This window comes from Mycobacterium sp. MS1601 (genome assembly GCF_001984215.1).
Lineage (GTDB): Bacteria > Actinomycetota > Actinomycetes > Mycobacteriales > Mycobacteriaceae > Mycobacterium.
Window position 1 is genome coordinate 5,298,063 of the sequence record NZ_CP019420.1, and the last position, 57,671, is coordinate 5,355,733.

General features: G+C 65.2%; 30 protein-coding genes (2 of these 30 cut by a window edge). 18 read left to right on the top strand and 12 right to left on the bottom strand.

Annotated features, from left to right (window positions below):
* The 3 genes in view from BVC93_RS33265 to BVC93_RS25455 are tightly spaced (at most 3 nt apart) and all read right to left on the bottom strand, a layout consistent with a single transcriptional unit that may run on beyond the window.
* Positions 1-340, bottom strand: the 5' portion of a protein-coding gene (locus tag BVC93_RS33265) for an MMPL/RND family transporter (protein WP_236950117.1). It extends 2,573 nt beyond the left edge of the window; only the first 340 of its 2,913 coding nucleotides appear in the window; the start codon lies at positions 338-340; its stop codon lies off the left edge, out of view.
* Between the two features lie 3 nt (positions 341-343).
* Complete coding sequence (locus BVC93_RS33270; RefSeq protein ID WP_157517077.1) at positions 344-3,220, bottom strand: MMPL/RND family transporter; 2,877 nt, start codon at positions 3,218-3,220, stop codon at positions 344-346.
* Positions 3,217-3,648, bottom strand: coding sequence for an MmpS family transport accessory protein (locus BVC93_RS25455; RefSeq protein ID WP_192860103.1), 432 nt, complete (start codon positions 3,646-3,648; stop codon positions 3,217-3,219). The genes BVC93_RS33270 and BVC93_RS25455 overlap by 4 nt, the downstream gene beginning before the upstream one ends.
* Positions 3,649-4,444: 796 nt before the next feature.
* Here BVC93_RS25455 and BVC93_RS25460 point away from each other — a divergent pair.
* Positions 4,445-5,950 carry an MFS transporter gene (locus tag BVC93_RS25460; RefSeq protein ID WP_083739868.1) on the top strand — a complete coding sequence of 502 codons (1,506 nt, stop codon included), beginning with the start codon at positions 4,445-4,447 and terminating at the stop codon, positions 5,948-5,950.
* Positions 5,951-5,957: 7 nt separating this feature from the next.
* Here BVC93_RS25460 and BVC93_RS25465 read toward each other — a convergent pair whose 3' ends face one another.
* On the bottom strand, positions 5,958-7,232 hold the full coding sequence (locus BVC93_RS25465) for a hypothetical protein (protein ID WP_157517078.1): 1,275 nt from the start codon (positions 7,230-7,232) through the stop codon (positions 5,958-5,960).
* Between the two features lie 574 nt (positions 7,233-7,806).
* On the opposite strand from BVC93_RS25465, the gene BVC93_RS25470 reads away from it, so the two are divergent.
* The 5 genes from BVC93_RS25470 (at position 7,807) to BVC93_RS33275 (ending at position 13,835) form a co-directional block, all read left to right on the top strand.
* On the top strand, positions 7,807-8,799 hold the full coding sequence (locus tag BVC93_RS25470) for a sulfotransferase family protein (protein ID WP_083739870.1): 993 nt from the start codon (positions 7,807-7,809) through the stop codon (positions 8,797-8,799).
* 34 nt (positions 8,800-8,833) lie between these two features.
* Positions 8,834-10,099, top strand: coding sequence for a glycosyltransferase (locus tag BVC93_RS25475; protein WP_083739871.1), 1,266 nt, complete (start codon positions 8,834-8,836; stop codon positions 10,097-10,099).
* Positions 10,100-10,339: 240 nt separating this feature from the next.
* Entirely contained in the window at positions 10,340-11,191 is an 852-nt protein-coding gene (locus BVC93_RS25480) for a TylF/MycF/NovP-related O-methyltransferase (RefSeq protein ID WP_442928974.1), read from the top strand.
* A gap of 10 nt (positions 11,192-11,201) precedes the next feature.
* Positions 11,202-12,200, top strand: a complete 999-nt coding sequence (locus tag BVC93_RS25485) for a Gfo/Idh/MocA family protein (protein ID WP_083739872.1) — start codon at positions 11,202-11,204, stop codon at positions 12,198-12,200.
* A gap of 219 nt (positions 12,201-12,419) precedes the next feature.
* Positions 12,420-13,835, top strand: a complete 1,416-nt coding sequence (locus BVC93_RS33275; protein WP_236950530.1) for a hypothetical protein — start codon at positions 12,420-12,422, stop codon at positions 13,833-13,835.
* Positions 13,836-13,855: 20 nt separating this feature from the next.
* Here the strand turns inward: BVC93_RS33275 and BVC93_RS25495 are convergent, their stop codons facing one another.
* Positions 13,856-15,496 (bottom strand): GMC oxidoreductase, encoded by a 1,641-nt coding sequence (locus tag BVC93_RS25495; protein WP_083739873.1) that lies wholly within the window; start codon positions 15,494-15,496, stop codon positions 13,856-13,858.
* Positions 15,497-15,709: 213 nt separating this feature from the next.
* On the opposite strand from BVC93_RS25495, the gene BVC93_RS25500 reads away from it, so the two are divergent.
* A complete protein-coding gene (locus tag BVC93_RS25500; protein ID WP_083739874.1) occupies positions 15,710-16,990 on the top strand; it encodes a glycosyltransferase in 1,281 nt (426 codons plus the stop codon).
* Positions 16,991-17,018: 28 nt separating this feature from the next.
* Here BVC93_RS25500 and BVC93_RS25505 read toward each other — a convergent pair whose 3' ends face one another.
* Positions 17,019-17,711 carry a rhamnosyl O-methyltransferase gene (locus BVC93_RS25505; protein WP_083739875.1) on the bottom strand — a complete coding sequence of 231 codons (693 nt, stop codon included), beginning with the start codon at positions 17,709-17,711 and terminating at the stop codon, positions 17,019-17,021.
* Between the two features lie 385 nt (positions 17,712-18,096).
* Here BVC93_RS25505 and BVC93_RS25510 point away from each other — a divergent pair, with 385 nt between their 5' ends.
* Positions 18,097-19,497, top strand: coding sequence for a nucleotide sugar dehydrogenase (locus BVC93_RS25510; protein WP_236950118.1), 1,401 nt, complete (start codon positions 18,097-18,099; stop codon positions 19,495-19,497).
* Between the two features lie 38 nt (positions 19,498-19,535).
* Positions 19,536-20,531: an NAD-dependent epimerase/dehydratase family protein gene (locus BVC93_RS25515; protein WP_083739876.1), complete on the top strand. Its 996-nt coding sequence runs from the start codon at positions 19,536-19,538 to the stop codon at positions 20,529-20,531.
* A gap of 206 nt (positions 20,532-20,737) precedes the next feature.
* Here the strand turns inward: BVC93_RS25515 and BVC93_RS25520 are convergent, their stop codons facing one another.
* The 5 genes from BVC93_RS25520 to BVC93_RS25540 all read right to left on the bottom strand — a co-directional run bounded on the left by BVC93_RS25520 (position 20,738) and on the right by BVC93_RS25540 (position 29,013).
* Positions 20,738-21,802 (bottom strand): NAD-dependent epimerase/dehydratase family protein, encoded by a 1,065-nt coding sequence (locus BVC93_RS25520; RefSeq protein WP_083739877.1) that lies wholly within the window; start codon positions 21,800-21,802, stop codon positions 20,738-20,740.
* Positions 21,802-23,967, bottom strand: coding sequence for an acyltransferase family protein (locus BVC93_RS25525; protein WP_083741331.1), 2,166 nt, complete (start codon positions 23,965-23,967; stop codon positions 21,802-21,804). Before BVC93_RS25525 ends, BVC93_RS25520 begins: the two co-directional genes overlap by 1 nt.
* A complete protein-coding gene (locus tag BVC93_RS25530) occupies positions 23,960-26,203 on the bottom strand; it encodes an acyltransferase family protein (RefSeq protein ID WP_083739878.1) in 2,244 nt (747 codons plus the stop codon). The genes BVC93_RS25525 and BVC93_RS25530 overlap by 8 nt, the downstream gene beginning before the upstream one ends.
* A 78-nt stretch (positions 26,204-26,281) precedes the next feature.
* Positions 26,282-28,471 carry an acyltransferase family protein gene (locus tag BVC93_RS25535; protein ID WP_083739879.1) on the bottom strand — a complete coding sequence of 730 codons (2,190 nt, stop codon included), beginning with the start codon at positions 28,469-28,471 and terminating at the stop codon, positions 26,282-26,284.
* Positions 28,468-29,013: a DUF2505 domain-containing protein gene (locus tag BVC93_RS25540; RefSeq protein ID WP_083739880.1), complete on the bottom strand. Its 546-nt coding sequence runs from the start codon at positions 29,011-29,013 to the stop codon at positions 28,468-28,470. Before BVC93_RS25540 ends, BVC93_RS25535 begins: the two co-directional genes overlap by 4 nt.
* A gap of 191 nt (positions 29,014-29,204) precedes the next feature.
* On the opposite strand from BVC93_RS25540, the gene BVC93_RS25545 reads away from it, so the two are divergent.
* The 8 genes from BVC93_RS25545 (at position 29,205) to BVC93_RS25580 (ending at position 50,341) form a co-directional block, all read left to right on the top strand.
* On the top strand, positions 29,205-29,963 hold the full coding sequence (locus BVC93_RS25545) for a class I SAM-dependent methyltransferase (RefSeq protein ID WP_157517080.1): 759 nt from the start codon (positions 29,205-29,207) through the stop codon (positions 29,961-29,963).
* Between the two features lie 21 nt (positions 29,964-29,984).
* Positions 29,985-31,259, top strand: a complete 1,275-nt coding sequence (locus BVC93_RS25550) for a glycosyltransferase (protein ID WP_083739882.1) — start codon at positions 29,985-29,987, stop codon at positions 31,257-31,259.
* Between the two features lie 199 nt (positions 31,260-31,458).
* Positions 31,459-31,689: an MbtH family protein gene (locus BVC93_RS25555; protein WP_083739883.1), complete on the top strand. Its 231-nt coding sequence runs from the start codon at positions 31,459-31,461 to the stop codon at positions 31,687-31,689.
* Between the two features lie 21 nt (positions 31,690-31,710).
* Entirely contained in the window at positions 31,711-36,288 is a 4,578-nt protein-coding gene (locus BVC93_RS34645; RefSeq protein ID WP_083741332.1) for a non-ribosomal peptide synthetase, read from the top strand.
* Positions 36,275-45,082: a non-ribosomal peptide synthetase gene (locus BVC93_RS34185; protein ID WP_157517081.1), complete on the top strand. Its 8,808-nt coding sequence runs from the start codon at positions 36,275-36,277 to the stop codon at positions 45,080-45,082. The genes BVC93_RS34645 and BVC93_RS34185 overlap by 14 nt, the downstream gene beginning before the upstream one ends.
* Positions 45,083-45,129: 47 nt before the next feature.
* Positions 45,130-48,726, top strand: coding sequence for a condensation domain-containing protein (locus BVC93_RS34835; protein ID WP_442928975.1), 3,597 nt, complete (start codon positions 45,130-45,132; stop codon positions 48,724-48,726).
* A complete protein-coding gene (locus tag BVC93_RS25575; RefSeq protein WP_083739884.1) occupies positions 48,723-49,670 on the top strand; it encodes a metal-dependent hydrolase in 948 nt (315 codons plus the stop codon). The genes BVC93_RS34835 and BVC93_RS25575 overlap by 4 nt, the downstream gene beginning before the upstream one ends.
* Positions 49,667-50,341: a methyltransferase family protein gene (locus BVC93_RS25580; protein WP_083739885.1), complete on the top strand. Its 675-nt coding sequence runs from the start codon at positions 49,667-49,669 to the stop codon at positions 50,339-50,341. The genes BVC93_RS25575 and BVC93_RS25580 overlap by 4 nt, the downstream gene beginning before the upstream one ends.
* Here BVC93_RS25580 and pks2 read toward each other — a convergent pair whose 3' ends face one another.
* Positions 50,342-56,617 carry a sulfolipid-1 biosynthesis phthioceranic/hydroxyphthioceranic acid synthase gene (gene pks2, locus BVC93_RS25585; RefSeq protein WP_083739886.1) on the bottom strand — a complete coding sequence of 2,092 codons (6,276 nt, stop codon included), beginning with the start codon at positions 56,615-56,617 and terminating at the stop codon, positions 50,342-50,344. It abuts the gene before it with no gap.
* A 202-nt stretch (positions 56,618-56,819) separates the two neighbouring features.
* Here pks2 and BVC93_RS25590 point away from each other — a divergent pair, with 202 nt between their 5' ends.
* Positions 56,820-57,671, top strand: partial view of an AMP-binding protein gene (locus BVC93_RS25590; protein WP_083739887.1) — the beginning only. It continues 900 nt past the right edge of the window; the window shows 852 of its 1,752 coding nt (coding positions 1-852); it begins with the start codon at positions 56,820-56,822; the stop codon falls past the right edge of the window.

Consider the following 57,671-nt stretch of genomic DNA (forward strand, 5'->3'; position numbering starts at 1 on the left):
GCTCGACATGCCGGGAATCAGCCTTGAGGTCTCGAACCACCTGGTCGTAGTACGCACGATCGTCGTCACCGAGAGGTTGTTGCCCCTCGAGCACAATCATCGCCATGCTGTCGGAGCTGGATTCGCCGAAGACCGCACCCATCCGCGTCATGGCCTGGACCGACGGCGCATCTTTCGGGCTCATGGGCACCGACTGCTCGCGGCTCACCTGTTCGAGTGACGGAATCGCAAACGTCAACAACAGGGTCAGCGCCGCCCAGGCGACGATGATGAGGGGCGCCAACGCGCGGACAGTTCGCGCCACACGTGGGCGCTTGCCTGTCCTGGTCTCGACACTCACCACTCAGGGCCGTTGGCTCTGCAACAGCGCACGAACCAGTGGACGGGGGCCGGTAGGGCGCAGCAAGGCGCTGGCGGGCCGGGGCCGAACCTGTTGTGGCCACCAGAACCAGCGACCCAGCAGCGCGGCGATGGACGGCGTCATCAACGCGCGCACGATCAAGGTGTCGAACAGCAAGCCCAGGCCGATGGTGGTGCCCAACTGGCCGATGCTGGTGAGGTCGCTGACCATCATCGACGCCATGGTCGCGGCGAAGACCAGACCAGCGGTGGTGACCACCTTGCCGGTGCCACCCATGGCGCGGATGATCGCGGTGTTGATACCGGCACCCAGTTCGTCTTTGATCCGGGCGACCAGCAGCAGGTTGTAGTCGGAGCCGACGGCCAGCAGGATGATCACGGCCATCACCAGGACCGCCCAATGTATCTCGATGCCGAGAACGTACTGCCAGACGAACACCGAGACCCCGAAAGCCGCTCCAAGAGAAGCCAACACAGTTCCGACGATGATCAATGCGGCGACGAAGCTCCTCGTCATGATCAACATCACGATGAAGATCAGGCAGATGGCCGAGACCACGGCGATGAGCAGGTCGTACTTGGCGCCCACCACAATGTCTTCGGTGATGGCAGCGGTGCCGGTGAGCCAGATCTGCGAACCCTCCAGCGGAGTGCCTTTGAGTGCTTCTTCGGCGGCAATCTTGATGGCAGCAACGCGCGCGATGCCCTCGGCAGAGGCGGGGTCTCCCTTTTGCGAGATCAGCATGCGCATGGCGGTGCCGTCGGGGGACAGGAAGATGTTCATCACCCGTTTGAAGTCTTCGTTCTGGAAGACCTGCGGCGGAACGTAGAACGAGTCGTCGTTCTCGGCGGCGTCGAAGGCCTTGGCCATGGCGGTGGGGCTCTGGTTGTTGTCGTCCATCTGCCCGAAGATGCCCGTCATGGTGCTGTGCATCGTCAGCATCATGGTGCGCATGCTCTCCATGATCGCGATCATCTCCGGGAACTGAACCAGCAGTTGCGGCATGAGCACGTCCAGCCGGTCCAGGTTGTCGATCAGCTCATCGAGTTTGCCGCTGACCTGATCGATTCCGTCGATGGTGTCGAAGATGCTGCGCAGAGACCAACACAGCGGGATGTCGTAGCAGTGGGGCTCCCAGTAGAAGTAGTTGCGGATCGGGCGCCAGAAATCCTCGAAGTCCGCGACGTTGTCGCGCAACTCATTGGTGATCTCCTGCATCTCTTTGGCTTTGGCCACCATGTCATGGGTCGTGTCGATCAGTTGCTGCATGAGGCCGTACATGTGCTTCATGATCCCGATCATCTCGGTCATCATCTCGGCCTGTTGCTGCATGTCCTCCATGCGCTTCTTCTGGAACTGCGAATACTGCTGCAGCCCTGCCTGTTGCATGCTGAGCATGTACGGGATGGTGGACTGAGCGATGGGACTGCCCTCCGGCCGGGTGACAGCCTGCACATTGGAGATCCCCGGCACGGCCAGCACGGCTTTGGCCAGCTTGTTGAGTACCAGGAAGTCGGCCGGATTGCGCAGATCGTGGTTGGTTTCGATCAGCAGGATCTCCGGTGCCATCATCGCGGCTCTGGGGAAGTGCCGTGCCGCCGCTTCCATGCCTTGATTGGCGGGTATGTCGGTGGGGAGATACTGCTGGTCGTTGTAGCTCGGCTTGAAGCCAGGCAGGGCCAACAGTCCCAGAAGCGTGATGGCAACGGTGGCAGCCAAGATGGGTGCCGGCCAGCGAACGGTGGCCGTGCCCACCCGGCGCCAGCCGCGGGCCTTGACCTTGCGCTTCGGTTCGAACAGGCCGAACCGGCTGCCGACCGTCAGAACTGCGGGAAACATGGTGATCGCGACCGCGACGGACACCAGAACGCTGACCGCACAGGGTATTCCCAGTGTCTGCGACATGGGCAGTCGGGTGAAGCTCAGACAGGCGATGGCGCCGGCGATCGTCAGTCCGGAGGCCAGGACCACTTTGGCGACGCCGCCGAAGGTGGTGTAGAAGGCGCTCTCCCGGTCCTCGCCGGCTTCGCGGGCCTCCTGGTATCTGCCGAAGAAGAAGATGCCGTAGTCGGTTCCTGCTGCGATGCACAGGGACACCAACAGATTGACGGCGAACGTGGTGAGGCCGATGACATCGTGGTAGCCGAGCAGCGCGACGGCGCCACGGGCCGCTTGCAGCTGTATCCCGACGACGAGCAGCAGCACCATCACCGTGATCACCGAGCGGTAGACCAGGAGCAACATCACGAAGATGACCGCGATGCTCACGGCGGTCATCAGGATGACGGTCCGGTTGCCGCTGGCGGCGATGTCGGCCCCGATGGCCGAGGGGCCGGTGACGAACGCCTTGACGTCTGGCGGCGCCGGCGTCTGCTCGACGATGTCTCGTACGGCGGCGACCGATTCGTTGGCGGTTGCTTCGCCGGTGTCGGCGAGGCTGACCTGGACGTAGGCCGCCTTCCCATCAGCACTTTGTGCTGCGCCCCTGGTGAGTTCGTCACCCCAGAAATCCTGGACGTGTTGAACGTGTCTGGTGTCGTCGCGGAGCTGTTGAATCAGCTTGTCGTAGAACTCATGAGCATCCTGGCCGAGGGTTTGCTCTCCCTCCAGCACGATCATGACGGTGCCGCCCGCAGCTGATTCGTCGAAGTGTTGGGTGATCCGCGCGAAGGCTTCGAAAGACGGCGCGTCGGTGGGATTGAGCGGCACCGAGTGTTGTTGCTCCACCTGTTCGAGCGTCGGCACCAACACACTGAGGGCGGTGACGATGACCAACCAGCCCACAATGATGGGTACCGAGAAACGGCGGACCGCCTTCGCCACCATCGGCCGCCGCTGCGCCAGATGATGATCGGTCATGCGGCCTTCAGTAGACAGGATGTGAAGGCGCTGACCGCGTGTTCGATCTTCTCTGCCTTCACGGTCTCGTCAACGAGCAGGCGGCAGCCGATGCTGTCACTATCACCTTGCGCTGCAACGCTTCCAACTCCTGTCGCTGCCGTGATGGGGAAATCCAGGGACCAGGGAAGGACGACGTCCTCGAGGAACTGGGGATCGCCGTCGGCATCGAAGAAGCTGATGTCGGCGGTTGTGCCCGGCGGGCCGAAGACCTCGTAGCGCAGCTGTTTGGGCATCACGGGGTTGGCCTGGTCGGTCTTGGTGTCGCCGTAGGGCACGGAGTTGTCTGAGCCGAAGATGCCGTGCAGCTGCGACACCGTCCATCCCCCAGCGCCGATGACGGCCAGCGTGACCAACGGAATCCACAGCCTCCTCACAACTTTGAACATCGCAGATCCCGGAGAACGCCGTCGCCTGCGGGGCCTGGCCACTGCGGGCTGCTCGGGAGGTGTCTGGGATATCCGCCGTGAGCGGCGTGGGTTCTGGTGGTCCGCGCGGCCTGCGACGGCCACACCGGCATGGGTTGGCCCCGCCTCGGGCGGACTGCCGTCGACCACCGAACCCACCTTTCAGTTTCCGTGTCTGCGCCACGGCCGACCGGACGGACATTTCCTGCTCTGTCGGCCGTGGCCTCTCGCGTCGCAGCGAGCGTGGCGGGGGAGTAGGACACCCCCGGCCGACCTGACAGAGCCGCAGCGCAGCGGAGAGCGCGACCGCTGTTGACGCCAGAGTCAATCATGTTGGCGACCGCTACACCGGCTTTTTCGCAAACGTCATTCCATTTGGATACGTCTGTGACCCGATCGCCGCCACCGCGGGCGGATGTCGGGTCGTGGGTTCCGGTTGGGCTGTGGTGAAGTCTGGTCGTCTGAAGTGCGCAGACAGCACTGTCGGGGGACGTCTCTGGTTATCTCGTCGGTGGTGACAGGCGGATGCTTCGAGGTGGGCATTCGTCATATCCATCGCACCAGCGGGCAAAGCTGGCAATGCAAGGTTCTGCCAGGTGGCCTGGACTTGCGTTTACGGTGAACTCAGCAGTTGTAATGGTGTGGCAAGTGGGAAAGTCGGGTTACTCGGCCCACTCCTGCTGCTAGGGTGAGCGCCTACAGCGCCTACTGCCGTAGCGGATGCAGGCGTTGACTCAAGCGCCATTCACCCTTCCAACGCACGGAGACGAGCGACCCGATGCCGGCCGAACCGATCACGCTTTGCGGGTCGGACCGCCACTTTCCGGCCTGGCTGCGATCACGTGGATTCATCGGTCCAGTGCTCGCGATCGGTGTCGTACAGCTGGTGGCGGCGATGGATGGCCCCATCGTGGTGTTCGCGCTTCCGCGTATCCAGAGCGAGTTGGGTCTCTCAGATGCCGGCCGCGCCTGGGTGGTCAGCGCCTACATGCTGACATTCGGTGGCTTGATCCTGTTGGGTGGACGTCTCGGTGACACCATCGGCCGCAAACGCACGTTCATCATCGGGGTCGCACTGTTCACGGCCGCCTCGGCGCTGTGCAGTATCGCCTGGAACGGTCACGCGCTGGTGGCTGCCAGGCTACTGCACGGAGTGGCCGCCGCGATTGTCGCGCCGACGTGTACTGCGTTGCTGGCCACTGCATTTCCAAAAGGGCCGGCTCGCAACGCGGCGACCGCCGTGTTCGGCGCGATGGCCAGCATCGGTGCGGTTCTGGGACTGGTCCTGGGCGGTGTGCTCACCGAGGTGTCATGGCGCCTGGTATTCGTGCTGAATGTGCCCATCGGTCTGCTGGTGATCTACTTGGCGCACACCATGCTGGAGGAGACGCACAAGGAACGGATGCGGCTCGATGCTGCGGGCGCGGTGCTGGCCACCGTGACGTTCACCTCGGCCGTGTTCGGGTTCTCGATCGGCCCGGAAGCGGGCTGGCTGTCAGGTCCCACCGTCGGTCTCGGCACGTTGGCACTGGTCGGATTCGTTGCCTTCGTGGTGGTGGAGCGCCGGGCCGAGAACCCTATCGTGCCGTTCAATCTGTTTGTCGATCGAAATCGGGTGGCCACGTTCGCGGCGATGTTCCTGGTCAGTGGGGTGGCGTTCACCCTCACCGTGTTGATCGCGCTGTACTTGCAGAACATCATGGGCTACCCGCCCCTGCGTGCCGGTCTCGCCTTCATCCCGATTGCCATCGCCATGGCGGCGGGAACCGTGTTGTCGTCACGGCTGGTCACCCGGATGTCGCCGCGGGCGATCGTCATCACCGGTGCAGTGATGGTGTTGGGCGGAACCCTGTGCGGCGGGCTGAATCTCAGCAGTGACATCCCGTACTTTCCGAACCTGTTGCTGCCCATCATCGTCGGTGCTGTCGGCATCGGCCTGATCAACGTGCCGCTTGGGCTCTCGCTGATCGGCAGTGTCGGCGCAGATCGGATCGGACCCGCCTCGGCGATCGTGGTGATGCTGCAGAGCCTAGGCGGCCCCTTGGTGCTGGTGGTCGTCCAGGTGGTGATGACGCTGCACATCCAGAACCAGGGCGGCACTCACGGTCCGGTCGACAGCATGGACGCAGCTGCGCTGCGGGCACTCGATCTGGGCTACACCTACGGCGTGCTGTGGTTGGCGGCAGTCGCCGCTCTGCTGGCCGGCGTTGCGGTGTTCATCGGCTACACCGCACGCGACGTGGCCTTCGCGCAGCAATCGCGCAAGGACGCAGACTCTCTGTGATCGTCGATTACTCGATGGCCGCGGTGAGTCCGAACTCGGCGACGGTACGCGTCGCCAGCTCCCTGAGCTGAGCCCGTGAGGTCACCGAATCCGGGTGGTAGGCACAGACATAGATGCCCACTTGGTTGATCTCCATCGCGGTTCCGTAGTAGACGTGCAGTTGGCTGCCGATTCGTCGGAGCCAACGCTGGGTCAGATGCTGGCTCGCCCCGCGGGCGAACGCCGCATCGCACAGGGTCCCGTCGGGGCGAATGGCTGCCGGCCCGGTGTCGCCGAGGTTGGAACACACTGCAGGTTGTTCGGGATCGGTGAGCGCGTATTCGATGAGTTGTTGCCATCCCCGTTTCGGGGTGAACGGGGTCAGCGGAACAAGCTGCGCCGTCGCGTCTTCGGATTCCTTGAACCGAACCAGCGCGTCTTTGATCGCGCCGCGTGCCGCGCTCAGATCGGTCGTCAGTTCTGCCGGGTCGACACCAACCCGAGTAAAGGACACCGCCACCGCGCGGGCATCGTCGGCCGTGGTGCGATCGTTCACGGTGAGCAGTGTCGGGATGCCCTCGGCGTGGCCGTGTCGGCGTCCCATGTTCCGGTCCAGCTGCGCCGTGAATGCAGCGGCCAGCGTGCTACCCGTGCCGGAGAGGGTGGCCGCGCGGGTGTTCCACTGATCCAGTTCGATGCGGATCCACACACTCGGCGCGGTCACCGGGGTATCGACGTCGGCGACGTAGGTGACGTTCTGTCGAGGGGTTGCCGGACGGTCTTGATCGGTGCGCCTTCGACGGGCCTCTTTGACCGCGGCCACGAATGCGCGCGCCACCGCAGGTGCCTCTCTGAGGGTTTCGCGTGCGTCCTGCACGACCCCCCGGACACGGGTGCGGGCCCGTGGACGGGGATACCCGAGTTCCCGTGTCATGCCGAGAATGGCTTCGGTCACCGCGACTGCGCCGCCGATGCCGTCGATCACATAGTGGGACAGCACCAAACTTATCGCGGTGGCACCGTCGTTCAGTGGAACTACACTCAGCCGCCATGCCGGTCCCGATTCCGGATCGATGGGCAGTTGCGTGCGTTCGTCGAACCAGTCTCCGAGTTCGGCACGTGGGCGTGTCTCGGTGGTGATGTCGAGGGTGGACGGCTGCGCGTCCCAGACCCATCGGTGTCGTCCGAATGGCAGTGGTGATCGCTCGATCCGGCGGCCCAACAACCCGTTGGCGAGATTGGCGTGAAATCGCGTCAGCCCGTCGAGGTCCACGGGCCGCTCGTAGAGCCACCCGACTTGCATCACCTCCTTCTGGCCGACAGCTCGATGGCTTTCGTAAAAGGCCTGATCCAACAGGGCAAGCCTGTTGTCGCTGCGCGGAACTACGATGTCAGCACGAGCATTGAGAACTGGCAACCGTCAACCTCCTGTTGTGGAGCGGGTGTGCGGCCGAACCTCGGATGAAACAGGCCGCCAGAGGCGGCCGTTGGCCACATCACGGACGGGAACGGTGGACCGATGCATCGCGTCAGAGTATCCGACCGCGCCACGGGTACAGCCGTGTTTGCACACCTCGTTGCGGCTATCGGGACGGAACCCGGCACCGATCATGAATGTTACTGTCGCTGGGCCGAATAGCTGACAGTGAGGATGTCCGGAGGCCTGCGTTTCGTGAACGCCGCGGAATCGGTCGGTGTTCAGTTGGGTCCACGTTGCGGTGAGGACAAGAGTGGTGACGGCCTGTTGATGTTGCGGTTCTGTGCGGATGAATTGCGTCATTGTCGCTGTGGCCGGTATCGATCGCGACAATGAGCTAACGCACGATCAAGGCTAATGTTCTAATGACACGAGAGTACTTCGAAAGGCGTCCTAACAAATGGACCGAGGGCAACCTTGTGCGCAATCCGGGACCGGTACCCGCCCGGTTGTCCTGTTCGTCGTCGGCTTCGGCAGGTCCGGAACTTCAGCGCTGACCCGTGTCCTGTCGTTGTGCGGCGCTGACCTTCCGCCCGGTCTGTTGGGCGCCACAACGAGTAATCCGCGCGGCTACTGGGAGCCGCGAGCTGTCATTCATCTGAATGAGGCCATTCTTCGCCGATACGGCGGTTCCGGATACGATCTGTCGCTCTGCCGCGATCAGGGTCAACGAGATGCCGCCAGGGACAGCACAAGCATCGCCGACATCAGAGGATTCCTGTCCACCCTGCCCGCCGCACCATTGATGGTGATCAAGGAACCGAAGATGACCGCCGTGTGCGACCTGTGGTTCGAGGCCGCCCGAAATGCAGGGTTCGACGTCGCCTCCGTGATCGCGGTGCGCCATCCGGGCGAGTGTGTCGGATCGGTGGAAAAGCGTTCCCGCCGCCAGCTTTACGTTGGATCCTCACCGGAACTGGTGAGTGCATGGTGGTTGAAGTACTCGCTGCTGGCAGAGCGGCACACCCGTGGTGTGCCGCGGGTTTTCGTCGGATACTCCAATTTGATGGAGGACTGGCGTCGTGAGGTGAAGCGAATCGGATCCACTCTCGACATCGACCTCGACCGCCAGGACGTGGAAGCGGTTGACCGGTTCCTGAAGCCCGACCTGCGCCATCACCGACTCAGCGGCCCGGTCCAGGAGCCTTTCGGCACGGACTGGATGGGCGTCACCTATGAGGCGATGAGCGCGGCCGCGCGGGACGAACGGTGGGAAGAGTCGGTACTGGACCGCGTATACGATGCCTACCGCGCAAGTGAGTGCGGATTCCGGACCGCCATCGCCGACGCTCGGCGTTACCGCAATCTGAACAAGGTGCTTCATCCCACGGTGGTGAAGGTGGCTCTCGGAGTGCTTGCGGCGGCGAACAGACACAAGGGCACGTGGGCGTAGCCACCGCTGTGACGTCCGAAAGGCCGGAACCGGTATGAGATTCGTGTTGGCGTTCTATGGCACCCGGGGTGACGTGGAGCCGGGTATCGCGGTAGCCAGGGAACTGACCCGCCGCGGACACGACGTGTGTCTTGCGGTGCCCCCCGACCTGACGGCGTCGGCGGAAGCAGCGGGTGTGAGAGCCGTTGCATACGGACCGGATACGCAGGATTGGCTGGAGGACACCCGGGACTTCTGGGCCTATCTCTTCCGCAACTTCTGGAGAATCCGCGATGTCATGAGCTTTTTGAAGAAATCGCGTGAGCCGGGTATGCGAGCCTGGGCCCAGATGAGCGAATCACTGGTAGCGCTGACCGAAGGCGCTGATCTGTTGGTCACCGGCGTCAGCTACCAGGAACTGGTTGCCAACGTCGCCGAGTATCGAGATATCCCGCTGGCGACCGTGCTCTGGTTCCCCATCCGGGTCAACGGCCATCTCTTCTCGACCCCGCCGGCGTCGCTGATCCGTCTCGCGATGAAGGCCTACGAATGGCTGGTGTGGCGCGGGGTGCGCAGCGTCGAGAACATGCAGCGCCGGGACCTGGGTCTGGGGCCTGCTGCCGGACCTGCCCCCGGCCGGATCGCTGCGCGCGGCGCGCTGGAAGTCCAGGCGTACGACGAGGTGTGCTTCCCGGGGTTGGCGGCCGAATGGGCTGAGTTGAGCGGTGTCCGAAGGCCGTTCGTGGGCACGCTGACCCTCGAATCCGCCACCGAGGCCGACGCCGAGGTGGTGTCGTGGATAGCGCGGGGAACGCCGCCCATCTGCTTCGGATTCGGCAGTATCCCGGTGCAGTCGCCCGCGGACACGCTCACGATGATTGCGGCGGCCACGGCAAGTCTGGGAGAGCGGGCCCTGGTGTGCGCCGGCTGGACGGATTTCGGCGACGCTGCGGACTTCGACCACGTCAAGGTCGTCGGCGCCGTGAACTACGCGGAGATCTTCCCGGTGTGCCGCGCAGTGGTTCACCACGGTGGCGCGGGCACCACTGCGGCAAGCCTTCGCGCCGGTGTTCCCACGCTGATTCTGTGGATGGCAGATGTCCAGGTGGTGTGGGGGGCCGCAATCAAGCGGCTGGAAGTGGGAACCGCCCGGCGCTTTTCATCCACCACCGAGAAGACTCTGGTCGCGGACCTGGGTGTCATCCTGGATCCGCACTGCGGCGCCAGAGCACGCACCGTGGCAGCTCAGATGACCGACGCGGGCAGGAGTGTCGTCGCTGCAGCCGACGTCATCGAGGACTACGTACGGCCATCGCGTTGACGCCACAGAAGTTGATTGCACAGAGCTGCTTGGTCTTTGGAAGGCGGCATCGCAGCTACCTTTGGACGCCGGTGCTCGACGGGACTCGGGTGAGCAGTGCGAAGGCCACTCATCTGGTCTTGGCAAACTGCAAAAGCAGAGTGGAGCAGACACATTCGCGTGGCGAGGTTCGCTCGATCTTGCAAAACTCGCCAAACACCGTGAAATCGCTGTCTAGACTCAGCGCCGCTGGTGCCTGCGATGACGACAGCCGGCTCCCACAGTGAGACAGAGGTGATGGTGACCATAACCGACCACGACGTCAGATCCCTGTATCTGGATCTGCTCCGGCGCAATCTCACCCGCTACGGCATGCATGAGAAGATCCCTTCGGAGTGGCCACTGCGGCGCCGGCTCCTACTGAAGACGGTGAACAAGCTGACCCCGGTTCTTCGGGGCTCCGGCTCATCGGACCGTTCTGCCCGCGACCTCGGTTTGGACTGGCCTGCGGAGGCCGAGACCATGATCGGGATGCAGAGACTCACCAGCCTGCAACAGTGCGTCGAGACGGTGTTGGAGGACGACGTTCCCGGTGACCTGATCGAGTGCGGAGTGTGGCGCGGTGGCGCCTGCATCCTGATGCGCGCGGTACTGGCGGCCTACGGGGATCACAACCGAAATGTCTGGGTGGCGGATTCATTCCAGGGTGTGCCCCGTTCCGATCCGGCGAATTACAAGGCGGACAAAGGAATCAGGGCGGACTTCGCCGCCGGCATCCTGGGTGTCTCGCAGGAACAGGTCAAAGCCAACTTCGAACGCTACGGGCTGCTCGATGACCGGGTGCGTTTCTTGCCGGGGTGGTTCAAGGACACGCTGCAGGACGCCCCCATCGACCGCATCTCGGTGCTGCGGCTCGACGGGGACCTCTACGAGTCGACCATTCAGGCCCTCGACGCCCTCTATCCCAGGCTGTCTCCTGGTGGATTCTGTATCGTCGACGACTTCCTGGCCGTGAAAGCCTGCGAGAAGGCCGTTCTCGACTACCGGGCCGAACACGGCATCACCGCGGAGATCGTCGACATCGACGGAACCGGCGTGCTGTGGCGCAAGTAGGTTCCCGAAGATGCCGGGAGATCATGCCGAGGTGCGGGTCGGTGTGCTGGGGGCCGCACGAACAACGCCGACGGCGTTGATCAAACCGGCCCGCGAGAGTTCCGGGATCGTGGTGGCCGCGGTAGCGGCACGCGATGCATCGAGGGCTGCGGAGTTCGCTGCTCGCCACGGTATCCCGAGGGTGCACAACAGCTACCAGGCGCTGATCGAGGATCCAACCATCGATGCCGTCTACAACCCGCTGCCGAATGGGTTGCACGGCAAATGGAGCCGTGCCGCACTCGAGGCGGGCAAACATGTGCTCTGTGAAAAGCCCTTCACTGCCAACGCCACCGAAGCCCGCGAGGTCGCCGCCGTGGCATCGGTGTCGGAGCGTGTGGTCATGGAGGCGTTCCACTATCGATATCACCCGCTGATGCTGCGCATGGAACAGATCGTCGACTCCGGCGAGCTGGGCACGCTCCGGCACGTGGAGGCATCGATGTGCTTTCCGCTACCGTCGTTCTCCGATATTCGCTACAACTACGAGCTCGCGGGTGGGGCGATGATGGATGCCGGCTGCTACGCAGTGCACATGGTGCGCACCCTCGGTGGCTCGAGTCCGGAGGTGGTTTCGGCCACGGCGAAACTCCACGACGCTCGGGTGGACCGGGCCATGAGTGCAGAACTCGGTTTCGCCGGGGGGCATACCGGCCGAGTGCGGTGTTCGATGTGGTCGTCGAGCTTGTTACGGCTGACGGCGAAAGTGGTGGGTGACCGTGGCGAGCTGAAGGTGCTCAATCCGGTGACTCCTCAGCTATTTCACCGGCTCTCGGTTCGTTCGGCCGACGGTAGGCGGGTGGAGCGGTTTTCGCGGCGCTCCAGCTACGCCTACCAGCTGGATGCGTTCGGCGCGGCGGTGGCGACCGGGGCGCCGGTGTTGACCGCACCCGAGGATGCAATCGAGAACATGGCCGTCATCGACGCGATCTATCGCGCCGCCGGCCTTCCGACACGGGTTCCCGCTTAGTTCGGGTACATCCTCCCACGTCAGAACGTTGGAGCAAGGTGCCTTTCATGGAAAAGGCAAACATTTGCTAGAAATTCACCCTCGCGGATGCTAATAACGTTACGGACAGTTGTGGAATCTGAGTAGAGGCACCCCGCACCGGGCGGGAATGCAGAAGGCTGTCCATGAAAGGCACGGTTCATGGTCATCGGTGCAGCACCGGCAGGGGAGTCACCTGTTTTGACTCGGCTCATCGTCGCGACCGGCCTGTCGGGGGCCGCGTTGGGTGCCGGCGTGCTCTTCGCCTCGGCGGCATTTGCCGCACCACCCTCGTCGGCCGACTGTTCCGGGTTGGTCGACTCTGATTGTGGTGCTGACCAATCGTCGTATGGCAACGGCGGACCTTCGAACTCGTTGGCTCTGATCAGTGGAGGCCAGGCGGGCCCCTTTCTCGGTCTGTTCGGAGACGGCGTGGACGCCGCTGCGGATTGCGTGGGCAGGGCCTGCAACGGCGGCAATGGCGGGCTGTTGTGGGGCAATGGTGGAGACGGCGCCAACGGCGGCCGAGGAGGCAACGCAGGGCTTTTCGGCAACGGTGGAAATGGCAGTGACGCCATTGCATTGGGGCAGGCGGGTGGAAACGGTGGTAACGGCGGACTAATCTTCGGCAACGGTGGCAACGGTGGCAACGGCCAGACCGGGGTCACCGGTGCCAACGGCGTCAACCCGATACCTCCCAACACCACCCGGGCTCAGACGGGCTCCAATGGCACCTCGATTGCCGACTATGGCGACCGGTCCGGTGATCCCGGTGGCACCGGTCAGGCCGGCGGCGCTTACCCATTCGGAACCATCTGCTGTATCAACATTCCCGGCGGTGGCGCCGGGGGTTCCGGTGCATGGGTCACCAGCTTCGACGGGAACGCCACAGGAGGTGACGGTGGCGACGGTGGAGCGGGTGGTCTCGGCGGTCCCGGTGGCAACGGCGGCGCAGGCGGTGCCGCCTTCACCTTCTCGAGGACAACCGGCGTGGCCACGGGCGGTGACGGCGGCGACGGCGGAACCGGGAGTACCGGGGCGGCCGGAGGCCGTGGCGGAAACGGTGGAATCGGCTGGGGCACCAATTCGGTTGGCGGAAGCGGGGGTTCCGGCGGTGATGGGGGCGCCGGTGCAGACGGCGATGCCGGTGGTACCGGTGGCGCGGGCGGCAGTGGAGGCCGGTCCGGGCTGTTCGGTGGTAAGGGCGGCAATGGCGGTAGTGGCGGCACCGGAGGCAACGGCGGGTCCGGCGCCACCGGCGGCACGGGCGGGTCCGGCGGCACCGGCGGCACGAGCACCAGCAAGGCGACTCCTGCTGCATCCGGGGGCGATGGCGGCGCGGGTGGCGCCGGCGGTAACGGCGGTGACGGCGGTAACGGAGGCAAGGCCGGTGCAGCAGGCAGCGGTGGGCTGTTCGGCTCCTCGGGTTCTGCAGGGACCGCAGGAGGCAGTGGGCAGGGCGGCAATGGCGGCACAGGTGGTGCGGGTGGCACCGGTGGTAGCAACAGCGCCGGCACCGCGGGTGGCGCCGGACAGTCGGGGAACGCCGGCGAGTCGTCCTCCGGTCAGCAGGGCGGGGCCGGAGGTGCAGGGGGAGACGGCGGCGACGGTGCGTGACGACCGGCGCACCGGTGGACTCACCGGGCGAAATGCTCCTCGTTGAGGTGAGTGGCCACACGTAATGCGTTGGCCGCGACAGTCAGGCTCGGATTGAGCCCCGCGCTGGAGGGGAAGAACGAGGAATCCACCACATAGAGGTTGTGTACTTCGTGAGAGCGGTTGAACGCATTCAGCACGCTGGTCTTCGGGTCGGTGCCGAACCGGCACGTGCCGCAGACGTGCCCGAGGTTCGAGTTGTCCTTGCCGCTTCCCAGGGTGAGGGTGCGGAGCGGCTGCAAGATCTCCTTGAACTGCCTGATGAACGCCCGATGCCGTTCGATCTCGTTGGTGTGCAGCCGATATCGCATGCGTAACCGTTGACGGCCGTCGGTGGAAGGTCGAGTCGACGGCAAGACCCGGTTGTCGAGATAGGGCAGGTCTTCCATCATGGCCGCCAACACCAGGCCGCCGGTGAGAACCCTCTGATAGACACGGCGTACCGCGGGGTCGAGCGAACGTAGCACTCGACCCCGCCAGTCAGGGCGATTGGTCAACCATTCCATGGGCGGCAGAGCCCCGAAAGACTGTACGGTGCCGAACTTCTGGCCCTCGGTGAAGTAGAAGTCGTTCAATCCTATCTCTTTGTTGGCGGCGGTGATCGACACGCCGGATTGTGGCCACACCTGGATGGGGTCGAGTAGATGACGCATCAGGTTGCGCCCCACCCAATCCGATCCGTTGGCCACCCCGTTGGGCCAGTCACCCGATCGGGAGTTCAGCAGCAATATCGGCGTCGCCAGGGCTCCCGCGGCAAGCACCACCACCTTGGCGGTGAGAACCAGCCTGCCGGAGAGGCTTTCGCAGATCACCCGCCGTATGCGGCTGTGGTCGGCTTCGAGATGGACAACCCGGCACTGTGTGAGAACCTCCGCACCGTGGTTGCTGACGGCGGGTGCCAGGCAGTTCCGGCCTGCCTCGTTCTTGCAGGCCCGGTCGCACAGATAGGTCTGGCAGGTGGCGCAGTCGTCGGTGTACTTACAGGCCATCGGCAGGTGATATGGATGTAATCCGCGGCCGGTCAGATGATCCACCAGCAGTTGGTTGTCCGCGGAAAAAGGTGGGGCTGAGGGTAAGTCGGCGTCGTTCGGTTCCGGCCGAAGCGGATCCCGTTGTCCGCGCACCCCGAGGATCTTCTCCGCAGCGCAGTACCAGCGCCGCATCTCGTCGTAGCTGACCGGCCACGCCTCAGGCACGGTGGAGCTACCGGGATCTCGGAAATTCTGTCGAGGTGTGAAGTCATGAGCGAAGAACCGCTCGCACACCATCCCGTAGAGCGCTGCCGAGCCTCCGGTGCCGCTGCCGATGAACGGGACGAACTTCCTGTGCAAACGCCTACTGACGTCCTCGACTTCGTCGGTGGACCTTCCGCCGCGGGCCAACGCGTCGAAGTAGTCTGCTGCTGACCGTGCGGCGGCGGGCTCGGCGAGTTCGGGAATCTGCGCGCGGATGGTGCCCGCCGTGCCCGGCAATGTGGATCGGCCTTTTTCGACGAACAACACATGTCGGCCGCTACGGGCGAGCTGATATCCGAGCATGGAGCCGCCCATCCCGGTACCGACGACGATGACGTCCCACTCGATACGCTCGGCATCACGTTCGCGCAATTCGCCGTCAGCCACAATCGAGCTCCTCAGCGGATCAATACCCAAAGCTCGACCTGGCCTTGGACGATTCGGGATCGTATCAAACGCCGGCTCCGATTTGCCGCGGGTATTCGAAGTCAGACGCCGATATCTGAACTCCGGTGGGCGGTTTCGCCATTCCACGGCAATAGGCCGTGCGATCCTGATGTGGGTGCCACGCACCACTGACGGGAAGGTCTGAATTTCGCGATGCGAATCGTCCTGGCAAGTTATGGCAGTCGCGGCGACGTGGAACCTGCCGTGGTGGTGGGTCGTGAGCTGAAGCGACGTGGTCACGATGTGCTGATGGCAGTACCGCCCAACCTCGTCGGCTTCACCGAGGACGCCGGTCTGGCGGTAGTTGCGTGCGGGCTCGATTCACACGAGAGTATGGCCGCTCAACGCAGATACTGGACGCTGTACTTCCGCACGCCGTGGAAGCTCAAGGAACTGTCGCGGATGGCCCGTGAGACCGAGGAGTTCGCCACCGAGTGCTGGGCGCACATGACCACGACATTGAAGGAGGTCACCGCCGGTGCGGATCTGTTGATCACCGGTCTCATTTTCGAGCAGCCCGCTGCCAATGTCGCCGAGCTCTATGACATTCCGCTGGTGACACTGCACTACTTCCCGGCGCGGGCACATGGCCGCCTCCTGCCGCCGGTTCCTGCGCCACTGAGCCGTCTTGCGATGACTGTGAACGACCGCGCGGTGTGGCGGGGAACGCGGAAAGCCGAGGACGCCCAGCGACGAGACATCGGCCTCGCTGCCGCCACCGGCCCCGTCCCTCGGAGAATCGCTGAGCGCGGCTCACTGGAGATTCAGGCCTATGACGACCTGTGTTTCCCCGGTCTGGCGCAGGAATGGGCGGCGTGGAACGTGTGTCGCACCCCGCGGAGGCCCTTTGTCGGAGCCCTGGCGATGGCGTCTCCCACCGAGTCCGACGAGCCGCTGGCAGCGTGGATCGCGCAGGGTGGTGCGCCGATCTTCTTCGGATTCGGCAGCATTCCGCTGGAATCTCCCACCGAGACCATAGCGATGATCACGCGGGTGTGCGCCCGGCTGGGCCGCCGGGCGGTCGTGGGGGCGGGCGGCACCGACTTCGGGAATGCCGCGCCCGCAGCGCACGTGAAACTCGTCGGCGCAGTGAACTACGCAACCATTTTCCCGTCCTGCTGCGCAGTGGTGCATCACGGCGGTGCGGGCACACTCGCAGCGTGTCTGCGAGCGGGGGTGCCCCAGGTGATCCTATGGACACTGCCTGATCAGCCGTCATTTGCCGCTCACCTGAGAAGACTGAAGGTCGGTGTGGGACGGCGCTTTTCGGTGACCACGGAAAAGACGCTGGCAAAGGACCTGCGTACGGTCCTCGAGCCGCGGTACGTCGCACGCGCCGGGGAGATCGCCAGGCTGATGTCGACAGCCGCAGACAGTGCGGTGGCGGCCGCGGACTGTGTCGAGGACTTCGTTCGCGGCCGCTGTGTGGTTTGACCAGGACCAGACGCGGCGCCGGTGGGCGCTAGTTGCGAATCAGGAAACCATTGGGCGCGAATGTGAAACCGAACTTCTCCTCGCGGCCCACATCGTGTGAGTAGTCGCCGGGAAACTCGTCTTCGTAGGCTTCGATGGCCTCGTAGGGACCAGGTCCCCAGCCGGGGAGAATCGGATGGCCGTTGACGCACGAGTCCTCGACCAGTAGATAGTCGCCGCTGGAAAGGAGGGGGCGAAGCATCGTCATCTCGGCCAGAACGTGGTCCTTGCTGTGATCGCTGTCCAGGATGGCGAAAATCCTGCCGGGGAACTCGCGCTTGAGGCGTTCGATGTGTTCGACCACCGCGGGCGCCACCGACGACGATTCGACGAAGACGATATCGGGATCATCGAGCACCGCCGGATCGAGCGCCTTGTGGTTGATGTCGACAGAAAGGACTTTGAAAGGCCGGCCCATTCTCTGCATGACATGAGCGAAGAACAACGCCGAGCCGCCTCTGTTCGAGCCGAATTCGATGATCAGGGAAGGCTGCAATTTCCAGAGGATTTCCTGATAATTCCACATGTCGGCAACTGATTTCCAGCAGTCGACACCGAGCCAGCTGGTCTTGTTCCAGACGAATGTGTTGTAGTACCACTTGTGGTATTCCTCGGCCTCGTTGCCGGTCGGCTGGTAGAGAAATATAGCGAGTCCCGAATTCACCAGCCGTTTCATCGACATGAAAGTAGTGGACGCAATCCGCCGAGCCGTTCTGGCATCCATTCTGCCGGTACCGACCGCGGGTCCCTCGCGTCGCAGTGCCAAGGGTGTCCGGCCTGAGTCGCGCGCAGTGTGTTTCTCACGTTGCCATAGCACCGCCGCAGGCTAGCAGCGGACGTCGCCGCACCGGACAGGGTTGGTGATATCGGCGAGAAACAGCGCAGCCGAACGACATCCGAACCAGCCTTGTTGGGATCGCAAGCAAGCTGACGTCGGCTCATTCATCGTCATCCCGTGGAAATGCCGGAGTCCGGGCAACTTCCGCATTCCGAGTCGGCCGTCGCCCGAAGTGTTTTAGACTCCCGACGGGCCAGGTCGGGGGACCCGGGGCTCGGGTGTGTGAACGGTGAAGGGCTGGTCCGTGATGTCTGGTGGTGTGTTCGGGCGGAGTGACGCCGAGATCGATCTGCTCGTCCGAGGTATGCGGTCGGGGATTGCTGTCGTCGGATTCGGCTACATCGGCACGGTGATCGGTGCGGTGCTCGCCGAACGTGGCTGGCCCGTCACCGGCATCGATGTGCGCCGACACGTGGTCGACGAGATCAACGAGGGCAGGACCTCGGTGCCCGAGCCGGGGCTCGGCGATCTGGTTGCCGACAACGTTCGAGTCGGACGATTGAGCGCCACAACTGATTTCGGTGTCATCGCAGACAATGACTTCGTGATCGTCACCGTCGGTACGCCACTTGGACCCGACTACGAGCCCATTGTCGACGACATCACCGCGGCGGCGCACGCGGTGGCACAACATGTGCGGTCCGGCCACCTCATCATTCTCAAGAGCACTGTGCCTCCCGACACCACCGAAAAGCTGTTCCTGCCTATCCTCGAGGAGGTCTCGGGACTGACGGCCGGGGTCGACTTCGGGCTGGCTTTCTGCCCGGAACGGCTGGCCGAAGGTCAAGCCATACATGAACTCACGTCGATCCCGGTGGTGGTCGGCGCGGTCGATGAGCGCAGCGCCCGGGCCTGTGCCACGCTGTGGCGGCACGCATTGGGAGTGGATTCGGTCCTTGTCGACGATCCACGAACCGCCGAGATGGTCAAGCTCGCTGACAATCTGTGGGTGGATCTCAACGTCGCACTGGCCAACGAACTGGCCAAAGTGTGCGACCGGCTGGGAATGGATGCCTTGCAGGTGATCGAGGCGGCCAACACCATGCCCAAAGGTGGCCGCGACGCCAATATCCTGCGGCCCAGCATGGGCGTGGGCGGCTATTGCCTGACCAAGGATCCGTGGTTCGTCAACCACCTGGGCCGGTCCGTCGGTTTGGATCTGGCGATCCCGCGTACGTCGAGGACCGTCAACGACACCATGCCGGCATACACCTACGGGCTGCTCACCGAGTTACTGGCCGCCAAGGGAAAAGTGATCGAGGAAAGCAAGATCGCGGTGTTGGGCATCGCTTTCAAGAACAACACCGGCGACTGCCGACTGACTCCCACCAAGTACGTCCTTCAGTTGCTCGAGGACTCGGGTTGCCAGCTCGCCGTCCACGATCCGTGGGTGCCCGACGAAGAGGCCCACACCGTCACGGCAGTTCCGCTGACACCGGACATCGAGTCGGCGGTCAAGGATGCCGACGCAGTGGTGGTGTTGGCAGGGCACCGGCAGTTCCATCAGATACCGCTGGTGCGGCTTGCCGATCTGGCAGCGCCGGGCAGTGTGTTCCTGGATGGCCGCAACAGTTTCGACCCGGCCGCCGTGCGCGCGGCCGGTTTCGTGTACAAGGGGATCGGCCGCTAGTCGGGCGAAAACCGTTACGCACTAGTGGAAGAGATCACATGGCTAATGTCGTCGTGACCGGTGGTTACGGCTTCGTGGGATCGCATCTGGTCACCGCGTTGCTCGGCCGCGGAGACGCTGTGACCGTCTTCGATTTCGCGAAGAACACCCGCGACAGCAGTATCAACTTCGACCAGCACCCGAATTTCCGCTTCGTCGTAGGCGACGTCACTGATCGCGGCGCACTCGAAGCGGCGATCACCACGGGCGTGGACAAGGTCTTCCACCTCGCATCCGTGGTGGGGGTCAACAAGTACGTCGAGGATCCGTTGCGAGTGGTCGACGTGAGCGTCACAGGTACCCGCAACGTCCTCGAACTGGCGCACCGACACGGCGCCAGGGTGGTGTTCACCAGCACCTCGGAGGTCTACGGCAAGAACCCCGCCACTCCGTGGGCCGAAGACGACGACCGGGTGCTCGGATCGACCAGGACCGCGCGCTGGAGTTACAGCACCAGCAAGGCGATGGCCGAACACATGGTGTTCGCGATGCACGACACCTACGGCCTGCCGGTCACGGTGGTGCGCTTCTTCAACGTCTACGGCCCGCGACAGAACCCGATCTTCGTCATCTCCAAGAGCATTCACCGAATCCTCAACGGCAGGCAGCCGCTGCTGTACGACTCGGGCGATCAAACGCGGTGCTTCACCTACGTCGACGATGCTGTCGCGGGCACCTTGATGGCCGCTGACAGCGACGCCGGAATCGGCCAGGTGTTCAACATCGGGAGCATGGTCGAGACCACCATGCGGGAGGCCGTCGATCTGGCGATCAAAATCGCCAACGTGGACACGGTGTCCAGCACCGTCGCCTTCGACACCGCAGAACGGTATGGCGCTCGCTACGAGGACATTCCGCGTAGGGTGCCCGATTCGGCCAAGGCGCAGCGTGAGCTTGGGTGGCGACTGCAGGTGGATCTCGAGGAAGGTTTGCGGCGCACCATTGAGTGGGCTCGGCAGAATCCGTGGTACCTCGAAGGCGGAGACACGTCCTAGCCCCGCCGTCGCCGCCTCGGCGACCGGGCTTGGTGTTTGTGGCCCGGCCCGCCTTCCCCGGCTGTGTTCTTGGTTGGCTTGGGGAATCCCCTCGCCGTCGCCGCCTCGGCGACCGGGCTTGGTTTCTGTGGCCCGGCCCGCCTTCCCCGGCTGTGTTCTTGGTTGGCTTGGGGAATCCCCTCACTGTCGCCGCCTCGGCGACCGGGCTAGGGACGTTCGTCGATCCAGCGGAGCAGCGCGGCCAGCCCCTCGTCCAGCGCCCACTTGGGGCACCAGTCGAGTTGGTCCATGGCCGGTCTGATGTCACAACGCGCGGCCCGCACGTCTCCGTCGCGGAACTTGCCCACCACCACAGGTTCTGGCGCGCCGCACAGGGTGGCGATCATCCGTGCCACCTCGTGGATGGTGGTGGACACACCAGATCCGATGTCCAGGCAGCGATTGGGCCCTGAGGGCGGACAACACACGGCAGAGAACAGCGCTTCGGCGACGTCGTCGATGTAGACGAAATCCCGGATGATTCGGCCGTCCTCGTACACCTCCAGTGCCTGCTGAGCGCGGGCCAACCGGGCGAACAGCGCAATGATCCCGGTGTATGAGTTGGTCAGTGACTGTCCGGGCCCGTAGACGTTCTGCAGCCGCAATACGCTGAGCCGGGTGTCATGTGCGGCGGCCCAGGCGCCCAGGATGTGCTCCTGGGCGAGCTTTGTCGCGGCGTAGATGTTGGTGGGCTTCGGTTGGGTGAGCTCTGCGCTGCTCTCGAGCGGGGTCGCGGTGTTTCCGCTGGGACTCAACGGATCCCAGATGCCCTCCACCAACTGGGCGTGGCTACGTGGCTGCGGGTGAAAGACCTCACTGCCGGATCTCCATGCGCCCTCGCCGTAGACCGCGCGAGACGAGGCCAGCACCAGTTGCTCGGGGACGTGGGCGCTCCGGCTCAGCGCGTCGAGCAACTGGGTGGTGCCTACCACGTTCACCGATCCGTGGCGTGTGGCCTCGGACAGCGACTGTGCGGTGCCCGTTTCGGCCGCCAGGTGAATCACCTGGTTGGGCTTGACCAGACGGAGCAGGGCATCCAGGTCTGGTGCGTGTGTGACGTCACCGGTGAACAGTTGCACCGATGGTGGCAAGGTCAGTGTCACGGGGGTGCTGTGGACCTGTGGATGCAGGACGTCCAACACGGCCACTTCGTGACCGGCCTGTACCAGGCGGTTCGCGAGGGCGGAACCGATGAATCCTGCTCCACCGGTGATGAGTACGGATGCCGACATCAGCCGACCCCTCCTTGAGTATGCGCGAGTGCGCGATCGGCCAGGGCCCCGATTGCGGGTGCCAACAACCGGGCGTACTCGGTGGTCAGGTGGTTTCTGTCGAGGTAGACGAGGGTGTTGCCGATGATGACGGGGCAGGTGTCGTTTGTGCAGAAGAGGTTGGTGAGGTCGGCGTAGTGTCCGCCGGCTGCGGTGGTGGCGGTGTTTTCTGCGGTGATGCCGGTGTGGTTGACGGCGGTGGATCTGGTTGGGGCGCAGGCTGTTGCGTTGTCGAGGTGGCCGGACAGGCAGATGGGGACGATGGATTGGGGGTCGGGGACGGGGCCGAGGACGAGGACTTGTGCGCCGGTGGTGCGGAGTTGGTGGACCAGTTCGGTGAGCCCGGCCAACCACGCCCGGTCATACGCGGTGAAACCGGCAGGGTAGCCGTCGTATCCGTACTGCCGCCACATGCCCACCACCACCAGTTCGGGGGGCTCGGCCCGAAGGCGGGTGAGAACTTCGGTACGCCACTGCGAGCACTCGGTGTATTCACGGTGCAGCTGCGGGCTGCGGGTCGGTAGGTCCATCAGTGGACAGCCGGCCTTTCCCATCATCTGCAGTCGCCAGCCCCGTAGTTCGGCAAGGGCGCGAAAGGCTGGGTTCCACATGGCCGAATTGGAGTCACCGACCACGGTCACGGTAGTCGAGGAATCCAGGTCCCCGCTGGCGCAATCGGGTTGTTCGATCTGCCAGGCACTGCGCAGACAGCCGTTGAGGTACACATCGTTGAGTTCTGCTGATGCGTCGGCCAGTGGCGGTTGAAGGTTGGACGGAACGGCCCCCAGGTCGGCGGAGGCTTCGACGGCGGAATGCACCTGGGCGAAAGCCCACTCGACGGCGGCGTCGTAGGCCGCTGTGCCGGCGCCTGCCGGCACGGGTGCGGCGGCCAGCGTCACTGGGGTTCTGGGAGTCCCGCGACCCACCGGAGCGGGGACGGCGACGAGCAGCACCACACCGACCGCCACCGCCCCGGCAGTGGCCAGCGCACCGAGCTCCAGGCTGCGCCGGGCGGAGGTGCGGATTGTGGGTGCGAATCGTAGGGGGTTCTCGACGTGGTGCAGGGTCAGGGCTGCCAGGGCGAGGGATAGTACTGCGGCTGCGCAGCGGCTCGGCAGGTTGAGTGGGTGTCCTACCAGTAGTGGGGTGAGGATCAGGATTGGCCAGTGCCAGAGGTACCAGGAGTAGGAGAGTCGGCCGAGGGTGCGCATTGGTGAGAGTCCGAGCAGTTGGCCGCAACCGTGGGTTGGTAGTGCGCAGCCGGCGCCGATCACGAGTGCGGTTCCGAGGGTGGGTAGTAGGGCGGCGATTCCCGGGTACAGGGTGGTCTCGTTGAGTTGGGTGCAGGCCAGCGCGATTACGGTCAGGCCGGTCCAGCCGAGTGTGATGGCTGTGTGCCGGGGGAGGCGGTGCCATTGGGTGGCGGTGAGTGCGATCAGTCCGCCGATGGCCAGTTGCCATGCCCTGGTGGGCAGCGAGAAGAAAGCCACGAACGGCGCCCAGTAGGACGCCAGGAGCGACAAGCTGAACGAGGTGACGGCCACCAGGGTGAGCACCACAAGATACGGGCGCGGTGAGTGGCTGCCTTGGTCGTTCGGTTGCCGGCGGCGCCTCCGGATCCACCACGCCGTCACGATCATCAACACCGGCCAGACAAAGTAGAACTGTTCCTCGACGCCCAGTGACCAGTAGTGCTGAAACGGCGACGGCGTGATGGTAGGAGCGGAGTAGTCCACCCCTTGGAGGATGAACCGGTAGTTGCTCACATAGAGGGCGCTGGCGATCCCGTCGCCCACCGCGCTGCGTGCCTGTAACGGCGGCAGCAGGATGGCTGAGGTGATGAGGGTGATGATGCCGACGAGTGCTGCTGCGGGTAGGAGGCGGCGTGCTCGTGCGCCGTAGAAGTTGCGGAGTCGGACGGTGCCGGTGGTGGAGGTTTCGCGCCAGAGTAGGCCGGTGATCAGGAAGCCGGAGATGACGAAGAAGATGTCGACGCCGACGAATCCGCCGTCGAGGCCGGGTATTTGGGCGTGGAAGAGGACAACGGCGAGGACGGCGACAGCACGCAGGCCTTCGATGTCCGGACGATACCGCGCTGGTTCGGAGTGGCGCGGGACGTCAGTCATCGGCCAGCGCACGGTCGGACAACGCACCCACTGCGGGAGCCATCAGACGGGCGAACTCCAACGTGAGATGACTCCAGTCGAGGTAGACGAGGGTGTTGCCGATGATGACGGGGCAGGTGTCGTTTGTGCAGAAGAGGTTGGTGAGGTCGGCGTAGTGTCCGCCGGCTGCGGTGGTGGCGGTGTTTTCTGCGGTGATGCCGGTGTGGTTGACGGCGGTGGATCTGGTTGGGGCGCAGGCTGTTGCGTTGTCGAGGTGGCCGGACAGGCAGATGGGGACGATGGATTGGGGGTCGGGGACGGGGCCGAGGACGAGGACTTGTGCGCCGGTGTTGCGGAGTTGGTGGACCAGTCCGGTGAGCCCGGCCAACCACGCCGGGTCGTAGGGCAGGAAGCCGGGTGTCCAGTTGCTGGCGCTGCCGGTGCTGTACTGGCGCCACAGGCTCACCACCACCAGTTCGGGTTGCTCCTCCTGAATCCGATCGAGTGCCTGCCTGCGCCACTGCTGACAGCCTTGGAGTTGTTCGGCCAGACGGGCGAAGAAGTTGGTGATCGGCACATCGATTGGAGGGCATCCCGCTTTGGACAGGGTCTCCAGACGCCAGTTACGTTGTTCGGTGATCTGCTGGAATGTCGGCACCAACATCGCCGCGTGGGAATCACCGAGCAGGGCTACGGTGGTGGAGGAGCCGGCGTCGCCCGTGGCGCATTCCGGCAGTCTGTTCTCGAAGAAGCTCGCCACGCACCCGTTGAACGCCATGACGCTCTTCTGCTCTGGAGCATCCTCCAGTGTGGGCTGCAGATTCGACGGGACTGTTTGTAGGCCGGCCGACGTGGCCACCGCGGCCTGCATCTCGGCGAAGGCCTGTTGCACCGCAGCGTCGTAGGCGGCGAGGTCCGAACCCGACTGCACCGGCGCCGCGGTGAGCGTGACGGGTGTGATTGGCGCACCGCGGCCGACTGGTGTAGGCGTGACCACCAGCAGAGCCGCGCCCACCCCAACCGCGGCTGCGGTGGATACCGCTCCCAATCCCAGGCTGCACCAACCCGAATCACGGATTGTGGGTGCGAATCGTAGGGGGTTCTCGACGTAGTGCAGGGTCAGGGCTGCCAGGGCGAGGGATAGTACTGCGGCTGCGCAGCGGCTCGGCAGGTTGAGTGGGTGTCCTACCAGTAGTGGGGTGAGGATCAGGATTGGCCAGTGCCAGAGGTACCAGGAGTAGGAGAGTCGGCCGAGGGTGCGCATTGGTGAGAGTCCGAGCAGTTGGCCGCAACCGTGGGTTGGTAGTGCGCAGCCGGCGCCGATCACGAGTGCGGTTCCGAGGGTGGGTAGTAGGGCGGCGATTCCCGGGTACAGGGTGGTCTCGTTGAGTTGGGTGCAGGCCAGCGCGATTACGGTCAGGCCGGTCCAGCCGAGTGTGATGGCTGTGTGCCGGGGGAGGCGGTGCCATTGGGTGGCGGTGAGTGCGATCAGTCCGCCGATGGCCAGTTGCCATGCCCTGGTGGGCAGCGAGAAGAAAGCCACCGCAGGCATCACATAGGTGATCACCACCGACAGGGCAAACGACACCGCCGCGATCACCGCCAGCACGATGAGATAGGGCCGCCGCGAGGGGTTTCGGGCCTCCGATGGTGGCTGCTTGCGCTGTCTTCTCCGGATCAGCCATGCGGTGCACAGGAACACCGGCGCCCACACCAGGTAGAACTGTTCCTCGACGCCCAGTGACCAGTAGTGCTGAAACGGTGACGGAGGCAGATGGCCGGCGGCGTCGAAATAGCTGACGTCGGCGAGGATGAACCAGACATTGCTGAGATAGAGGGCGCTGGCGATCCCGTCGCCCATCACCGCCCTTGCTTCACCCAGCGGCAGCAGGATGGCTGAGGTGATGAGGGTGATGATGCCGACGAGTGCTGCTGCGGGTAGGAGGCGGCGTGCTCGTGCGCCGTAGAAGTTGCGGAGTCGGACGGTGCCGGTGGTGGAGGTTTCGCGCCAGAGTAGGCCGGTGATCAGGAAGCCGGAGATGACGAAGAAGATGTCGACGCCGACGAATCCGCCGTCGAGGCCGGGTATTTGGGCGTGGAAGAGGACAACGGCGAGGACGGCGACAGCACGCAGGCCTTCGATGTCCGGACGGAAACGGGTGCCGTCTGAGCGTGTCTCCCGCCTCACCACGGTGCGGTTGACGCTATCGGCCTGGGACAAGATCACCTTCTCGATCAACGGCACTAATTGACGCATACTGCAAATCGACGAATATCACATTCAGCACCGAGGAGGTGCTGGTTTCGAGATAGGGCGATCATTCGGCACATCTGATCACGGGTGCGCCAGAGCACGGTCGGCGAGTGCCCCGATGGCAGGCGCCAACAATCGTGAGTACTCGAGTGTCTGATGGCTCACGTCCAGGTACACCAGCGTGTTACCCACAATGGCCGGGCACCGGTCGGTTGTGCAGAACAGATCGGAGAGATCTGCGTAGCGGCCGCCGCCTGCCTCGGCTGCGGCGGCCTCGGCGGCGATGCCGTCCTGATTCACCGCGGCCGACCGCGACAGCACACACGCCGTCGCGTCATCGAGGTTGCCGGACAGACAGATCGGGACCGATTTGTGTGGACTCGGGATGGGTCCGAGCACCAGCACCCGGGCACCGTCGCCCTGTAACTGCTGCACCAGCCGTGTCAGACTGTGGAGCCACGCGGGGTCGAAAGCGGTGAAACCCGTCATTGTTTCGTCGATTCCGTAGCCCCGCCACGCACCCACCACCACCAGCGCTGGGCGCTCGACCCGCAGCCTGGCCAGGATGTCGGCACGCCATTGCTCGCAGTGCTGGAATTCTTCGATCACCCGCCGGAACGGACTGTCGATGCGGACATCCATCAGCGGACAGGCCATCTTGGCCATCAACTCCAGACGCCAGCCACGTTGCTTGGCGACCTCTTCTAGGGCCGGGGCCCACATGGCGGCGTTGGAGTCGCCCACCAATGCCACGGTGGTGGCGGACCCCGTGTCACCCAGCGCGCACTCGGGCTGTCCTCCTTCGTAGGGGGTTCTCAAACAGCCGTCGAAGGAGAACTCCCTTTGCTCGTCCGCAACCTTGGTGAGTGGCGGAGAAAGGTTGGACGGCACGGCCTGTAGTCCGACTGACGCCGCAACCATGTCCTGCACCTGGGTCGTGATGTCCCGTACCGCAGCGTCATAGGCGTCGATGTCGGAGCCGACAGGCAACTGAATAGCGGTCACCGCCAGTGTCGGCACCGGCGCGCCGCGACCGGCGGGGACGGATGCCACCATCAGCAACACGACACACACACCGACCGCCACCGCCGTCGCGGCGCCGCCGAGCACAAGACTGGCAGCACCTGAGTCGCGCACGCGCGGTGCGAAGCGCAGGGGGTTCTCGACCCATCGCAACGTGAGCACCGCGAGCACCGCGGACAGCGCCACCGCAGTCAGCCTGCCGGCCAGTCCCAACGGATGACCCACCATCGCCGGAGCGAGTACCAGCACCGGCCAGTGCCACAGGTACCAGGAGTAGGACATCCGGCCTATCGCTCGCATCGGGGCGATGGCCAGAATGCGACCGCATCCCTGCGTAGGTGATGCACAGCCGGCGCCGATGACCAATGCGGTGCCGACGGTGGGCAGCAGCGCGGCGGTCCCCGGGTACAGGGTGGTCTCACTCAGTGTGGTGCAGGCCAACACGATCAGAATCGCTCCGGTCCACCCCAGTACGGCGGCAGGCAGCGGCTTGAGCAAGCGCCAGTACCCGGTGGACAGCGCCACCAGCCCACCGAGCGCCAGCTCCCAGGCCCGGGTGGGCAGCGAGAAGAATGCCACTACCGGCACCACGTAGGTCACCACCAGCGACAGCGTGAAGGACACCACCGCGACCAGAGCCAGGACCACGAAGTAGGGACGCTGTGAAACCGTTTGGTGCCCATGTGATCTGCGTGCGCGACGAACAAGCCACGCAGTGCCTATGATCAACGGCGGCCACAGCAGGTAGAACTGTTCCTCGACACCGAGTGACCAGTAGTGCTGGAAGGGCGAGGGTGACAGCAGGTCGCTGAAGTAGTTGACGTCGGCGAGGATGAACCAGTAATTGCCGACGTACAGCGCACTTGCCATACCGTCGTAGAGCACCGTGGGCACCCGCAGCGGAGGAAGCAGCGCAACCGCCGCGATCGCGGTGATGACACCAACCGCCGCAGAGGCCGGTAGCAGTCTACGGGCGCGTGCGCCGTAGAAATTGCGCAGCCGCACGGTGCCGGTGGTGGAGGTCTCACGCCACAGCAGGCCCGTGATCAAGAACCCCGAGATGACAAAAAACACATCCACGCCGACAAACCCGCCGTCGAGTCCCGGCACCGCGGCATGGAACAGCACCACCGCCAGCACCGCGACCGCACGAAGCCCCTCGATGTCCGGCCGGAAACCCCACTGTGCCGACGGTCTGTCCTGGGGTGTCTGGGTGGGGCTGACACTGCCGGTTTGATGCACTGTCACCTGTCTTCGAGTGGGTCGGCCAAAGTTGCTGGGCTGCTTGTCCTCAACTGCTCGGTGATCCACGTCGTGGTGAAATCGACGACGCCGGGGATACTCTCGGCCAGGTTGGTGCCGAAAGCTCTCTCGAGGTTCCCACCAACCAGTGGGATCTTGACGTCGACTTTGCCGGTGAAGCTCAATCGTGAACCACCGGGGGTTGTCTCGAGTTTGGCTCTGGCCCGGCAGGATCCCAACCCACCGGATACCGTCGCACTGATCTGACCGTGTACGTGGTCGTCACTTGCCGATGTCCAGGTCTCGATGTGCACCACGACCACCTCACCGGAGACGAACTTGGCGACCAGGCCGGGCAACATGACGCGGCCGATGCGTTGGGTGAGCTGGACCGAGACCGTGCCTTCGGCGCCGACGATCAACGAATCCAGCGTGGTGGCGTCGTTGCCCGCCAGTCGGGCGGCCCAGTAATCTTGCCGGCCGAAGGCTGTGTGGATCTGCTCGACGCTCGCCGATGATTCGGTGAGGCCGTCGAAAGAACGGGACATAGCAGAACTTCCTACCAAGTGCGGGGGCGCCGCGTGCCCAAGTCGCCGGTTTCTGTTGGGTCATTCACGGCAAAGGTGCAGTGGTGGTGGTTTAAGGTCCAGTTCTGGTGTGTTCGGAATCATGTTCACAATCAGGCAAGTGAACCCGGCTCACCAGCAAGCCTGGGCGAAAGCCCGCACCGATGGAGAGGATGCGCGTGGGCATCAACAACGGCCTGGTGACGCTGGCGGATGCTTTGCCAGGTGTCAACAGGATCAGGGCGGTTCAGCGGGCCCTCGAAAGGCGTTCCGCGCCGGTCTATCTGGAGATCGGTGTCTCCAGGGGCCAGGCGTTCCAGCGGATCGGCGCAGATATCAAGATTGCTGTGGACCCCGCCTTCAGGTTGTCGCAACGTGCCCGTGAACTCGCGGATGCAAAGGCTCGCGTCACTCACTACTTCGAGACCACCAGTGACGAATTCTTCGAGGAGGCCGCCGAACTGCTGCGTGAGCACCCCGTCGACGTCGCCTTGATCGACGGCCTGCACACCTACGAACAGGTGGTGCGCGACGTCGAGAACACCGTTCGTCACCTGAGCGAGGGCGGCGTCATCTTCCTTCACGACTGCAACCCGCCGTTCGAGTTGGCAGGCCGGCGCGCAGAGTCGTGGGAGGACTTCATCGCCCAGCAGAAGGGCCCGCTGGTCATCGGGATCTGGAACGGTGACGTGTGGAAGGCGATCGTGCACCTACGAAGCACCAGACCTGACCTTGTGGTCGGTGTGCTCAAGTGCGACCAGGGTGTGGGGTTTGTCCGCAGGGGCACACCGGATTCCACGCTGACCTACTCGCGCGAACAGGTGGAGGCCATGACCTATGCCGATCTCAAGGCGGACAGGGCGCGGCTGCTGAACCTCAAACCGCCCCGGTACCTGGAGGAATTCCTGGCCGCGGACACTCCTAGGCGTTGATCTGGCGAGGGGAAGCTATCGATGAAATTCGTGGTCGCCACGTGGGGTAGCCGCGGTGATGTGGAGCCCAGCCTCGCGGCAGCGCGTGAATTGGTGCGACGGGGGCATGACGTGGTGATGGCGGTCCCGCCGGACCTCGTCGCCTTCACCGAGGCGGCAGGGCCCACGGCGGTGCCGTTCGGGCCTGACTCGCAAGCGATTCTTGATGCCCACCGCAACTTCTGGACCTGCTTCTTCCGAACCCCCTGGCGGCTGGCGACGTTGCTGCGATCACGGATCGAGATCGCCGGACCGCTGCTGCGGGGTTGGCAGGAGATGAGCGCCACCCTGATGTCGTTGGCAGACGGAGCGGACCTTCTGTTCACCGGTATCAACTTCGAAGATGCTGCCGCCAATGTTGCCGAGTACTACGGACTTCCGCTGGCCACCTTGCATTACTTCCCGTTGCGGCCCAATGGTCAGGTGCTGCCGGGGTTGCCCGCGACAGTGGGCCGTCGAGCCGTGGCCGCGTTCTGGTGGCTGTCGTGGCGCGGGACCAAGAAGGTGGAGGACGCCCAGCGCCGCGAGCTGGGACTGCCGAAGTCGGTGGGTTCGGCGCCGCGCCGAATCACTGATCGTGGTTCGCTGGAGATCCAGGCCTACGACGCTGCGTGTTTTCCTGGCTTGGTCGAGGAGTGGACGACCGCAAAACGGCCACTGCGAAGGCCGTTTGTCGGCACGCTGACACTGGAGCTGGCGACAGCGGCCGACGGTGAGATCGAATCGTGGATTGCCTCGGGAACGCCCCCGATCTTCTTCGGCTTCGGCAGCATCCCGGTGGAGTCCCCTGCTGACACGATCGCCATGATCAGCGCAGCGTGCGCTCGGTTGGGTGAACGCGCGTTGATTGGCGCAGCTGGAACCGATTTCAGTGCATCGCCGCGACCCGGGCATGTCAAGGTCGTCGGAACCATGAACTACGCGACTGTGTTTCCGTTGTGCCGTGCGGTGGTCCACCACGGAGGGTCGGGGACCACGCCGATCGGAATGCGGGCCGGTGTACCTCAATTGATCCTCTACTGGGACATGGTGCACGCGATCTACGGAGCGGCGGTGAAGCGACTGAGGGTGGGTACAGCCAGGCGCTTCTCGACGGCAGACGAACAGTCGCTGGTCGACGATCTGCGCACCATTCTGGGTGCGGACTACCAGCGCCGAGCGCGAGAACTGGCCGATCGCATCACCGAACCGGCGAAGAGCGCTGCGGCCGCGGCCGATCTCCTCGAGGACTTCGCACGACTAGGACGTACCAGCTGAGCTGGGTCGAGACCGTCCGAGTGTGCCGTCGACGCAGGTGGGCGCCGCCGCATTCAGATGTTGCTGAAGATGCACGCTAGCGGTGGAAAGAGTCAAATGTGATGCGCGTCACACCCAACTTCGGGACACGCGTCCCGTCGCCGAAGTACGGTTCTAGAACGTGTTTCAGTAGCAAGGAACAGGCCGTCTGGAGAAACTGGTGACTACCAATCCGTTCGATGATGACACCGGTCGGTTTTTCGTCCTGATCAACGACGAGGAGCAACACAGTTTGTGGCCGACATTTGCTGAAGTTCCGGCGGGGTGGCGGGTTGTGCATGGGGCAACCGATCGCGCCGACTGTCTGGAGTTCATCGAAGCGAACTGGTCCGACATCCGGCCCAAGAGTCTGCGCGACAGGCTGGCAGCCAGCGGAACCAACGACAGGTGAGACGACTGGGTCGGGGGATCCATGGAACTTGGTGAGAACGCACATCCACTGACGCGGGCGCAGTTGGACATCTGGCTCGCGCAGGAGACCGGACATTCCGGTACCGACTGGCAGATCGGGCTGTTGGTACGGATCGAGGGTTCTCTGGAACTCGAGGCCCTGGAGTGGGCGATCCAACGTGTGATGCAGGAGGCGGAGCCTGTCCGGGTTTCGATCTTCGAGGTGGACGGCAAGGTGGTTCAACAGGCCGTCGAGTACCCGAGTATCGAGATCGATGTACAAGACCTGACATCGTCGCCGGACCCCACACGCGACGCACACGAGATGGCGTTGGCGATCCAGCGCACACCGATGCCGTTGTCGGGGCCGCTGTTTCGATTCGCGCTCTACCAGACTGGGCAACTGGAGTTCCAACTGTTCGGGTGTTTCCATCACATCGTCGTGGACGCCGCCGGCATCGGTCTGATCGGCAACAGGGTTGCTGCCGTCTACTCGGCGTTGGTCACCGGGGAACCCATTCCCCCCGCATTCTTCGGGTCGCTGCAGGACCTGGTGGACGTCGAGTCCGAGTACCAGGAGTCCGACGACTATCGCGCGGACGAGGCTTACTGGACGGCGAACCTTCCCGCCGACAGCCAGATTGCCAGCGCGCCGCAACTCGTTGCGGCTGAGCGCGATCCGAACTGGCGATCGGAACCGGTCCGGCTGGATCCTGCCCTGATCCGGCGGGTCGACGACCTGGCCCACATCTGGAACGTCCCCCGGTCGTCGATCCTCACTGCGGCTTGCGCAATCATGGCGCGGGCGCAGTGTGCACAGGGCGCAGACCTGGTGGTCGATTTCCCGGTCAGCCGGCGAACTGGACCGAGATGGAAGACGCTGCCGGCTATGACCGCCGGTGTGGTGCCGTTGGTCATCAAGGCCCGGCCCTCAGCAACGGTCAAGGCGTTCTGTGAACACGTCGACGCCAGGATTCGTGAAACGCTGCAGCATCAGCGTTTTCCCGTACATGCGCTCGAACGCCGCGCCCATGCCCATGATCCTGGCTGGTCGGCGCAGCGGGTGGTGGTCGATTTCTTTCCGCTGGCGTTCTCGCTGGACTTCGCCGGAGCATCCGCCTCGGCATCCATGACTAACTCGGGCTTCGTCGGCGGTTTCGGCGTGATCTTCTACGGAGTCGGCGACGAGCTGTATCTCAGCACCCTCGGTGCAGGGCAGTTGTTCTCAGGCTCCGACGTTGCGGATCTGGCATCGCGTCTGCAGCGGATTCTGGTGGCAATGGCTGCCGATCCGGCACGTCGGGTGCCCTCGATCGACGTGATCGACGAGCAGGAGAGCGCCCAGCTGGACAGGTGGGGTAATCGTTCGGCACTGCTGGACCAGCCCCGTGATGGTGACACGATCGTGTCGAGGTTCGCGGCACAGGTGCATCGAAGTCCCGATGCGGTGGCGGTCACCTTCGGCAATAGTTCGCTGACCTATCGCGAACTCGACGTGATGTCGGATCGTCTGGCGCGCAGACTATCCGGACTGGGCGTGGGCGGTGGGGATCGCGTGGCGCTGCTGCTGCCGCGTTCCGCCGATGCGGTGATGGCGATGCTGGCCGTGGCCAAAACCGGCGGCACTTACGTTCCCATCGATCCGTCGGTACCCGCCGCACGCCGGGACTTCGTACTGGGCGATGCGGCACCGGTGGTGGTGGTGACCACCGCCGAGCTACGTCCCACGCTGACCGGAATCGTCGCCGAGGTCGTCGATGTTGATGACGTTGACGACGCCAGTGGTGTCGTGGTGTGTGGTCCGTGTCCGGAGGACACCGCCTACGTCATTTACACCTCGGGCACCACGGGCACGCCCAAGGGCGTGGCGGTTCCGCATCGCAACGTGATCCAGCTGCTGAACACCCTGGACGTCGAAATGGGTTTGGCCCACCAGGTGTGGTCACAATGTCATTCTCTGGCTTTCGACTTTTCGGTGTGGGAGATCTGGGGAGCGCTACTGTACGGTGGCCGCGTCGTCGTCGTGTCGGATACGGTTGTTCGCTCGCCGGCCCATCTTCAAGCGTTGCTCCGATCTGAACGGGTGACGGTGCTGAGCCAGACGCCGTCGGCGTTCTACGCACTGCAGACCGCCGACGATGCGCAGGACGGTCCCGTCGGCAGCCTTTCGCTGGAGGCTGTTGTCTTCGGCGGTGAAGCCCTTGAGCCGCAACGGCTCTCGCCATGGCTGACTGCGCACCCCGAGTCGCCGCGGCTGATCAACATGTACGGGATCACGGAGACGACGGTGCATGCGTCGTTCCGTGAGATCTCTGTCGCAGACACCGAGCAGGTGGTCAGTCCCGTCGGGGTTCCTCTGGCGCATCTTGGCTTCTTCGTGCTGGATGACTGGCTGCGTCCGGTACCGGTAGGGGTTGCGGGGGAGTTGTATGTTGCGGGCTCGGGGTTGGCCGACGGCTATGTGGGTCGGTCGGGTTTGACCTCGGGCCGGTTCGTGGCATGTCCGTTCGGACCGCCCGGTGCGCGGATGTATCGCACCGGCGATGTGATGTGCTGGGGTGCTGATGGGCAGTTGCGGTACCTGGGGCGCTCCGACGAGCAGGTCAAGATCCGGGGGTACCGCATCGAACTCGGCGAGATCGAGGCCGCTTTGTCCGCGTTGGACGGCGTGCGGCAGGCTGTCGTGATGGTCCGCGAGGACCGTCCCGGCGACAAGAGGCTGGTCGGATATGTCACCGGCACAACGGATCCGGCCCGACTCCGGACAGCTCTCGGTGAACGGCTTCCTGCCTACATGGTTCCCGCCGCAGTCGTGGTGGTCGAGATGATGCCGTTGACGGTGAACGGAAAGTTGGACAGGAAGGCATTACCTGCGCCGGTGTACCAGGATGCGCAGTCCTACCGGGCGCCGGGTGACGCGGTGGAGGAGATCCTGGCGGGAATCTTTGCGCAGGTATTGGGCTTGGAGCGGGTCGGGGTCGACGAGTCGTTCTTCGAGCTCGGCGGTGACAGCATTCTGTCGATGCAGGTGGTGGCCCGGGCGCGTGCCGCCGGGGTGCGGTGCCGACCGCGGGACGTGTTCGTGGAGCAGACTGTCGCCAGGTTGGCCCGGGTGGCCGTGGTCTCCGATGCCAGCACCGAGGTGCGGGATCAAGGGATCGGGCCCGTGCTCGCCACTCCGATCATCCACTGGCTCAACGGCGTGGCACGCACCGGAGCATCCATCGACCAGGTGAACCAGACTGTCGTGATCGGCGCCCCTCCGGGGGCCGGTGAATCCGACGTCGTGCAACTCTTGCAGGCGCTGCTGGATCGTCACCCGATGTTGCGCCTGCAGGTCGACAGCATCGACGGCACTTGGGTACTGCAGGTACCGCAGCCGGGCACCGTCGATGCCCGGTCGTGTCTGCGAACCGTCGAAACGCTGTCCGACGGGGCAGTGGCACAAGCTCGGTCGCGACTGAACCCGGCTGCCGGGATGATGCTGAGCGCGTTGTGGGTGCCGTCGCTAGGACAGCTGGTGGTCATCGCACATCACCTGGTGGTCGACGGCGTGTCGTGGCGAATCCTGTTGGAGGACCTCAATCTTGCCTGGGAGCAGCTACAGAGCGGGACGACGATCGCACTCCCGGAGCCAGGTACCTCATTTGCCGGGTGGGCCACCGTGCTCGCTGAACACGCCCACCACCCAGTGGTGGTGCAACAGGCCGAGCACTGGCGTCAGCTCAATTCGATGCGACCCGTGCTGCCGGATGTCCGGCCGAAGGTAGACACCTATGCCAACGCGGGAAACCTGTCGGTCGAGCTGGATGTCGACACCACCCGGCTGCTGCTCGGTGAAGTGCCCACCGCGTTCCATGCCGGCGTGAACGACATCCTGTTGATCGCCTTCGGGATGGCACTTGCCGAATTCCTGGGGACCGCAGAGGCTCCCGTCGTCATCGACGCCGAAGGTCATGGCCGCCACGAGGAACTTTGGCCCGGCGACGCCGCCACGACCGATCACACGATCGACCTGTCGCGCACCGTCGGCTGGTTCACCACCAAATACCCGGTGGCGGTACATGTCAGCGGCCTGGACTGGACACAGGTGCTGGCAGGCGACCCCGGACTGGGTGCGGTGATCAAGGACGCCAAGGAACGGTTGCGAATCCAGCCGGACGGCATCACTTACGGGCTGCTGCGCTACCTCAATGACGCCGTGGACCTGGACGGGTCGGACCCGGCTGTCGGATTCAACTACCTGGGCAGGCTGGGTGGGACCCCGACATCCGGCGATGTCTGGGAGATCCGCCAAGACTGCTGGTCTGTCACCGACAGCGCCGCGGCAATTCCGGTGCCGCTGATGCACACACTCGAACTGAACGCAGGCACGGTGGACACCGACGCCGGCCCCCGACTGCGGGCAGGTTGGACCTGGGCAACCTCAGCGCTGAACCACGTTCAGGTCAAGCGGCTCAGCCAACTGTGGTTCGATGCCCTGGCCGGAATCTGTGCGCACGTTCGCGGCGGTGGTGGGGGACTGACCCCCTCCGATATTGCGGCGGGGCTGAGCCAACAACAGATCGACGAGCTTCAGCGGCAATATGCGGATAGCTGATGTCCTGCCCCTGACTCCGCTGCAGCAGGGGCTGCTGTTCCACGCCAGCACCGCCCAGGGTGACGACGACGTGTACGCGGTCCAGTTGAATGTGGGGCTTTGCGGGCCCCTGGACCACGACCGGCTGCGAAATGCCGTGCAGGCGGCGGTGACCCGGCATCCACACCTGGCAGCGCGGTTCTCCGGAAAGTTCGCCGAGCCCGTGCAGATCATCCCCGGTGATCCCACGGTGCCGTGGCAGTATCTGGACACCGACGGTGCCGGGGCCGAGGAGCGGATCGCCGAGCTCAGCGCGGCCGAGCGGGCTGCGGTGTGCGATCTGGCCGATCAATCGCCCATTCGCGCGGCATTGATCCGCACAGGGGTTGACCAATACCGGCTGTTGATGACCAACCACCACATCGTTCTCGACGGGTGGTCCATCCCGATCCTGCTCGGTGAGATCTTCGCAGGCTATTACGGGCAGCGGCTGCCCCCGGCACCGCCGTACCGCAGGTTCGTCAGTTGGCTCGCCGGGCGCGACCTGGCCGCGGCTCGCACGGCATGGGGCGAGGTACTTGCCGGCTTCGACACGCCGACACTTCTGGGTGCGGCCCGCCAGGGCGGGCAAGGGCGGCGAGACGTCGCCCGATTCGAGGTGCAGGAACACACCACCTGCGCCGTAGGCGAACTGGCCCGCTCGTGTCACACGACCGTCAGCACCGTGCTTCAGGGCGCTTTCATCCAACTGCTGATATCGCTGACCGGAAACACCGATGTCGCGTTCGGCACCACAGTCTCAGGTCGTCCGGATGAGATCGTCGGCGCGGATTCGATGGTGGGTCTGCTGATCAACACCGTGCCGGTGCGCGCGACCGTGACCTCGTCCGCCACCACCGAGGACCTGCTCAACCAGCTTCAGGAGTCCTACAACCGCACGCTTGACCACCAGCACCTGGCGCTTAGCGAGATTCACCGAATCACCGGCCACGAACTCCTTTTCGACGCATTCTTCGTCTACGAGAACTATCCGATGGATACCGCGAACCTGTCGGGTGCCGACGGTCTGGTGGTCACCGAGTACACCCACCGTGAGTACAACCACTATCCACTGGCTGTCCAGGCGTTACCCGGAGATCACCTCACCCTGCGTGTGGAGTTCGACACCGATGTGTTCAACTCCGCCGAGATCACCGCGCTGATCGGCCGCTATACGCGGTTGCTGGAGGCGATGGTCGAGAACCCGTCGCGGGCACTGTCCACCGTCACCGTGCTGGCGGAAACCGAACGTGACGATATCGACCGCTGGGCCAACGTGGCGGCGCTGGCCGGACCACACACTCCGCCGGTATCCATCCCGGCGCGATTTGCTGCGCAGGTATCACGTCAGCCCGAGGCGTTGGCACTGACCGGTGCCGACGGTTCCTGGACCTACCACCAACTCGACGATTCCTCGAATCGTCTGGCACAGGTGCTGATCGGACACGGAATCGGCCGGGGCCAGCGGGTTGCGTTGCTGCTGCCGCGGTCGGCTGAAGCCATCATCGCCATACTCGCCGTGCTGAAGGCCGGTGCGGCCTACGTGCCGATCGACCCCGCGGTACCGGCAGCCCGCAGAGAATTCGTGCTCGGCGATGCCGCTCCGAGCGCCGCCATCACCACCTCGGCGCTCGCCGCGCGACTCGACACGGACGATCTGCTGACGATCGACATCAGCGTGCTGCAGGATGCCGAACACCACTCGGATGTCCCACTGCCAGAGCCCACGCCCGATGACGCCGCCTACCTGATCTACACCTCCGGTACCACCGGCACCCCCAAGGGGGTGGCGATCACCCACCAGAACGTCACCCGACTGCTGGAGGCCATGGACGCCAGAATGTCTCTGGCGCAGCAGGTGTGGTCGCAATGGCATTCGTTGGCCTTCGATGTCTCGGTGTGCGAGATCTGGGGTGCCCTGCTCTACGGCGGACGCCTGGTGGTGGTGCCCGAGTCCGTGGCCCGGGCGCCGGAGGATTTCCATGCGCTGTTGGTCAAAGAACAGGTCACAGTGCTGAGTCAGACGCCCTCCGCTTTCTACGCTCTGCAGACCGCGAACAACATGGACCCGGAGACGGGCCGGGGTCTTGCGTTGCACGCGGTGGTGTTCGCCGGGGAAGCGTTGGAGCCGCAACGTCTGCGGACCTTTCGGGGCAATCATCCGGCGCTGCCGCGGCTGTTCAATCTCTACGGGACCACCGAAACCACGGTGCACGCCTCGTTCCGGGAGATCGTCGACACCGACATCGCCGCCGACGGCGACGTCAGCCCGGTGGGCGTACCTCTGCCCAGCTATGCGTTCTTCGTCCTGGACCAGTGGTTGCGGCCGGTGCCCGCAGGCGTGGTCGGTGATCTGTATGTCGCGGGAACCGGGGCGGGACTCGGCTATTGGCGACGACCCGGCCTCACATCCTCACGATTTGTTGCCTCCCCGTTCGGGTCTGCACCCGGCCAACGCATGTACCGTACCGGTGACCTGGTGTGGTGGGGTGCCGACGGCGAGCTGCGGTACGTCGGGCGGGTGGACGAGCAGGTCAAGATCCGCGGATACCGCATCGAACTGGGCGAAGTCCGTGCGGCGCTGGACGCCCAGGACGGTGTCGAGCAAGCAGTCGTGATCGTCCGAGAGGACCGCCCCGGCGACAAACGCCTGGTGGGCTACGTCACCGGTTCGGCTGACCCGGCTGCACTGCGCACCGCCCTGGCCCAGAGGCTGCCCGAATACATGGTGCCCTCGGCGGTGATGGTGATCGAAAGACTGCCGCTGACAGTCAACGGCAAACTCGACCGACGTGCGCTTCCCGCACCGGAATTCGGTGACGCCGCGGGGTACCGTGCGCCGGTCACCGCGGTCGAGGAGATCTTGGCCGGGATCTATGCCCGAGTCCTTGGCGTCGACCGCGTGAGCGCCGAGGAGTCGTTCTTCGATCTCGGTGGCGATTCACTGTCGGCGATGCGACTGGTGGCTGCCGTCAACGAAGCCCTCGATGCCGGGGTCTCGGTGCGGACACTGTTCGACGCCCCCGCCGTGGCACAATTGGCCACCCGAATCGGCGGCGGCTCGCAGCGACTGGCACCCCTGGTCACCATGGAGCGGCCCGCGATCATCCCGCTGTCGTTCTCCCAGAATCGGCTCTGGTTCCTCCACCAGCTGCAGGGGCCGTCACCCATGTACAACATGCCGGTGGGCCTGCGGCTCAAGGGAACTCTCAATGCCCAGGCGCTGGGCGCCGCGATGAATGACGTGGTGGGTCGCCACGAGAGTCTGCGCACCATGTTCTCCGCACCCGATGGGGTGCCGCGCCAAATCGTGGTCGAGCGTGAGCACGCCGACATCGGCTGGGAGATCGTCGATGCCGGCGGTTGGTCGCAGGTTCAGCTGGACCGGGCCATCGAGGAGGTGGCGCGGCACCCATTCGATCTGGCAACCGAGATTCCTTTGCGCGCCAAGCTGTTCCGCATCGCTGCCGACGATCACGTGGTGGTGAGCGTGGCGCACCACATCGCCGCGGACGGGCTGTCCGCCGCCCCGATGGTCCGTGATCTCGGCATCGCCTACCTGTGCCGTTGTATGGGCATCGCGCCGGCATGGACGGAACTGCCGGTTCAGTATGTCGACTACACGCTCTGGCAGCGCGCACAGTTCGGGGACTTGGACGACTCCACAAGCCTGATCGCGCAGCAGTTAAACTACTGGGAGGGCGCGCTGGCCGGGATGCCCGACCGGCTGGACCTCCCGACGGACCGTCCCTACCCGCCGGTGGCCGATCAGCGTGGATCCAGCATTGCCGTGCACTGGCCCGTCGAACTGCAGGAACGGATCGCCGAGGTGGCCCACCGGCACCACGCCACCAGCTTCATGTTGGTGCAGGCGGCGCTGACCGTACTTCTCGGCAAGCTGAGTTCCAGTACCGATGTCGCGGTGGGCTTTCCGATCGGCGGGCGCCGTGATTCCGCGCTCGACGAGCTGATCGGGTTCTTCGTCAACACCCTGGTGCTGCGCGTCGACGTGAGTGGCGATCCGACCGTCGCGGAGTTGTTGGCGCAGGTTCGCGCCCGCAGCCTGGCCGCGTACGAGAACCAGGACGTGCCGTTCGAAGTCGTGGTTGATCGGCTCAATCCCACCCGCTCGTTGACCCACCACCCCCTGGTGCAGGTGATGCTGGGTTGGCGAAACCTTCCTGGCGAGACCAGCGACGAGATCGCCATGGCGCTCGGCGACCTCCAGATCACCCAGCTTCCGCTCGAGACCGGCACGGCACGGGTGGACCTGGCGATCACCTTCAACGAACGCCGAACCCAGGACGGTAAGGCCACCGGAATCGCCGGGATGGTGGAGTACCGCACCGACGTCTTCGATGCAGTCGGCATCGAAACGCTGATGGAGCGGCTGCGACTGGTGCTCGACGCGATGACGGCCGACCCGAGCAGGCGCCTGTCGACGGTGGATGTGCTGACCGAGGCCGAGCACATCTACCTCGACCACGTCGGCAACCGCGCGATACTGAGCGCGAACGCCACCGCGGCGGTGTCGGTTCCGGCTCTGTTCGCCGCGCAGGTGTCACGCAGCCCGTCGGCGACAGCGCTCACCGACGGTGACCTGTCGATGACCTACCGGGAACTGGATCAGGCCTCGAACCGGTTTGCGCACACGCTCGCCGACGCCGGGGTGCAGCCGGGTGACCGCGTGGCACTGTTGGTGCGGCGCTCGGCCCGAGCTGTGGTGGCGATGTTGGCCGTCTTGAAGACCGGAGCAGCCTACCTCGCCATCGATCCTGCCCTGCCGGACTCCCGTGTCGATTTCCTGCTGGCTGATGCCGCACCCAGTGCCGTTGTCAGTAGTGCGGACCTGCGGTCCCGGCTGGCCGGATGTAGCCGACCGGTGATCGACATCGACCACACCGGAGCACAATTCAGCCCTCCACTGCCCATGCCGTCCCCCGACGACATCGCGTACCTGATCTACACCTCGGGGACCACCGGCACACCCAAGGGGGTGGCCGTCAGCCACCGCAATCTGGCCCATCTGGCGGACTCGCCGCCGGCGGGACTGCCAGACGAACAGGTGTGGACACAATGCCACTCCTATGCGTTCGACTTCTCGGTCTGGGAGATCTGGGCTGCGTTGCTGGGCGGCGGACGGTTGGTGGTCGTGCCGGACCAGGTGGTGCGATCACCGCAGGAGTTCCACGCACTGCTGGTGGACCAACACGTCACCGTACTGACTCAGACGCCGTCGGCGGTGAACGCTCTGTCCGCCGTGGGTTTGGAGTCGGTGGCGGTGTTGCTCGGCGGCGAGGCATGCCCGGCCGAAGTGGTGGACCGGTGGGCACCGGGTCGCGTGGTGATCAACGCCTACGGACCCACCGAGGCCACCGTGTACGCGTCGATGAGCACGCCGCTGCAGCTCGGCTCGGCGGGCTCAGGTGTCGCTCCCATCGGGGCGCCCGTCGCGACAGCGGCGCTGTTCGTCCTCGACGAACGCTTGCGCCCCGTCCCGCGTGGTGTGGTGGGGGAGCTCTACGTGGCGGGCCGGGGAGTCGCGGTGGGCTATGTGGGCCGCGCTGGCTTGACCGGATCACGTTTCGTGGCATCGCCTTTCGGTGAGCCCGGCGCACGCATGTACCGCACCGGCGATCTGGTTCGCTGGCGGTCCGACGGCCAGCTCGACTACCTCGGCCGCGCCGACGAACAGATCAAGATCCGCGGCTACCGCGTCGAGCCCGGTGAGATTCAGGCACTCCTGGCTGCGGTGGAGGGCGTCGAGCAGGCGGTGGTGATTGCCCGCGAGGACCGGCCGGGTGACCAGCGGCTGGTCGGCTACATCACCGGAACGGCCGATCCGGCCGTGGCGCGGGCTGCGCTCGCCGGGCGACTTCCGGCGTACATGGTCCCTGCGGCGGTGATGTCCCTGCCTGCAGTGCCGTTGACCGTCGGAGGCAAGCTCGACAAGAGGGCGCTGCCGGCGCCCGACTACCGCACCGCAGAGCACTACCGCGCCCCGTCCAACGCAGGCGAGGAAATCCTGGCAGGCATCTTCGCGCAGGTGCTCGGTATCGAGCGGGTGGGCGTCGACGATTCGTTCTTCGAGCTGGGCGGGGATTCGTTGTCCGCCATGCGATTGGTCGCGGCCGTGAACACCAGCATGGACGCCGCGATCGCGGTGCGCGCCGTGTTCGAGGCGCCGAGTGTGGCCCAGCTGGCCCTGCGCATCGGCAGTGACCACAGCGCGCACGCACCGTTGGTCGCAAGCACCCGTCCCGACGTGGTCCCGCTGTCCTTCGCGCAGAGCCGGCTGTGGTTCATCGACCAGTTCCATGGTCCGTCGGCGACGTACAACATCGCGGTGGCCTTGCGTCTACACGGGAATCTGGACGCCGCTGCGTTGGGTGCCGCGCTGGGTGATGTCGTGCGCCGCCACGAGAGCCTGCGCACCCTGTTTCCCGTCGGCAACGGTGTCCCCGAGCAGGTGGTGGTGGCCCACCACCAAGTTGGCTTCGGCTGGGACGTCGTGGACGCCTGCGGCTGGCCGGAGGTCCGACTGAGCCACGCGATCGACGACGTGGCCCGCCACGAGTTCGACCTCGGCACAGAGACACCCATGCAGGCACGGCTCTTCCGGCTTGCCGATGACGAGCACGTGTTGGTGGCCGTGGTCCATCACATCGCTGCTGACGGCTGGTCGGTGACCCCGCTGGTCCACGATCTGGGTGTGGCCTATGCCCGCCGCAGCGCCGGTGAGGAGCCGGGTTGGGCCGAGTTGCCCGTACAGTACGCCGACTACGCGCTGTGGCAGCGGGAACAGCTGGGGGAACTGTCCGATCCGGGAAGTCGCATCTCCCAGCAAGTCGGCTACTGGGTGGAGGCGCTGTCGGGCATGCCCGAGCGGCTGGTGCTGCCCACCGATCGCCCCTACCCGGCAGTGTCTGACCACAGTGGCGCCCGAGTTGAGGTGGAGTGGCCGGCGGAGCTGCAACGAGCGGTCGCGGCGGCGGCTCGCACCTACAACGCCACCAGCTTTATGGTGGTGCAGGCGGCGCTGGCGGTACTGCTGTCGCACCTGAGTGCGAGCACCGATGTGGCAGTGGGGTTCCCGATCGCCGGGCGCGGTGACGCCGCTCTCGACGAACTGGTGGGATTCTTTGTCAACACCTTGGTGCTGCGGGTGGACCTGTCGGGAGATCCCAGCGTTGCCGAGCTGTTCGACCAGGTCCGCCGCGGCAGTCTGGCTGCCTACGAGCATCAGGACGTGCCGTTCGAGGTACTGGTGGAGCGCCTCAAACCGACCAGGAGCCTGACACATCACCCGCTGGTGCAGGTGCTGTTGGCCTGGCAGAACTTCGCGTGGCAGGACAGCGAGACAGCGGGGTTGACCCTGGGCGATCTGCAGGTCACCCCGATGCCGGTGGACACCCGCACCGCACGGATGGATCTGACCTTCACCATGGCCGAACGCTGGACCGACGGTGAACCCGCAGGGATCGCCGGCGCGGTCGAGTTCCGCACCGACGTCTTCGACGAGGCCACGATCATCTCCCTGGTGGAGCGGTTGCGGCGGGTGCTCACGGCGATGCTGGCTGATCCCGCCCGGCGCTTGTCGGCACTGGAACTGCTCGACGACCGTGAGCGCGCCCAGCTCGACACGTGGGGCAATCGTGCGGCGCTGGCTGCCGTGGACGTCGACGGTGAGTCGATCGCGTCGATGTTCACGGCGCAGGTGTTGTGTCGTCCCGAGGCGCCTGCGGTGACGTTCGAGGGTCGCTCGTTGACCTACCGCGAGCTGGATGCCGCAGCGGAACGGCTGGCGCACAAGCTGTCCGGCCTCGGAGTGGGTCGAGGGGACAGGGTGGCGTTGCTGCTGCCGCGCTCGGCCGACGCCGTGATCGCGACACTGGCAGTGGTGAAATCGGGTGCCACCTACGTCCCGATCGATCCGTCGGTACCCGCAGCGCGCCGGGATTTTGTGTTGTGCGACGCCGCGCCTGCCGTGGTGCTCACCACCGCGGCACTGCAAGCGCTGTTGGGTGAATCGGAGCTCACCGTGGTCGACATCGATGACCTGAGTTCGATTCCCGATGGGGCCACCGCAATGGTTCCACCGGGTTCATACGACACGGCGTATGTCATCTACACCTCGGGCACCACGGGCACCCCGAAGGGGGTGGCGATTCCACATCACAACGTGATCGGCCTGTTGCGGACGCTGAACGCGCAGATGAATCTCGCCGGGCAGACGTGGACCCAATGCCACTCGCTGGCATTCGACTACTCGGTGTGGGAGATCTGGGGCCCGCTGCTCTACGGCGGCCGGCTGGTGGTGGTGCCCGACGAGGTGGTGCGCTCCCCGGAAGACCTGCATGCGCTATTGGTCACCGAAGGGATCACCGTCCTGAGTCAGACACCATCGGCGTTCTACGCTCTACAGGCCGCCGATGCCCTTGCGCCGGAACTGAGTTCCGAGCTCGGCCTCGACGCCGTGGTGTTCGGCGGCGAAGCACTCGACCCGCGGCGCCTGTCGTCCTGGCTCACAGCGCACCCCGAATCGCCACGACTGATCAACATGTACGGGATCACGGAGACGACGGTGCACGCGTCGTTCAGGGAGATCTTCGCCAGGGACGCCGAGCAGGTGGCCAGCCCCATCGGTGTGCCCCTGGCGCATCTTGGCTTCTTCGTCCTGGACACCGCCTTGCGCCGGGTCCCGGCGGGGTTGCCGGGGAGTTGTATGTTGCGGGCTCGGGGTTGGCCGACGGGTATGTGGGCCGTCCGGCGTTGACCTCGAATCGTTTTGTGGCATGTCCGTTCGGGCCGCCAGGCAGCCGCATGTATCGCACCGGCGATGTGATGTGCTGGGGTGCTGACGGGCAGTTGCGGTACCTGGGGCGCTCCGACGAGCAGGTCAAGATCCGCGGCTACCGCATCGAACTCGGCGAGATCCAGGCCGCACTTGCCGCAGTCGACGGTGTGACGCAGGCCGAGGTGATCGCTCGCGAGGACCGCCCCGGCGACAAGCGACTGGTCGGATATGTCACCGGCACAGCGGATCCCGTGGCAGTGCGCTCCGCAGTGGCCGCCCGCCTGCCCGACTACATGGTGCCGGCCGCGATTGTGGTGGTCGAGGAGATGCCGTTGACCGTGAACGGCAAATTGGACAAGCGGGCACTGCCTGCGCCGGCATATCAGGACGTGATATCCCATCGGGCACCAGGCGATGTGGTGGAGGAGATCCTGGCGGGAATCTTTGCGCAGGTATTGGGCTTGGAGCGGGTCGGGGTGGACGAGTCGTTCTTCGAACTCGGTGGTGACAGCATTCTGTCGATGCAGGTGGTTGCGCGGGCACGTGCAGCCGGGCTGCGGTGTCGACCGCGAGATCTGTTCGTGGAGCAGACCGTTGAGGGATTGGCCCGATTGGCGCGCGTCGCCGGAGCGGGAGACGGAGATACCGACGACGGCATCGGTCCGCTGATCGCCACCCCCATCATCAGCTGGCTGCAGGGCGTGCAGGGCCCGGTCGACCAGTTCAACCAGACGGTCGTGATCCAGGCGCCGATCGGTGTCACCGAAGCCGATGTCGTGACGTTGGTGCAGGCAGTGCTGGACCTGCATCCGATGCTGCGGTTGCGCGCCGATGGCTGGAGGTTGCAGATCCCGGAGGCGGGCGTGGTCGATGCCCGGTTGTGCGTGCAAACCGTCCCGGAGTTGTCCACGGACGCGGTGATCGCGGCCAGGTCGCGACTGGATCCGGCTGCCGGGAGGATGCTGAGTGCGTTGTGGGTGCCGCCGCTGGGACAGCTGGTGGTCATCGCGCATCACCTGGTGGTCGACGGTGTGTCGTGGCGGATCCTGTTGGAGGACATAAATCTTGCCTGGGCACAGCTGCGTGGTGGGCAATCAGTCACGCTGCCCCGCGCAGGGACGTCGTTTGCGCGGTGGGCTGCCGTGCTGGCCGAACACGCCCACCACCCGGTGGTGGTGGAGCAGGCGAGCCGCTGGCGCCAGATCGAGGCCCTACCCGCCGCATTCCCCGCAATCCAGCCCGATGTCGACACCTACGCCGCCGCAGGCAGCCTCTCGGCGGAACTGGACGTCGAGAGCACCCGGTTGCTGCTCGGCGAGGTGCCCGCGGCGTTCCACGCCGGCATCAACGACATCCTGTTGATCGCGTTCGCAATGGCACTGACGGAACTCCTCGGCAGAGCCACGCCCGTCGTCATCGATGCCGAGGGCCACGGACGCCAAGAGGAGCTCGTGGATGACGACGGCCTCGACCTGTCGCGCACGGTTGGGTGGTTCACCACCAAATACCCGGTGGCACTTGATATCGGCGAACTGAGCTGGGCGCAGGTGTTGGCAGGTGACGCCAGACTGGGCGCAGTCATCAAAGAGGCCAAAGAACAGCTGCGTGCGCAGCCGGACGGACTCACCTACGGCTTGTTGCGCTACCTCAATGCCGATGCCGGAGTGTCCGGACCCGACCCGACGATCGGGTTCAACTACCTGGGGCGCCTGGGTGCTGCCCGGGCCGAGGTCTCCGGCGACATCTGGGAGATCCGCCAGGACGGGTGGGCCGTCACCGGCGCTGCGGCTGCCATCTCCATGCCACTGATGCACAGTGTGGAACTGAACGCGGGCACCGTCGACACCGACGCCGGACCCAGGCTACGGGCCGGCTGGACCTGGGCGCCGACCGTACTGGACCAGGAGCAGGTCGGCCGACTCAGCGAGCTCTGGTTCGACGCGCTGGCCGGGATCTGTGCACACGTCCGCGGTGGCGGCGGCGGGCTGACCCCCTCGGACATCCTGCCCGCCAAGCTCACTCAACGTCAGATCGACGAACTGTGCAAAGTCGACGAGGTGGCCGACATCCTGCCGCTGACACCTCTGCAGCAGGGCTTGCTGTTCCACGCCGAGGTGGCCCGCGCCTCTGGAGACGATGTGTACGCAGTGCAGATCGAGGTCGCGCTGACAGGTCACGTCGAGCAGCACCGCATGCGTGAGGCGATCCAGCTCGCGGTGCAACGGCATCCCAATCTGGCAGCCTGGTTCTGCACGAAGTTCGACGAACCGGTGCAGGTGATCCCGGCGCATCCCGAGGTGCCGTGGCAGTACATCGACCTCACCGGCCACGAATTCGACCTCGACGAGCAGATCGCCAAACTGTGTGCTGCCGAACGTAATGCGGTATGTGATGTGGTGGACGGAATGCTGGCGCGGGCGGCGCTGCTGCGCGTCGCGCCTGACCGACACCGGTTCGTCCTGACCAATCATCACATTCTGCTGGACGGCTGGTCGCTGCCGGTGCTGATGGCCGAGGTGCTCGCCGGTTACCACCAGCAGCGGCTACCCGCCGCGGTGCCTTACCGCCGGTTCCTGGACTGGTTGGCCCACCGCGACGTCGAGGCCGCCCGCACCGCGTGGGCGCAGGCCCTCAGCGGATTCGGTGCGCCCACCCTGGTGGGCTCACCGGACCATCTCGGAGTGGGTCCGCGCCAGGTCACCTCGGTGCTGGTGTCCGAGCAGACCACCCGCGCCCTGGGTGAACTCGCCCGCGCCAACCACACCACCGTCAGCACGGTGCTGCAGGGAGCGTTTGCGCTCCTGCTGAGGTCGTCGACCGGTCACGATGACGTCGCCTTCGGCATCGTGGTGTCCGGCAGGCCCGACGACGTGCCCGGAGCGGACGCCATCGTGGGGCTGCTGATCAACACGGTGCCTGCGCGGGCCACCTTCACACCGACCACCACCACCGTGGAGCTGCTGGCTCAACTGCATCACCGACGCAATCTCACTCTCGACCACGAACACCTGGGACTCAGTGAGATTCACCGTGTGGCCGGCCAGTCGCGGCTGTTCGACACTGCCTTTGTCTACGAGAACTATCCCGCCGACGCGGCCCACAGCAGCGATGGGCTGAACATCACCGACATCACAGCGCGCGACACTTACCACTACCCGCTGACCATCCAGGCTGTGCCGGGCCGGCAGCTCCATTTTCGCGTGCAGTACCGCACCGACGTGTTCGACGCCGCCGAGATGGAGACACTGCTCGATGAGCTGATCCGGGTACTGGAGACCATGATTGCCGACCCCGCAGCGCCGTTGTCCTCGGCGATACCGCCAGCGACGGTGCGGACGCCCCCCGCCGTCGCGGTGAAGGCGGCGCCGCGGTGGTACCGCGGTCCGTCGAACCCACGTGAGCAACACCTCGTCGACATCTTCACGCGGTTGCTCAACGTGCAGCGTGTCGGTGTTGATGACACCTTCTTCGATCTGGGCGGTGACTCACTGTCGGCGCTGAGGGCGGTGGCCATGATCAACGCGGTGCTGGACACCGACCTGACCGTGGCAGCCTTGATCGAGACTCCGACGGTGCGGGGATTGAGTGAGCGGTTGGCCGGTACGGGCGCCGGTGATCCGTGACCGACCTATTGGTGCGGAAGATACGGTTCGGGTTCTCCGAACCCGACGTTCCTTTTGTGTGGAACGAGGACAATCCGGCCTTCTCCAGTGCTGCGAATGCGTTGTCCTTCCTGGCAATCGGATTCGAGAAGATGATCGTCGCCGCCATCGGCGAGGCACTGAACCTGATCTCCGATCCTGAGATCGCCGAGGAGGCCAGGGCTTTCGTACGTCAGGAAGCCCAGCACAGTCTGGCGCACCGACAGCACGTCAAGGCGCTGATCAAAGGTCACCCGGCGCTGCAGGACACCTTCGACCAGGTGGTCGCCTCCTATGACCGCCTCACCGCCACCAAGCCCTTGAAGTACCGGTTGGCCTACACCGCCGACGTGGAGGCGACGTTCACGCCGTCGTTCAAGTTGATGCTCGACAATGCGGACACCCTGTTCGCCGGTGGTGACGACCGCGTGGCCTCGTTGTTCTTGTGGCATTTTGTCGAAGAGATCGAGCACCGTAGCTCCGCCTTGCTCATCTACGACGCTGTGGTCGCCGACCGGTGGTACCGCATGCGTGTCGCACCGTCGGTGTTCACCCATGCGGGTTCGGTGATGATGAAGGCAGCTGAGGGTTTCAACCGGCACGTTCCACTGGCTCAGCGGAAAGTCGACGCCACCTCGATGTCCGGGGGACCAGGGTGGAAAAGGGCCGTGGTGGCGAGGTTTCCGCGTCTGGCACGATTTCGGGCGTTCGACATCCCTGACTTCGGGCCACTGGAGAAGATCTATCCCCACGTGCGCTTGCGCGAGAAGCTGACGGCCACGTATGGGGTGCTGCGCAGCCAGATCCCCGGTCACAACCCGGCGTGTCAGGAATTGCCCGCACTGGCCGCTGAGTGGTTCGCCCGCTACGACGCCGGTCATGACGTGACTCGGTGGTACACCAACACGCGTCAGGGAGAACCGTGAAATCCGTTGTCAAGGTCGCGGTTGCGGGGCTGGTGCAGTTTCTCGCCATCGCTGTGCTGCTCTTCGTCCCGGCCTGGACGTTCGGCTACTGGCAGGCGTGGATGCTGCTGGCGGTGTTCGCGGTCGCGGCGTGGCTGCCCAGCATCTATGTGCAACTGACCAATCCTGCTGCGCTGCAACGGCGGATGCGCGGCGGCCCGGCGGCCGAAGGACGAAACGTGCAGAAGGTCGCGATGGCCGTGCTGTACGGATCCCTGGCGGCGATGTGTGTGGTCGCTGCGCTGGACCATCGGTTCGGGTGGTCCAAGGTGCCTGTGGCGCTCTGTGTGGCCGGGGCGGTGGTGGTGGCGGTGGGGTTGGCGGTGGTGGTGCTGGTGGCGGTGCAGAACAGCTACGCGTCCACCACAGTGCGGGTGGAGCAGGGGCAACAGGTGGTGTCCACCGGGCTGTACGCGGTGGTACGCCACCCGATGTACACCGGCAACGTGCTGATGTTGGCAGGGACTCCGCTGGCCCTCGGTTCCTTCGCCGCGCTGGCGTTCGTGGTACCCGGCGTGCTGGTGCTGGCCTCGCGTATCCGCGACGAGGAGACGTTGCTGCGTGACGAACTGGCCGGTTACCGGCAGTACACCCAGAAGGTGCGCTACCGGCTGGTGCCGTGCATGTGGTGATCAGGCAACGTCTACCGGCGCCAGCCTCTCACACAGCAGTTCTGCCAACCCGCGGACAGTGCCCACGGCAAGATCGCTGGAGGCCAGTCGAATTCCCGTTTCGGCTTCGATGCGGGTGCGCAGTTCGAGGGCGCCCAGCGAGTCCACTCCGTACTCGGAGAGCGGGCGGTCGGGATCGACACTGCGACGCAGGATCAGGCTGATCTGCTCTGAGATCAGGCGTCGGACCCTGGTGGGCCATTCCTCCGCCGGTAACTCGGCGAGCTCGGCACGCAGTCTGTTGGTGCCCACGGCGCCCTGAACTCCGGAGCGGAAGGCCTCGGCGAACGGGCTGCGTGCAGCGAACGCGGTCAGCCAGGTGCTGCCGATCATCGGCGAGTACCCCGTGTGGGCACGACCCCGGCGCAGCAGCGCGTCGAAAGCGTACGCACCGTCGTCGGGGCTGATGGCGGCGCCGGCGTTCGCGGCGAACTCGGTGGCCCGTCCGATCTGGGCCCAGGCTCCCCAGGCAATGGACGTGGCGGGCAGACCCTGGGCCCTGCGCCACCGGGTGAACGCATCGAGCCAGCTGTTGGCAGCGGCGTAGGCACCCTGCCCGGGTGAACCCACCAGCGCCGCTGCCGAAGAGAACGAGCAGAACCAGTCCAACGGTTGACCCGCGGTCTCGGTGTGCAGATTCCACGCGCCGTGGACCTTGGGGGCCCAGTCGCGTTGCAGGAGATCGTCGGTGATGTTGCTCAGCATGGCGTCCTCGACCACCGCGGCCGCGTGCAGAACACCCCGTACCGGGAGCCCGGTGGCGGTTGCGACGGCCACCATGTCCCGCACGGTGCCGGGGTCGGTGATATCGCCGCAGTGCACCTGGATGTCGCCGCCCATCTCGCGGATCATCTCGATGGTCTCCAGCGCCTTGACCGTCGGCTGCGAGCGGGACGTGAGCACGATGCGGCCGCAACCGGCAGCGGCCAACTTCTCGGCGAAGAACAGGCCAAGCCCGCCTAGTCCGCCGGTGATCAGGTAGGCCCCGTCGGCACGGAATACCGGTGCGTCATGCGGATCCACCACCACTGACGTGTGTCCGGTGCGCCGGACCTCGAGTAGCAGTTTGCCGGTGTGCTGCGCGGCACCCATGGTCCGAATGGCGTCGGCGGCGTCGGCCAGTGGGAGCGTGGTGTACTCGACGGCGGGCAGCGTACCCTCGGCGGTGAGCCGAAACACGGTGCCCAGCAACTCCGCAACCCGCTGTGGGTGGCTGAGCGACATCAGGGCCAGATCCAGGTAGTAGAACGTGAGGTTGCGCCGGAAGGGGAACAACCCGAGTCGGGTGTTGCCGTAGACGTCGCGTTTGCCGATTTCGACGAATCGTCCGCCGACGGCCAGCAACTCGAATCCGGCGCGCTGCGCCGCCCCCGTGAGCGAGTTGAGCACGACGTCCACACCGTAGCCGTCGGTGTCCCGGCGGATCTGATCGGCGAAGTCGATGCTGCGGGAGTCGTAGACATGCTCGATCCCCATGTCACGCAACAGCTGTCGCCGATCCTCACTGCCGGCAGTGGCGAAGATCTGTGCTCCGGCGGCGCGGGCGATCGCGATGGCTGCCTGCCCGACGCCTCCGGTGGCCGAGTGGATCAGTACGCGATCGTCGGAAGTGATCGCGGCCTGGGTGTGCAGGCCGTACCAGGCGGTGGCGGTGGCGGTGGCGACCGCGGCGGCCTGATGATCGCTCAGCCCGGCCGGAAGGGGCACTGCCAGGCGGGCGTCACAGAGTACGAACGTGCCCCAGCATCCGTTGGGGGAGAATCCGCCCACCCGGTCGCCGACACGATGGTCGTCGACTCCCGGGCCGACAGCGGTGACCACTCCGGCATAATCCATCCCCAACTCGGGAAGGTCCCCGTCGATACGGGGAAACAGGCCCATGGCCACCAACACGTCAGCGAAGTTGATGCTCGAAACGGTGACCGCGATCTCGACCTGTCCCGGTCCCGGCTTGCGGCGTTGGTGGGAAACGGGTTCCAGGGTCTGCAGATCGCCGGGGGTGCGGATCTGCAGACGCATCCCGTCTTGTTGATGGTTGGCGACCGAGACGTGGCGTTCCTCGGGGCGCAGAGGGGAATGCTGCAGTCGCGCGGTGTACCAGGCGCCGTCACGCCAGGCGGTCTCGTCTTCGGCTGTGCCGCTGAGCAATTGTCTGGCTACCAGTGCGGGGTCGGTGGCTTCGTCGAGATCGGTCTGGGCGATCCGCAAATGGGGATTCTCGGCTCCGATCACCCGGATCAGCCCGCGCAGTCCACCCTGGGAGAGCTCGACGGCGTCGTCGGGCAGAACAGCCTGTGCGCCACGGGTGATCACCACCAGCGGTGGTAGTTGCCCGGGCAGCTCGGTCAGCGCCCGGGCCATCCGCAGCAGGTGGGCAACGTTGTCTCGGCCCGATACGGGAAAGGTCCCCGCTGCGTCCCCGGGTTTGGGCGCCATGACCACCGCCACCCCGGTGAAGCCACCGCCGCTCAGGTGCTCGCGCAGGAGTTCGGCTGTGACGGCATGCTCGCTGTGGTGGGGCCAGTTCAGTACCGCGCCGGCTGCGCCGTGCTCTCGCAGAGCATCAGCCACCGTGGCGGCGAGGGGATCGGGGGTGTCGGCCGCGGACACCAGCAGCCAGTTCTGGGTACCGCTTTCAGCGACGTCAAGCGTTTGGCGCGGCTGCCATTCCACAGTCAGAAGCCGCTCGGCCAGCAGACGGTCCTGGTGTTCGTCCCCGGCGACTCCGGTGCCGCACCATAATCCCTGTACCCGCAGCAACACGGCGCCGCTGTGATCGAGCAGATCGAGATCGGCCTCCACTCCGCAGGTGTCGACAGCCGTGACCCGGGTGTAGCAGTAGTGCGCGTTGCGGGCGGAGCCGTAGGACCGCAGTCGGCGGACCGCCAGTGGCAACCCGAGTACGCCCTCGCCGAGGGCACGCACGTGCGGGCTGGCTCCGACGGACTGGAAGCAGGCGTCCAGAAGGGCCGGGTGAACTCCGTATGCGGCCAGCTGCGAACGTAGATGGCCGGGCAGCGCGATCTCGGCCAGCACCGAACCCACGTCGTCACCGATGTGGACGACACCGAGGCCGGTGAAGGCCGGGCCGTAGTGCACGCCACGCAGATCCATGCCGGCACGTACGGCGGCGCCCTCGAGTTGGTCGGGGTGGGCCGCCAAGAGCGCTGAGATGTCGTACGCGGGTGGGGGATCGTCGGTGGCGGAGCGCAGTAGCGCACCGGCATGTCGGCCCTGCTGGGTCTGGACAGAGAACTCGGCCACGCCCGGCGCCTGTTCGGAAGTCGACGCGTCGGCCTCGGTCTGGTCGTCCAGCAGCAGTGCCTGGTCGAAGTGCAGATCAGTCACCTCGGCGTCGCCTTCGACGGCCAACTGTGCCGCACCCAGTGCCATCTCGCAGTACGCCGCCGCGGGCAGTACGGCGACATCGCGGACCCGGTGTTCAGCGAGCCAGGGTGACGCGTTGGTGCCGACTTCGGCTTGCCATACGTGGCGTTGCGGCTCCTCTCGCAGGCGCACGTGTGGGCCCAGGAGTGGGTGCACGGCCATGGTGCGACCGCCCTGGGTGGGGGAGTCCTGGTCGCCGGAGGTCAACCACAGTCGGCGGTGCGACCACGGTGGCAGCGGCGAATCCACCAATTGGCCAATGGGATACGGAATGGCGAAATCAATCGCAGCTCCTGCGCTGTGCAGGTCGGCGATGACCCCGAGCAAGCCGTGCGGCATAGCCTGCTGCCGGCGCATGGCCGCCAACATCGCGAGCGGTACATCGATACTGTCGGCGGTCTGCTCGACGGCGTGGGTGAGCAGCGGGTGGGGTGCGATTTCGGTGAACACCCGGAACCCGTCCTCCAGCGCGGCGCGGACGGCCGCTGCGAACCTGACCGTGTTACGCAGATTGCGAACCCAGTACTTGTTGTCGCACAAGGGTTGTTCGCGCGGATCGAACCCGGTGGCCGAGTAGTAGGGGATCTCGGGTGTCCTCGGGACGACGCCGGCGAGTACGTCGGTGAGCTCGGCGAGGATCGGGTCGACCTGGGGTGAGTGGGAGGCGACATCGACGGCCACCTGGCGGGCCAGCACATCGCGAAGCTCCCATGCCTCCACCAGTTGGCGCACCGTGTCGGCGGCACCGCCGATCACGGTGGACTGCGGGGAGGCGACCACCGCCACCACCACGTCCTTGATGCCGTTGATGGTGAGCTCTGAAAGCACTTGCTTGGCAGGTAGTTCCACCGCCGCCATGGCACCTGAGCCGGAAATCCGCGCCATCAGCCGCGAGCGCCGGCAGATCACCCGCACGCCGTCCTCGAGCGACAGTGCACCGGACACCACGGCGGCGGCTGTCTCACCCATCGAGTGTCCGATCACCGCGCCGGGGCGCGCACCGTGGGACCTCAATGTCGCCGCGATCGCGACCTGCATGGCAAACAAGGTGGGCTGAACCCGGTCGATTCCGGTCACCACCTCTGGGGCAGACATGGCCTCGGTCACCGAGAACGCGGACTCGCTCCAGATCAGGGGTTCCAGTCGGGCGACGGTGGCGGCGAAGACGGGCTCGGCTGACAGGAGGTCAGCGCCCATGCTCTCCCATTGTGAACCCTGCCCGGAGAACACCCAGACGGGCCCTTGATCATCGAGGCCGACGGCGGCCGGGTGCACTGTGTCGGCGTCGGCGATCTCGCGCAACGCCATTTCCAACTCGATGCGGTCGGTCGCGGCGACCGCAGTGCGCACCGGGCGGTGAGCCCGTCTGCGGGCCAAGGTGTAACCCAGATCGGCCAGCGGCGCGTCGTCGTGTGTGCCCACCCAGTCGGCCAACCGGCCTGCGGTGCGGCGCAGGCCGTCGGCCGAATTGGCCGACAACACGAACAACAGCGGTTCTGCCGCTGCCGCTGTGACCGAGGTGGTGGTGTCGGGCGCCTGCTCGACGATGACGTGGACATTGGTTCCCGACACACCGTAGGAGGACACCGCGGCCCTGCGGGGCTGCGCGGAGTCGCCGGGCCAGGTGGTGTTCGTCTGTGGCACAAACAGATTGGTCTCGATCTTGGCCAGGGCATCCGGTAGACGGGTGAAGTGAAGGTTCTGTGGGACCGTGCCGTGCTGCACCGCGAGGACGGCCTTGACCAACCCGAGAGCCCCGGACGCGGACTGGGCGTGGCCGAGGTTGGTCTTCACCGATGCCAGTGCGCACGGGCTTTCGGTGCCGTACACCTGGCTCAGGCTGGTGTACTCGATGGGATCACCCACCGGAGTGCCGGGCCCGTGCGCTTCGACCATGCCGACGCTGCGCGCGTCCACGCCGGCAGCCCCCAAAGCGGACCGGTATACCGCGGCCTGGGCCGTCGCCGACGGGGTCGAGATGTTCACCGTGTGGCCGTCCTGGTTGGCGGAACTGCCGCGCACCACGGCCAGGATCCGGTCGCCGTCGGCCAAGGCGTCGGACAGGCGTTTGAGCAGCACCACAGCGCAGCCCTCGCCGCTGACATAGCCGTCGGCGGCGACGTCGAAGGCGCGACAGCGCCCTGTCGGGGACAGGTGCCCGGCCGCGGTTCCCGCCACGTACTTGCGCGGGTCCAGCATCACGTAGGCGCCGCCGGCGATCGCCAGGTCACTCTCGCTGTCGGTGAGGCTGCGACAGGCCATGTGGACCGCCAAGAGCCCGGACGAACAGGCGGTGTCGACGGCCACCGCGGGACCATGCAGCCCAAGGAGGTGGGCGATGCGACCCGGTGCCATGGCAAAGGTGTTGCCCTGGAAGCCGTATGGACCCTCCATCGCCGTAGACGACGTGTTCACCATCTGGTAGTCGTAATGCGTCAGCCCGGTGAACACGCCGGTGCGCGAGTCGGCCAGCGCCGCGGGGGTCAGGCCGGCGTGTTCCATGGCCTCCCACGAAGTCTCCAGCAGCAGACGGTGCTGCGGATCCATGGCCGCCGCCTCGTTGTCGTTGAGGCCGAAGAAGTCGGGGTCGAATCCACCGATGTCGTCGAGAAAGGCGCCCCACCGCGATCTCGTGCGACCCGGAACACCCGGCTCGGGATCGTAGAACTCGTCGGAATCCCAGCGGTCAGGCGTGACTTCGGTGACCAGATCGTCACCGCGTAGCAACGCCTCCCAGAAACGTTCCGGCGAGTCGATACCGCCCGGCAACCGGCAGGCCATGCCGATCACGGCGACAGCATTCGATCGCGTCTCAGGTGAACGATCGCCGATCGCACCGATTGAAGCCATCCCCGACTCCTCACAACAGCGACGTCGTTGCCCGCTGTTCGACTCACGCGCTGGCATCCCCGACCCAGTGCAAGGCACTCATTGACGCAGACGCAAGTGGCTCCGGTCAAGTATCGCCGGCGAGGCACAGATAGTGGCTGGACTTTCACCAACGTTCTGTTTTCGCAGTTGCAGACTCCATTGCTGCTGTAACTTGCTTCGCGTGACACAGGCGGTAGAGACATCCCTCCCGGCCCTGCTGCGTGAACGCGCCAGCCTGCAGCCGGATGACACAGCGCTGACATTCGTGGACTACGACGTGGACTGGGCCGGCGTTCCGGTGAGTCTGACGTGGCCGCAGCTCTACCTGCGTGCCCGCAATGTCGCGCGCGAACTCCGCCTCAGCGCCGTGCCCGGGGATCGGGTGATGATCGTCGCGCCGCAAGGTCTCGAGTACATCGTGGGTTTCCTCGGCGCACTGCAAGCCGGAATGATCCCGGTGCCGCTGGCCGTCCCGTTCGGCGGGGTGGCCGACGAGAGGGTCGAGTCGGTGCTGCGCGACGCTGCGCCCGCTGCCGTACTGACGACGTCCGCGGTCGTGGGCGCGGTGGCCCACAGTGTCACCGCGGCACCGGGACTGGCGATCATCGAGGTCGACCGGTTGGACCTCGATACCCCGATCCGAGGCCTTGCCGACGATTCCCAGTCGGACGATTTCCAGGCGGTGGCCTACCTGCAGTACACCTCGGGATCCACCAGATCACCAGCCGGAGTGATGATCTCGTATCGGAACGTCTTGACCAATCTGCAACAGATCACCACCGATTTCCTGGCCGACGGCGGTCTGATCAACCCGCCGACCATCCTGTCCTGGCTGCCCTTCTATCACGACCTGGGGCTGATCATCGGCATCTGTACTCCGGTGGTGGCGGGCTTTCCGACCGTGTTGACCAGCCCGGTGTCGTTTCTGCAGCGACCGGCGCGCTGGTTGCAGCTGATGGCCAGCCATCCGAATGTCTTCACCTCGGCGCCCAACTTCGCCTTCGACGTAGCGGCCAAGAAGACCTCGGACGAG

What these genes read in the sequence shown, in the direction of transcription:
- BVC93_RS33270 (WP_157517077.1), bottom strand. Translation starts at nt 3,220, where the DNA reads ATGACCGATCATCATCTGGCGCAGCGGCGGCCGATGGTGGCGAAGGCG.
- BVC93_RS25455 (WP_192860103.1), bottom strand. Translation starts at nt 3,648, where the DNA reads ATGTTCAAAGTTGTGAGGAGGCTGTGGATTCCGTTGGTCACGCTGGCC.
- BVC93_RS25460 (WP_083739868.1), top strand. Translation starts at nt 4,445, where the DNA reads ATGCCGGCCGAACCGATCACGCTTTGCGGGTCGGACCGCCACTTTCCG.
- BVC93_RS25465 (WP_157517078.1), bottom strand. Translation starts at nt 7,232, where the DNA reads ATGCAAGTCGGGTGGCTCTACGAGCGGCCCGTGGACCTCGACGGGCTG.
- BVC93_RS25470 (WP_083739870.1), top strand. Translation starts at nt 7,807, where the DNA reads ATGGACCGAGGGCAACCTTGTGCGCAATCCGGGACCGGTACCCGCCCG.
- BVC93_RS25475 (WP_083739871.1), top strand. Translation starts at nt 8,834, where the DNA reads ATGAGATTCGTGTTGGCGTTCTATGGCACCCGGGGTGACGTGGAGCCG.
- BVC93_RS25480 (WP_442928974.1), top strand. Translation starts at nt 10,340, where the DNA reads ATGACGACAGCCGGCTCCCACAGTGAGACAGAGGTGATGGTGACCATA.
- BVC93_RS25485 (WP_083739872.1), top strand. Translation starts at nt 11,202, where the DNA reads ATGCCGGGAGATCATGCCGAGGTGCGGGTCGGTGTGCTGGGGGCCGCA.
- BVC93_RS25500 (WP_083739874.1), top strand. Translation starts at nt 15,710, where the DNA reads ATGCGAATCGTCCTGGCAAGTTATGGCAGTCGCGGCGACGTGGAACCT.
- BVC93_RS25505 (WP_083739875.1), bottom strand. Translation starts at nt 17,711, where the DNA reads ATGTCGATGAAACGGCTGGTGAATTCGGGACTCGCTATATTTCTCTAC.
- BVC93_RS25515 (WP_083739876.1), top strand. Translation starts at nt 19,536, where the DNA reads ATGGCTAATGTCGTCGTGACCGGTGGTTACGGCTTCGTGGGATCGCAT.
- BVC93_RS25520 (WP_083739877.1), bottom strand. Translation starts at nt 21,802, where the DNA reads ATGTCGGCATCCGTACTCATCACCGGTGGAGCAGGATTCATCGGTTCC.
- BVC93_RS25525 (WP_083741331.1), bottom strand. Translation starts at nt 23,967, where the DNA reads ATGACTGACGTCCCGCGCCACTCCGAACCAGCGCGGTATCGTCCGGAC.
- BVC93_RS25530 (WP_083739878.1), bottom strand. Translation starts at nt 26,203, where the DNA reads ATGCGTCAATTAGTGCCGTTGATCGAGAAGGTGATCTTGTCCCAGGCC.
- BVC93_RS25540 (WP_083739880.1), bottom strand. Translation starts at nt 29,013, where the DNA reads ATGTCCCGTTCTTTCGACGGCCTCACCGAATCATCGGCGAGCGTCGAG.
- BVC93_RS25545 (WP_157517080.1), top strand. Translation starts at nt 29,205, where the DNA reads ATGCGCGTGGGCATCAACAACGGCCTGGTGACGCTGGCGGATGCTTTG.
- BVC93_RS25550 (WP_083739882.1), top strand. Translation starts at nt 29,985, where the DNA reads ATGAAATTCGTGGTCGCCACGTGGGGTAGCCGCGGTGATGTGGAGCCC.
- BVC93_RS34645 (WP_083741332.1), top strand. Translation starts at nt 31,711, where the DNA reads ATGGAACTTGGTGAGAACGCACATCCACTGACGCGGGCGCAGTTGGAC.
- BVC93_RS34185 (WP_157517081.1), top strand. Translation starts at nt 36,275, where the DNA reads ATGCGGATAGCTGATGTCCTGCCCCTGACTCCGCTGCAGCAGGGGCTG.
- BVC93_RS34835 (WP_442928975.1), top strand. Translation starts at nt 45,130, where the DNA reads ATGTATCGCACCGGCGATGTGATGTGCTGGGGTGCTGACGGGCAGTTG.
- pks2 (WP_083739886.1), bottom strand. Translation starts at nt 56,617, where the DNA reads ATGGCTTCAATCGGTGCGATCGGCGATCGTTCACCTGAGACGCGATCG.